The sequence below is a fragment of the Kitasatospora sp. NPDC058115 genome (assembly GCF_042884635.1).
GTDB lineage: Bacteria > Actinomycetota > Actinomycetes > Streptomycetales > Streptomycetaceae > Kitasatospora.
This window is the reverse complement of sequence record NZ_JBHVTL010000029.1, coordinates 11,299-57,312: the sequence shown is the minus strand read 5'-3', so window position 1 is coordinate 57,312 and position 46,014 is coordinate 11,299. Positions and strand designations below refer to the sequence as shown.

The following is a 46,014-nucleotide window of genomic DNA, read 5'->3' as shown; positions in this document are numbered from 1 at the left end:
GCCACACGCGATCCCGCGGCTCGGGAGCAGGAGGTCGGACCCGCCGACTTCCTGCTCCACGCGCGCCCGACACCAGTGGGAAGTCAGCCGGTCCGCTCGGCCGGGTGGCTCGGGGTGGGTCAGCTGACGGAGGAGTAGGCGATGATGCCGCGGCGCAGGCCGTCGACGGCCTTGCGGGCGGTCTTGCGGAGGTCGGCGTCCTCGCCGGCGGCGTCCTGGATCTGGCCGAGGACGTCGATCAGCTGCTTCGTCCAGCGGACGAAGTCGCCGGCCGGCATGTCGGCGTCGCGCAGGACGGAGTCCAGGGAGTGGCCGAGGGCCCAGCGGTAGGCGGCCCAGGCGAAGCCGAGGTCGGGTTCGCGCTGGCCGACGCCCTCGGCGGTGTTGATGCGGTGCTGCTCCTCCAGGGCGTCGAGGTGGCCCCAGATGCGGACCATCTGGCCGAGGGCCTCCTTCGCCGCGCCTTCGGGCACCCGGGGGGCGGTGGCGTCGTCGGACTGGCGGGCCTCGTAGACCAGCGCGGAGGCGCAGGCGGCGAGTTCGGCGGCGGCGAGGCCGCTCCAGACGCCTTCGCGGATGCACTCGGAGGCGAGCAGGTCGAGTTCGCCGTAGAGCCGGCCGAGCCGCTTGCCGTCGTCGGTGACGGTGTCGCCGCTGAGGTAGCCGAGGTCGGTGAGCAGCCCGCAGACCCGGTCGAAGGTGCGGGCGATGGTGTGCGTGCGGGAGCGCATCTTGCGTTCCAGCAGCTCGGTGTCGCGGTGCAGCCGGTGGTAGCGCTCGGACCAGCGGGCGTGGTCCTCGCGCTGGTCGCAGCCGTGGCAGGGGTGCTGGCGCAGCGTGGTGCGCAGCCGGCTGATCTCGGGGTCGTCGGCGGCGGCCGCGCGGCCGCGCCTGAAGCGCTCGGGCTCCAGGTGGCCGGCCTTGGTGCGCAGGGCGGAGGCGAGGTCGCGGCGGGACTGCGGGCTGCGCGGGTTGAAGGACTTGGGGATCCGCACCCGCTCGATCGCGGCGACGGGGTGCGGGAAGTCGATCATCGCGAGCCGCTTGACCTGCCGTTCGGCGGTGAGCACCACCGGGCGCGGCCCGTCCTGGTAGTCGGGGTGGCGCGGGCCGCCGCGCGGGGAGCGGTTGACGGGCGGCAGGCCGGGGTCGAGGACGAGTGCGAGGCCGGCGAACTTGCCGGTCGGCACGTGGATGACGTCGCCGGGCTTGAGCTGCTCGATGGACTCGGCGGCGGCGGCGCGGCGCTGGCTGCTGCCCTCGCGGGCGAGTTCGTTCTCCCGGTCCTTGAGCTGCCGGCGCAGCGCCATGTACTCCTCGAAGTCGCCGAGGTGGCAGGTCATGGACGCGCGGTAGCCGTCCAGGCCCTCCTCGTTGCGCTGGACCTGGCGGGCGATGCCGACCACCGAGCGGTCGGCCTGGAACTGCGCGAAGGAGGTCTCCAGCAGTTCGCGCGAGCGGTGCCGGCCGAACTGGGAGACCAGGTTGACGGCCATGTTGTAGGACGGCCGGAACGAGGACTTCAGCGGGTAGGTGCGGGTGCCGGCGAGGCCGGCCAGTGCCTCCGGGTCGAGGCCGCGCTGCCAGAGCACCACGGCGTGGCCCTCGATGTCGATGCCGCGCCGCCCGGCCCGGCCGGTGAGCTGGGTGTACTCGCCGGGAGTGATGTCGGCGTGGGTCTCGCCGTTCCACTTGACGAGCTTCTCCATGACGACGGAGCGCGCCGGCATGTTGATGCCCAGGGCCAGGGTCTCGGTCGCGAAGACGGCCTTGACCAGGCCCTTCACGAACAGCTCCTCCACGACCTCCTTGAACCGCGGCAGCATGCCGGCGTGGTGGGCGGCGATGCCGCGCTCCAGCCCGTCCAGCCACTCGAAGTAGCCGAGGACGTGCAGGTCCTCGTCGGGGATGTCGGCGCAGCGCTCCTCGACGATGGCGCGGACCCGGGCGCGGTCGCCGTCCTTGTTGAGGCGCAGGCCGGAGGAGAGGCACTGCTGGACGGCGGCCTCGCAGCCGGCCCGGCTGAAGATGAAGGTGATGGCGGGCAGCAGGCCCTCGGCGTCGAGCCGGTCGATGACGTCGACGCGGCCCGGGGTCCAGACCCGGCCGGGGCGGCCGTTGGGCATGGAGCGCCCCCGGCCGCGGCCGAAGCGGTCGCGCGGGTTGCGGTCGAGTTCGCTGCGGGCGAGGCGCACCAGTTCGGGGTTGACGGCCTTGCCGGGGTTGCGGAGGCTGCCCTTGGGCCGGCCGTCGCGGTCGGGGCTGGCGAACAGGTCGTACATCCGGTTGCCGGCCATCACGTGCTGCCAGAGCGGGACGGGCCGGTGCTCGGAGACGATGACGCGGGTGCCGCCGCGGACGGTGTCCAGCCAGTCGCCGAACTCCTCGGCGTTGGAGACGGTCGCGGAGAGCGAGACGAGGGTGACGGACTCGGGGAGGTGGATGATGACCTCCTCCCAGACGGCGCCGCGGAAGCGGTCGGCGAGGTAGTGGACCTCGTCCATGACCACGTAGCCGAGGCCGTCGAGGGTGCTGGAGCCCGCGTAGAGCATGTTGCGGAGCACCTCGGTGGTCATCACCACGACCGGGGCGTCGCCGTTGACGGAGTTGTCGCCGGTGAGCAGGCCGACCTTGGCGGCGCCGTAGCGCCTGACGAGGTCCCCGTACTTCTGGTTCGACAGCGCCTTGATCGGCGTGGTGTAGAAGCACTTGCGCCCGCCCTGGAGGGCGAGGTGGACGGCGAACTCGCCGACGATGGTCTTGCCGGAGCCGGTGGGCGCGGCGACCAGGACGCCTTCGCCGTTCTCCAGCGCCCGGCAGGCCTCCAGCTGGAAGTCGTCCAGCGGGAAGTCGTAGAGCTGTTGGAAGCCGTGGAGGGCGGTGGCCTGTTCCTTGGCCCGGCGACGGGAGGCGGCGAAGGCCTCCGCGGGGCTGAGCTCCCGCTCGTCGGAGGGCTCCCGGCCGTCGAGGGGCGCGCGCTCAGGGGTGTTCATCGCCGTCCGGGGGTCGCGGGGGTCGGTGGTGTGATCTCGCATCTCAGCGAGAGGTTACCCGGCGGGACTGACATCGATAGCACCGTTTTTTCCGGGCAAGGGATCGCTTCTCTCTCACATCCATAGTTGCAAATGTCTTCAAGCGGTCACGAAACGACCGGCTTCGGACGACTCCGGTCATCCGTGGTGACACGCCGTGCGGCCTGCCTACATTCGGTGCCACGCCCCGGTGATCCCCACCGGGCCCACGGGAGGAGCGGACGATGGCGAACCTGGAGACCTCGCTCAAGGAGGCCATGGCCATCGAGGGCGCGATCGGCGTCGCCCTGGTCGACTACAGCAGCGGGATGGCTCTCGGCACCCTCGGTGACGGCGGCGAACTGGACCTCAATGTCGCCGCCGCCGGGAACACCGACGTGGTGCGGGCCAAGATGCGCGCGATGGAGCACCTCAACCTGCTCGACAACGAGATCGAGGACATCCTGGTCAGCCTGACCAGCCAGTACCACCTGCTCCGGCCGCTGACCACCCAGAGCGGCCGGGGGCTGTTCCTCTTCCTCGCGCTCAACCGCGCCCGCGCCAACCTCGCGATGGCCCGCCACCAGCTGAAGCGGATCGAGACCGCGCTGGAGATCTGACGGCCGGGGACGCCCCCGGGGAGGGGAACAGGGAGGGAACGCCGTGGCGGTCGTGCTGTACCAGGCCAAGGCCGAGTTCTTCCGGATGCTCGGCCATCCCGTCCGGATCCGGGTCCTGGAGCTGCTGCAGGCCGGCCCGACGCCCGTGCGCGACCTGCTGGCGGAGCTGGAGGTCGAGCCCTCCCGCCTCTCGCAGCAGCTCGCGGTGCTGCGCCGGTCCGGCATCGTCACCGCCACCCGCGAGGGCAGCACGGTGGTCTACGCGCTGGCCGGCGGGGACGTCGCCGAGCTGCTGCGGGCGGCGCGGCGGATCCTCACCGGGCTCATCGCGGACCAGCACGTGCTGCTCGCCGAGCTGCGCGCCGCCGCGGACTGAGCCCGCGGCGGCGCCGGCCGGACCCCGGCCACGGGGGCCGGACCGCGCCGCGCGGGCCGCTACGCCAGCAGCCCGGCCAGCCCGGCCGCCAGCACCTCGTACTCGGGCGCCCGGTTGTACAGCTGCGCGCACACCCGCAGCACCCCGCCGCCCGGCCACGGGCGCGCCACCGTCCGCACGGCGTGCCGCCGCCACATCGCGGCCATCAGCTCCTGCGCCTGCGGCAGCGTCTCGGCGACCCCGGGCGGCAGCCGCAGCGCGCGCATCGACAGCCCCGCCGAGGCGGGCAGCGGCGCCAGCCCCACCCGCTCGGCGACCAGCGCGGCGCCGTACCCGGCGAGCCGCTCGTTGTGGGCGCGCACCGCTCCCGGGCCGAACGCCTCCAGCAGGTCCAGACCCGCCGGGGCGGCCAGGTAGGGCGTGTAGTCCAGGGTGCCGCGCCACTCCACGGAGGCCGGGTAGCCCTGGTGGTCCTCCCAGGAGAGGATCAGCGGGCGGATCTTGCCGGCCCACTCCGGGCGGACCACCAGGACGCCGGTGGCCCTCGGGGCGAAGGCCCACTTGTGCAGGTTGCCGAACCAGAAGTCGGCCTCCGCGGGGACCGGCCCGGCCAGCATGCCGGGCTCGTGCGCGGCGTCCACCACGGTGGTCACCCCGCGCCCGCGCAGGGCGTGCAGCAGGTCCGGGGTGGCGACCCGGCGGGCGGTCGGCGAGGTGATGCCGTCCAGGACGGCGAGCACGGTGCGGTCGGTGACCGCGGCGAGCACCCGCTCGCGCACCGCCTCCCCGTCGGGCAGGTCCAGCGGCAGCGCCACCGTGCGCAGCTCGGCGCCGGCGTCCTCGGCGCGCCGCCGGACGGCCTCGGTGACCGTGCCGTAGCCGTGGTCGGTGACCAGCACGTGGTCCCCGGCGGAGAGCGGCACATTGGCCAGGGTGACGGCGATCGCGTCGGTCACGTTGGGCACCAGGGCGAGCAGGTCCGGCTCGGTGCCGAGGGCGGCGGCGATCCGGGCCCGGGCGCCGGCGACGCGGGCGGGCAGGTCGGCGAAGAAGCCGTCGGGGTCGGCCTCCTGCTCCTCGTGCAGCCGCCGCTGGAGCTGCTGGACGGGGACGGGGACGGCCCCGAAGGAGCCGTGGTTGAGGTGGACCACCGCCGGGTCCAGCGAGAACAGCGTCTCGGTGCCGGCCAGCGGCTCGGGCGGTCCGGCGGTCCGCGGGGCCTCGGTCATGCGCTCCTCCTGTTACCTGGATCACGTGATGTGTGACATTTCACATGTCGTTCCACTGGTCGGCGAGCCGTTCCCGCGGCGACCATCGGGCGGTGACCATCACCGACTCCTACCTCTCCCTCAGCGCCCGGACCGGCCGCTTCGGCTTCGGTGCCCCGCGAGCGATCTCGCTCCACCAGGACGGTACCCGCCTGCTGCTGCTCCGCTCCAGCGGCCCCGAGGACGCGTTCGACCACCTGCACCTCCTCGACCTCGCCACCGGCGAGGAGCGCGAGGTCGCCGACCCCACCGCGCTCGCCCCCGGCCGCACCGGCGCGACCGACGCCCTGCCCGCCGTCGAACGCCGGCTGCGGGAGCGGAGCCGGCTCACCGCCGCCGGCATCGGCACCTACGCCGCCACCCCCGACCTCGCCGTCGCCGTCTTCGCCCTGGACGGCCGGCTCTTCCGCACCGAGACCGCCACCGGCCGCAGCACCGAGATCCCCACCGCCGGCCCGGCCTTCGACCCCCGCCCCAACGCGACCGGCGAACTCGTCGCCTACGTCGCCGACGACGCCCTGTACGTCGCCTCCGCCGACGTCCCCGGCCGCCAGCGGCTCAGCCCGGACGACGGCGCCCGCTGGGGCGTCGCCGAGTTCGCCGCCGCCGAGGAGCTGGGCCGCCACCGCGGCCACTGGTGGCGCCCGGACGGCGGCGCCGTGCTGGCCGCCCGGGTGGACGAGTCCGCCCTCCCGCCGCGCCACTTCGCCGACCCGGCCCACCCCGAGCAGGCCCCCGAGCAGTTCGCCTACCCGCAGGCCGGCGGCCCCAACGCCGAGGTCCGGCTCTGGGTGCTCGGCCTGGACGGCACGCGGGTCGAACTCGCCTGGGACACCGCCGCCTTCCCCTACCTGTGCGCCGCCGAGTGGGCCGGCGACGAGGAGCTGCTGCTCACCGTCGCCGACCGGCTGCAGCAGAACGTCCTGCTGCTGAGCGCCGACCCGGCCACCGGCACCACCACCGAACTCTCCCGCACCACCGACGCGTTCTGGGTCGACGACCTGCCCGGCACCCCCGCCCGGCTGGACGACGGCCGGCTGCTCACCGTGCTCGACACCCCCGAGGCCCGCGGCCTGGCGCTGGACGGCAAGCCGCTGGACACCACCGCTCTGCAGATCCGCCGGGTGGTCGGTCGGCTGCGCGGGAAGCTGCTCTGCGAGACCGGCGAGGGGGACCCGTTCGACCAGCACGTCCACCTGGTCGACCCGGACGGCGGCGCGCCCGAGCGGATCTCCGAGGGCCCCGGCGTGCACAGCGCCCTGGCCGCCGGCGAGACCCTGCTGCTCACCTCGGCCGGCCCGGACGGCGTGCGCCGCGAGGCCCTCACCCCGCAGGGCGTCACCGCCCTGGCGGACCGCTCGGCCGCGCTGCCCCACCGGGTCCGCCCGCAGCTGGCCCGGGTCACCGAGCGCGCCCTGCCGAGCGCCGTGGTCTACCCGCGCGGACACGTGCCCGGCCGCCGGCTGCCCGTGCTGCTCGACGTCTACGGCGGCCCCGGCTACCAGGCGGTGGCCAACGAGCCGCGCCGCTGGCAGCTCAAGCAGTGGTGGGCCGACCAGGGCTTCGCGGTGGTCACCGTCGACAACGGCGGCACCCCGTTCGTCTCCCCCGCCTTCACCCGGACCATCTTCCGCCGGATGTCCCAGGTGGCACTGGACGACCAGGTGGACGCGCTGCTCGCGCTCGGCGCCGCGCACCCCGACCTCGACCTCGGCCGGGTCGGCGTGCGCGGCTGGTCCTACGGCGGCTACTTCGCGGCGATGGCCGTGCTGCGCCGCCCGGACGTCTTCCACGCGGCCTGCGCGGGCGCCCCGCCCACCGACTTCCGGCTCTACGACACCGCGTACACCGAGCGCTACCTCGACCTGCCGCAGGCGAACCCGGAGGGCTACGCGGCCGACTGCCTGCTGGACGACGCGCCGTCACTCACCCGGCCGCTGCTGCTGATCCACGGCCTGGCCGACGACAACGTGCACCCCTCGCACACCCTGCTGCTCTCCCAGGCGCTCACCAGGGCCGGCCGCCCGCACAGCCTGCTGGCCCTGCCCGGGATCACCCACATGACCCCGGGCGGTGTGAACGAGCAGTTGGCGCAGGCCGAACTCGCCTTCCTGCGGGCCTCCCTGGGCTGACCGGCCGGCCCCGCCCCACCTTCCGAGCGCCGCACGGCCCCACCCGGGCCGTGCGGCGTCCGGCATTGCGGGGCACGGGGGTCCGGCGTCGTCACGGGGCCGGGACGACTGGCGTCACGGGGCCGGGACGGCCGGCGTTGCGGGGCCGGGACGTCCGAAGTCTTCCATGTGACCCATGACATGTGAAATATTACCTGCGCTCACCCGACCACCCCCGTCCGGAAAGGACCGGTCAGTTGCGCAGACTGTCCGCGGCGTTCGCGGCCGCGCTCACCACGAGCGCGATAGCGGCCACCCTCCTCGGCTCCCCCGCCCAGGCCGCCACCCCCTCCCCCGCGCCCGCCCTCACCGCCGAGAGCGGCTCCGGCGCCGAGGCCGGCGGCCTCGAAGCCCCGCCCGCCCCGCTCGCCCCGCAGGAGCGCGAGCGCCAGTCGCTGCGCACCAAGGCCCTGGAACAGGTCAACAAGGGCGCCGTGGCGAAGAGCGCCGGCCGCCGGGCACCCGCCAAGGTGCGGATCGGCAACGACTACGTCCAGCTCGCCCAGCAGCGCAAGGACAAGGTCTTCGTCATCCTCGCGCAGTTCGGCGACCAGGTGGACACCACCACGCTCCACAACGGCCAGCCCCGCTACGGCGGCACCCCCGGGCCGCAGCACAACGCCATTCCGAAGCCCGGCAGGAGCGACAACCACACGCTCTGGAACCAGGACTTCAGCCGGCAGTACTACCAGCAGATGTTCTTCGACGACACGCCCGGCGCGGTCTCGATGCGCAACTACTACCGCACCCAGTCCTCCGGCCGCTACGACATCGAGGGCACCGTCAGCGACTGGGTCACCCTGCCCTGGAACGAGGCCCGGTACGGCTCCAACAAGGGCCCGCAGGGCTCCGGCGCCTGGACCCAGGGCCAGGAGTTCATCCGGGACGCCGTCAAGGCCTGGTACGACAGCCAGCTCGCCGCGGGCCGCACGGCCGCCGACGTGAAGGCCGAGCTGGCCCAGTACGACGTCTACGACCGCTACGACCACGACAAGGACGGCGAGTTCGCCCAGCCCGACGGCTACCTCGACAACGTCGTCGTGGTGCACGCGGGCGTCGACGAGACCTGGGGCGGCGGCACGCAGGGCGCCGACGCGCTCTGGGCGCACCGCAGCTGGACCTTCCCCGACCCCACCGGCCAGGTCGGCCCGGAGGGCAACCGGATCGGCGGCGCGCCGGTCGGCGACACCGGCCTGTACGTCTACGACTACGTCCAGGCCGGCGAGAACAGCGGCGTCGGCCTGTTCGCCCACGAGTTCGGCCACAACCTCGGCCTGCCCGACCTCTACAGCACCAACGGCGGCGACAACAGCGTCAACTTCTGGTCGCTGATGTCCTCCGGCTCGTACCTGGGCAAGGGGAAGAACACCACCGGCGGCTACCCCGGCGACCTCGACGCCTGGAGCAAGCTGCAGTTCGGCTGGCTCGACTACGACGAGGCGCAGGCCGCCACCCGCTCCAGCCACGCCCTCGGCGTCAGCGGCTACAACACCGACCAGGCGCAGGCCGTCCTGGTCCACCTGCCGGACAGCACCACCAGCACCGACCTCGCCGACCCCCGCGAGGGCGCCCGGCAGTGGTGGAGCGGGACCGGCGACGACCTGGACAACGCGCTGGCCCGTGACGTCGACCTCACCGCGGTCGGCGGCCCGGGCGCCCTCGACGCGGCGGTCTGGTACGACGTCGAGCAGGACTACGACTTCCTGACCGTCGAGGCCTCCACCGACGGCGGCAAGCGCTGGACCGCCCTGCCCGGCACCGTGGACGGCGCCCCGATCGGCAGCACCAGCGCCAACGTCCCCGGCCTGAGCGGCACGTCCGGCGCCTACCGGCAGCTGCACATCCCGCTGGACGGCTACGCCGGGAAGAACGTCAGGCTCCGCTTCCACGTCACCTCGGACAACAACACCCACGGCAAGGGCGTGCTGGTCGACGCGGTGCGGATCACCGCCGGCGGCACCGAGCTGTTCGCCGACGGCGCCGAGAACGGCACGGCCGGCTGGGTCGCCACCGGCTTCACGGTCATCACCGGCCGCACCCACGTCCAGCAGCACCCGCGCGCCTACCTGGTGGAGAACCGCCGTTACGCCGGCTACGGAGCGTTCCTGAAGACCGGCCCGTACAACTTCGGCTACACCGGCGTCGACGGCAAGAAGGACATCGTCGACACCTACCCGTACCAGGAGGGCGTGCTCATCTGGCTCTGGGACACCGCCTACGGCGACAACAACACCAAGGACCACCCCGGCGGCGGTCTGATCCTGCCGATCGACGCCCGCCCGGCGCCGATCCGGTTCGCCGACGGCACCCTGGTCAACGGCCGGGCGCAGACCTACGACGCGACCTTCTCGCTCAAGCCGACCACCGCCTTCACCCTGCACAGGGCGGGCGTCCCGGTGCGGATCGAGTCCAAGCCGGCCGTCCCGGTCTTCAACGACCGCACCGGTGTCTACCGGGACCCGGCCACCCCGCAGCTCGCGGTGAACGTGCCGGACACCAACACCCGGATCGAGGTGGTCCGCGAGGCCCAGGGCGGACGGATCACCACCGTCCGGGTCGGCCGCGCGTCCTGACGCCCCCCGCACCCCCGGTGTCCTGAGCACCGGGTCCCCCCGTGGAAGACAGGGACCACGGAAGGAACGGACGCCCCGGCCCTCCCCTCGGAGGCCGGGGCGTCCGCGCGTCCGCCTCGGCGCACGCCCCTCACGCGCACCCCTCACGCGCACCCCTCGGCGCACGCCGCTCAGCGCGCGCCCGGGCGCCGCAGGCTCATCGCCGCGGTCACGGTGCCGAACACGGTCAGCGCCCCGAACCCGAGGACGAGGTACCGGGCCCCGTCCAGGGTCGAGTCCCCGCCCGCGTTCACCAGCGTCCCGGCCAGCGCCGAGCTCACCGAGAAGGCGATCAGCTGGGTGGTGTTGAGCCCGGCCGCGGCCTTGGCGCCCTCCACCTCGTCGTCGGTGCTGCGCATCGCCGTGACGCTCAGGTGCGGGAAGGCGACGCCGATGCCCGTGCCACCCGCGACCAGCACCAGCGCCCACAGCAGCACCCGCGCCCCGGACGCCGACCCGGTCTGCAGCAGGCCGTACGCCAGCAGGCCCGCCGTGAGCACCGCCGGGCCGAGCCGGACCGCCAGCGCCCGGGCCCGCTCCGAGGCCAGGCCGACGCTGAACAGCTGCGCGCCCGTCCAGCCCGCCGACACCGTCGCGCCCAGGAACCCGGCCGCCAGCGGGCTCAGTCCGCCCAGCTCCTGGCCGAACAGCGGGATGAAGGTCTCGGTCATCACGCCGGCGCAGTACACCGCGACGGTCAGGTAGATCCACTTCAGGTGGTTGCCGCGCCGGTAGGTGAGCTTCGGCAGGACGGTCGCCGCGCCGCCGCGCTCGGCCAGCACGAAGCCGGCCAGCAGCGCCAGGCCCAGCAGGACGCAGAGCACCGTCGCCCAGCCGCGCGGCACCGTCGAACTGACGCTGAAGACGGCCGCCGCGAGGGTCAGCAGCAGCAGCGGGGTCAGTGGCAGCGGCTCGGCCGGGCGCCCGGTTCCGGACGGGCCCGGCAATGAGCGCCGGGCGAGCACGGCCAGCACCACGGCCGCCGCCAGCAGCAGCGCGTACGCCCCGCGCCACAGGCCCAGCCCGGCGAGGAGCCCGCCCAGCGAGGGGCCCACCAGCGTGCCCACGCCCCACATCGCGGACACCAGCCCGGCCGCCCTGGTCCACAGCCGTTCCGGCAGCGCGGTGCGGATCACCGCGTAGCCGAGGCCGGCCATCAGCCCGCCGCCCAGACCCTGGACGACCCGGCCGACGATCAGCGCCTCCATCGACGGGCTGAGCGCGGTCAGCCCGGCGCCGCCGGCGAACACCAGGAACCCGGTCAGATAGGCGCGCGAGGGCCCGAGCCGGGCCAGCAGCCGGCTGACCAGCATCGCGGAGACCACCGCGGCGATCAGGAAGCCGGTCGCCACCCACGCGTAGTAGCGGGCCCCGCCGATGTCCTCGACGATCGAGGGCAGCAGGGCGGCGGTGAAGTAGAGGTTCATCGCGTACAGCGCGACGCCCCCGGCGAGGATCGAGGCCGGGGCGGCGAACGGCCGGGAGAACAGTTCGCCCCAGCCGCCGGAGGACGTCGCCGGACCCGCTTCCGGAGCGTGATGTCCCTGGTCGGAGCGGGTGGTGGTGGTCCGGGCGGACGAGGAGTCGGTCACGCTTCGGTACGCTAGTAGTTCAACAGGACTTGAAGTCAAGGATGCCGATGAGCAGCTCCGCACCCGCTCCCGGGGGCCCGGGCTCCGGACCCCGCCCGGCCGATCTGCTGACCGTCGGCCAGGTCGCCGAACGGACCGGCCTGGCCACCTCCGCGGTGCGGTTCTACGAGGAGCAGGGGCTGATCGCCTCCGAGCGGACCTCCGGCAACCAGCGCCGCTACCACCGGTACGTGCTGCGCCGGCTGTCGCTGATCCTGGTCGCCAAACGGCTCGGCGTCCCGCTGTCCGAGGTGGCCGAGGTGTTCGCGGGCCTGCCCGCCGACCGGATGCCGGACAAGCGCGACTGGGAGCGGATCTCGCGCCGCTGGGCGGCGCTGCTCGCGGCCCGGCGCCGGGAGATCGAGCGGCTGGAGCGCGAACTGACCGGCTGCATCGGCTGCGGCTGCCTGTCGCTGCGCCGCTGCCGGGTGCTCAACCCGGGCGATGCGCTCGGCGCCGACGGCCCCGGCCCGCGCCGGCTGCCGTCCGAGGGGCCCGGCCCCGCGTCCGGGGGGCCCGCACCCGGCTGAGCCCCGGACGCGCGCGGGCCTGCCGGGACCGACGACCCAGGTCGGTCCGGCAGGCCCGGCGCCGCCGACCGCCGGATGCGGCCGGGCGGAACCCGGTCGGACGCGGCCCTCATCAGGCTCCCCGCCGCGCCCGACCGGGCGTTCTCGGCGCGCGAGCAGGAGTGCTGCGCGCGCGGTGTGGTGCCGTACCGTCCGCGTGGGGGTGGTTCGGACGGTACGGCGGTCGAGCCGCGGCCGGGGGCGCGCCCATCGGCGGACGCCCGCGGCCGCGAGAACCGGTCCCGGTCAGTTCTCCGGGAAGTGGCAGGCCGCCTCGCGACCGCCGGGTCCGGCGATCCGCAGCAGCGGCCGCTCGGTGCGGCAGATCTCCTGCGCCTTCGGGCAGCGCGGGTGGAAGCTGCACCCGGACGGCGGGTCGGCCGGGCTCGGCGGGTCGCCGAGCAGCACGATCCGCTCGCGCTCCCGCTCCGCCGCCGGGTCCGGCAGCGGCACCGCGGAGAGCAGCGCCTTGGTGTAGGGGTGGGCGGGGTTGCCGTACACCTGGTGCTTGTCGCCGATCTCGACGATCCGCCCGAGGTACATCACCGCGACCCGGTCGCAGACCCGCTTGACCACCGAGAGGTCGTGCGCGATGAAGATGTACGCCAGCCCCAGCTCGTCCTGGAGCCGCTCCATGAGGTTGACCACCTGGGCCTGGATGGAGACGTCCAGCGCGGAGACCGGCTCGTCGGCGACCACCAGCCGCGGCGAGGTGGCCAGCGAGCGGGCGATGCCGATGCGCTGCGCCTGGCCGCCGGAGAACTCGTGCGGGTAGCGGTCCAGGTGCTCGGGGATCAGGCCGACCAGCTCCATCAGCTCGGCCGCCCGCTTGCGCGCCTCGGCCGCACCGGTCCCCTGGACGAGCAGCGGCTCGGAGATGATCCGGGCCACCGTCTGGCGGGGGTTCAGCGAGGAGTACGGGTCCTGGAACACCATCTGCAGGTGCCTGCGGTGCGGGCGCAGCGCGGCCTGGCTCAGGCCGCCGATCTCGGTGCCGTCGAAGGTGACGGTGCCGGAGGTCGGGTCCAGCAGCCGGACGATCATGCGCCCGGTGGTGGACTTGCCGCAGCCGGACTCGCCGACCAGGCCGAGCGTCTCGCCGGCGCCGACGTCGAAGCTCACCCCGTCCACCGCCCGGATCGGGGCGCCGGCCTTGCCGGTGCGCGAGCGGCGGCCGGGGAAGGCCTTCACCAGGTCCCGTACGGACAGCAGGGGCTCGGTCATCCCAGGGCTCCTTCCGGCACCAGCGGCAGGTGGCAGGCGGCCTGGTGGCCGGGGGCGAGCGGGCCGAAGCCGGGCCGCTCGGACAGGCAGCGGGCGTGGTCCTCGGCGGTGGCGGCGGTGGTGCGGGCGCAGCGCGGGGCGAAGGAGCAGCCGGGGGCGGGGGCGATCAGCGACGGCGGGCTGCCGGGGATGGCCCGCAGCGGGGCGTCGTCGGTGTCGTCCAGGCGGGGCAGCGAGTCGAGCAGCCCGCGGGTGTAGGGGTGCGCGGGGGCGGCGAACAGCCGTTCCACGGGGGCCTGTTCGGCGGCGCGGCCGCCGTACATGACGAGCACCTCGTGGGCGACCCGGGCGACCACGCCGAGGTCGTGGGTGATCATCACGACGCCGAGGCCGCGTTCCTGCTGGATCCGGGCGATCAGATCGAGGATCTGGGCCTGGACGGTGACGTCGAGCGCGGTGGTCGGCTCGTCGGCGATCAGCAGCTCCGGCTCGCAGGCGAGCCCCATGGCGATCATCACGCGCTGGCGCATGCCGCCGGAGAACTGGTGCGGGTACTCGTCGACCCGGCGGGCCGGCTCGGGGATGCCCACCTCGGCGAGCATCTCGATCGCGCGCCGGCGCCCCGCCTTGCGGGAGGCCTTGAAGTGCACCCGGTAGTGCTCGGCGATCTGCTCCCCGACGGTGTAGAAGGGGTGCAGGCTGGACAGCGGGTCCTGGAAGATCATCGCGATCCGCCGGCCCCGGACGGTGCCGAGTTCCTTCTCGCCCAGGCCGTTGAGCTCCTGGCCGTGCAGCCGGATCGAGCCGGTGACGGCGGCGCCGCGGTGCAGGCCCATGACGGCGAGCGAGGTGACGGACTTTCCGCTGCCGGACTCGCCGACCAGGCCGAGGGTCCGGCCGGCCTCGACGGTGAAGTCGATGCCGTCGACGGCCCGGACGACGCCGCGCGGGGTGGTGAAGGAGACCTTGAGGTCGTCGACCTCCAGAAGGGCGGTCATCAGTACCTCACTCTCGGGTCGACGAATGCGTAGAGCACGTCGACCAGCAGGTTCGCGACCACGATGAAGAAGGCCGCGAGCAACGTGACGCCGAGGATGACGGGCTGGTCGGAGCGGAGCAGCCCGTCGTAGAAGAGCCGTCCGATGCCGGGCAGGCCGAAGATCGACTCGGTGATGACGGCGCCGGCCAGCAGGCCGCCGAGGTCCATGCCGAAGATGGTGAGGATCGGCGTCATGCCGGAGCGCAGGCCGTGTTTGACGGTGACCGTGCGGGACGGCAGGCCCTTGGCGCGGGCCGTGCGGATGTACGGCTCCGCCATCGCCTCGATCATCGAGTTGCGGCTCTGCCGGGCGTACTGGGCCGCGTACAGCAGGGCCAGCGCGATCCAGGGCAGCAGCAGGTTGGAGCCCCACTCGAACGGGTTGTCGGTGAACTTGTGGTACGAGGGGTAGGGCAGCAGGCCGGCGCTGCGCACGACGCCCCAGATCAGCATGATCGAGGTGAAGTAGACCGGCAGCGAGGCGGTGCCGACCGAGAGCACCATGAGGACCTTGTCGGCCGGCCTGCCCTTGCGCAGCGCCGAGGTGACGCCGGCGCCGAGGCCGAGGACCAGCCAGAGCACGGCCGCGCCGATGGCGAGCGAGACGGAGACCGGCAGGCGGTCGACCAGCAGGTCCCAGACCGGCAGCGAGTACTCGTAGGAGTAGCCGAGGCAGGGGAAGCCGCAGTGCACGGCGCTGGGGCCGCTGCCGTAGTCGCGGCCGGCCACGATGCCGGCCAGGTAGGCGCCGAACTGCTCCCAGATCGGCTTGTCCAGGCCCATCGCCGCCTTGACCTCGGCGAGCCGGTCGGGGCTGCAGGTCTTGCCGCAGGCGGCCGCGGCCGGGTCGTTGGGCAGCAGGTAGAAGATGGTGAAGGTGATGGCGCAGATGGCCAGCATGATGCCGGCCACGCCGATCAGCCGGCGGCCGAGGTAGAGGATCACGACCGGCCTCCCCGGGGGTCGAGGATGTCCCGCAGCGCGTCGCCGAGCAGGGTGAACGCCAGGACGGCGACGAAGAGGAAGACCGTCGGGATCAGGAAGTACGTCGGGTCGGTCTCGTAGTGCACGATCGACTCGGCGATCATCTGGCCCCACGAGGCCGTGGGCGGCCGGACGCCGACGCCCAGGTAGGAGAGCGCGGCCTCGGTGGCGATCATGCCGGGGATCAGCAGCGTGGTGTACGCGATGATCGGGCCGGAGACGTTCGGCAGGATCTCCCGGGTGAGGATGCGCCAGGAGCGCGCGCCGCCGACCTTGGCGGCCTCGACGTACTCGCGGTGCTTGAGCGACAGGGTCTGGCCGCGGACCACGCGGGCGATGCCGGGCCAGCCGAACAGCCCGATCACCGCGGTCATCAGCAGGATCCGGTTGACGTCCTTGGCCACCGACATCATCGCGATCATGAAGATCAGCGAGGGGAAGGACATGGTGAGGTCCATCAGCCGGGAGAGCAGGGCGTCGACCCGGCCGCCGAAGTAGCCGGCGGCGATGCCGGCCAGGGTGCCGACGATCACGACCACGGCGGTGGCGATGAAGGCGATCATCAGCGAGACCTGGCCGCCGTGCAGGACCCGGGCGAACAGGTCGCGGCCGGTGACCGGCTCGACGCCGAGCCAGTGCCGGGCGCCGATGCCGCCGAAGTCGCCCCTGGGCACGCCGCCCAGGTAGGGGTCGATGGCGCGCTTGTCGAACTCCTCGGGGGACCAGCCGCCGAGGGCGCTCAGCGGGCCGGCCAGGACGGCCAGCAGGACGAGGACGGCGACGGTGATCAGGCCGAACCGGGCGGAGCCCTTGGCCCAGAGCTGGTCCCAGACCAGCCGCCAGGGCCCTCGCCCGGAGGCCTTCGCGGGGCCCGCCGCCGCGACGGGCGCGGCGGCGGGCTCGGTGGAAGTGCTAGTCATGGCGGAGGTTCCCTCAGCCCTGGCTCTTCGAGGGGTCCTTGAGGCCGACCACGGCCATGTCGATCATGCCGGCGTAGCCGGAGTTGCCGAACGCGCCGGCCACGTTGGTGCCGATCAGCAGCGCGCGGCGCTGCCACATCAGCGGCACGGCCGGGGCCTTCTTCATGAGGTCCTCGTCCAGCTTCTGCCAGGCCTTGTTGGCCTCGTTGACGTCCGTCAGGGTCGCGATGCGGTCCATCTCGTCCATCGTGGCCTGGTCGCGGAACTGGCTGTAGTTGCCCTGGTTGCCCTTCTCCTTGATGGTCCGGCCGTCGAAGATGAAGGGCAGGAAGGTCGCGCCGGACGGGTAGTCCGGGCACCAGCCGTTGATGGTCAGCTCGGGGGCGTTCTTGGCGTCGCCGAGGGTGTCGGTGAAGGCCGACGGGTCGACCGTGTTGACGGTGACCTGGATCCCGGCCTGGGACAGCGACTGCTGGATGGCCTCACCGCGGGTCTTGTCGCCGAGCGAGACGGTGAGCGAGACCTTCAGGTCGGTCTTGCCGGCCGCCTTCAGCAGCTCCTTGGCCTTCTCCGGGTCGCCGGTCGCCGGGATCTTCAGCGGGTCGGCCTTCACTCCGCCGGTCAGCGACGGCGGCAGGTAGGAGGTGGCGACCTCGGCCAGCGCGGGACCGCCCCACGCGGTGACCTGGGCCTCGCGGTCGACGGCGTACATCACCGCCTCGCGCACCTTCGGGTCGTCGAAGGGCGCCTTGGAGGTGTTCATGTACAGGTTGTCGGTGCAGCCGGTGCGCTCGGCCACCATGCGGGCCTTGACCTCCGCCTTGGGCAGCACCTTCGGCACCGACTCCGGGCGCATCCACGGCATCTCGATCGAGGAGGCGTCGGCGCCCTCGCTGGCGATGATCCGGTCGTCGACCTGGCCGCCCTTGAGGCCCTGGGTCACCACGATCTTGTCCGGGTAGGCCTTGCGGACCGTGTCGGTGCCGGCGTCCCAGTTGCTGTTGCGGACCAGCACCAGCTGCTTGCCGCGGTCGTAGGACTCGATCTTGTACGGGCCGGAGGAGAACGGCCGGGTGTCGTACTGGGTGCCCTTCTCCTGGGCCGGCGGGACCGGGGCGAAGGTCGGCAGGGTGGCCGTGTAGGAGAACTCGGCGACCGGGCGCTTGAGGCGGAAGACGATGGTCTTGTCGTCCGGCGTCTCGATGCTCGGCAGGTGCTCGCCGGTCAGCGGGCCCTTGTAGTTCTCGCCGCCGGCCAGGTACTGCACGGCGTAGTCGGGGCCGCCGGTGAGGTCCGGGGAGAACGAGCGCTCGACGTTGTACTTGATGTCGGAGGACTTGATCGGGGTGCCGTCCTCGTACTTCAGACCGTCCTTCAGGGTGAAGGTCCAGGTCTTGCCGCCGTCGGACGGGCGGCCGACGTCGGTGGCGAGGTCGGGGACGATCTCGCTGCCGGCGGCGCCCGGCTCGGCCTTGAAGGTGACCAGGGTGCGGTAGATCAGCCGGGTCCCGAAGTCCATCTGCGGCAGGGTCCAGTTGCGCGCCGGGTCGAGGTGGGCGAAGTCCTGGTTGGTCAGCACGGTCAGGGTGCCGCCCTTGACCGGCGTACCGCCCGCGATCGTCCCGTTCTCGGCGCCCGGGCCGCTGGTGGAGGTCGCCGCGGCGTCGCCGGAGCCGTCGTCGCCCTTGTCCTTGTTGCCGCAGGCCCCGAGGCCGAGGGTGAGTGCCGCCGCGATGGCCGCCGCGAGGGCGGTCTGAGTACGCCTGTTCATATCTTGACTCCGCAGTGGGGGGCCGCCGTGAAGGCCCGTCGTCCGCCCCGGGGGTGGATCCGGGACCAGCCTCGGAGGGCGACCTCAGGGGGTCTAGCCGCTCCGCGGTGTGACCCGTAACATAGTAATGTGAAATTGCACTGCACAAGAGGTGACGCCGCCCGTTACCGAGCTGTGTCCGTGCCGGCCCCCGTCCCACCCCGATCCGCACCACCCGCTTAGGAGCCACCCGGTGACCCTCCGTCAGACCGGCCTCAACACCGGAAGCCACGACCTCCCCGTCTCCGCCGCCCTCAACGCCTTCATGGGCACCTCCTGGGCGGCCACGCCGCTCCCGGCCGAGGACCGCGTCCCCGGCTACGCCGTGACCCCCGGCCGCCGCACCCGGCTCTCCGCCGCCTTCTCCGGCGAGCGGCTGATCGTCCCGGCCGGACAGCTCAAGGTCCGCAGCAACGACGTCGACTACCGCTTCCGCCCGCACAGCGCCTACGCCTGGCTCACCGGCCTCACCGGCGAGGACCAGGTCGGCCACGTCCTCGTCCTGGAGCCCACCGGCCCCGACGGCCACGAGCCCGTGCTCTACCTGCGCCCCCGCTCCCCGCGCGGAGGCGACCCGGTGCGCGGCGCCGAGTTCTTCCGCGACCGCCGCTACGGCGAGTTCTGGGTCGGCCGCCGCCCCGACCTCGACGAGGCCGCCCGGCTCACCGGCGTGCGCGTCGAGCACCTCGACGAGCTGGAGAAGCTGCTCACCGGCCCGCAGCCCGCCACCCGCGTCCTCGCCGGCGTCGACCCCGCGCTGGACGCCGCCACCGGCCGCCCCGGCACCCCCGAACTCGCCCAGGGCGACGGCCTGTTCGCCGCCGTGCTGTCCGAACTGCGACTGGTCAAGGACACCTGGGAGGTCGAGCAGCTCCAGCTCTCCGTCGACCACACCGTCCTCGGCTTCGAGGACGTCGTGCGCGCCCTGCCCGCCGCCCTGCGCCACCACCGCGGCGAGCGCTGGATCGAGGGCGTGTTCAACCTGCGGGCCCGCGCCGAGGGCAACGGCATCGGCTACGAGACCATCGCCGCCTCCGGCGCCCACGCCTGCGTCCTGCACTGGATCCGCAACGACGGCGCCCTCGACCCGAACGCCCTGCTGCTGCTCGACGCCGGCGTGGAGACCGACACCCTCTACACCGCCGACATCACCCGCACCCTGCCGCTCAACGGCACCTTCAGCCCCGTCCAGCGGCAGGCCTACGAACTCGTGCTCGCCGCCCAGCAGGCCGGCATCGACGCGCTGCGCCCCGGCGCCCGCTTCCGTGACTTCCACAGCGCGGCCGCCCGGGTCATCGCCGAGGGCCTCGCCGACTGGGGCGTGCTGCCCGTCAGCGCCGAGGAGGCGCTCGCCGAGGACAGCGGCCTCTACCGCCGCTACACCCTCTGCGGCACCGGCCACATGCTCGGCCTCGACGTCCACGACTGCGCCCGGGCCCGCGCCGAGACGTACCTGGACGGCGTCCTGGAGGAGGGCCACGTGCTCACCGTCGAGCCCGGCCTCTACCTCCAGCCCGACGACGAGACGCTGCCCGCCGAACTGCGCGGCCTCGGCATCCGGATCGAGGACGACCTCGTCATCACCGCCGACGGGGCACGCCTGATGTCCGGCGCGCTGCCCCGCACGGTGCCGGACATCGAGGCCTGGATGGCCGGACTGCTGGGCTGAGCCCGCGGGCTCCCCGGGCCGCCGGGCCTCACCGCCCGGCGGCCCGGGCGCCCTCCCACAGCCGCGTCACCAGCTCGGCCGCCGGGCCGCCGCGCGCCGCCCGGTGGCCCGTTCCCGCCCACAGGTGCATCGCCTGCGCGTCGCCGCGCCGGGCCGCCGCCGCGCGCAGCGGCTGGGTCAGGTGGTGCACGTCCGGGTAGGCGGTGGGCGCGTACGGCTCGAACCGGTCGATGAAGTCATTGCGCAGCGCCCGCGCCGGGCGGCCGGTGAACACCCGGGTCACCGTCGTCGCGTCGAACTCCGTCAGGGCCGCGCGGTGCGCCGCCGAGGTCCCGGCCTCGTCCGCGCGCAGCAGCGCCGTCCCCAGCTGCACCGCCACCGCCCCGGCCCGCAGCGCGGCCGCCACCGCCGGACCGTCGGACAGCCCGCCGGCCGCGATCAGCGGCAACCCCGTCACCGCCCGGACGGCGGCCAGCAGTTCGGGCAGCGGCAGCTCACCGGGACGGTCCGCCGCCGCGTGGGTGCCCCGGTGCCCGCCGGCCTCCGGCCCCTGCACGCACAGCGCGTCCATCCCGACCGCCTCGGCGCGGCGGGCCTCCTGCGGCGTGGTCACCGTGCCGACCTGGAACGTGCCCGCCGCCCGCAGCGCCCGCGCCTCCTCGGCGGAGGGCAGCCCGAAGGTGTACGAGACCACCGGGACGGGGTCCGCGAGCAGCCCGGCGATCTTGGCGTCCCAGTCGTCCCGGTCCGGCCCGATCTCCTCCGGCAGCGTCACCCCGTGCTTCTCGGCCTCCGGCCGCAGCCGCTCCCGGTAGGCGGCCACCGCCGCCCGGTCACCGGGGCCGGCGGGCACGAAGAGGTTCAGGCCGAACGGACGGTCCGTCAGCTCGCGGACGCGGCGGACCTGGTCGAACGTGTCCTCGGCGCTCCGGTACCCGGCGGCGAGGAACCCGAGCCCGCCCGCCCCGCTGACGGCGGCCGCCAGTGCGGGCGTCGACGGCCCGCCGGCCATCGGCGCGGCGATCACGGGCACGGGGAGTTCGTCGAGTCGCACGGCCATCCGGGGATCTCCTCCACTCACACGGCGCACCGGGGTTCTCGGGCTGCCCGCCCCACCCTACGCCCCGCCCCTCCGGCCTCACCCCTGCGCCGGATCCCACGCGTTCGACGTCACCCCCGCGTCGGATCAACCCCCGCCCACGCGCCTCCCGCACCGCCGCCGTCCGCAACTCCACACCCCGACCCCCACCCCCACAAGCCGCCCGCAGGGCACCCCTCACCCCCCGCGCCGGATCAACCCCCGCCCACGCGCCTCCCGCACCGCCGCCGTCCGCGACTCCACACCCAACTTCGTGTAGATGTGCACCAGGTGCGACTTCACCGTCGCCTGACTCAGCTGCAGCCGCCGGCTGATCGCCTGGTTGGTGAGCCCGTCCGCGACCAGCCCCAGCACCTCCGTCTCCCGCACGCTCAACGCCGCCGCAGGCGTCCGCATCCGCTCCAGCAGCCGGTCCGCCACCGTCGGCGCCAGCGCCGTCCGCCCCGCCGCCGCCGACCGCACCGCCCGGGCCAGCTCCTCCGGCGGCGCGTCCTTCAGCAGGTACCCGGTGGCCCCGGCCTCCAGGGCCGGCAGGGTGTCGGCGTCGGTGTCGTACGTGGTCACCACCAGGACCCGCGGCGCCCCCGGACCGCGCGCGGTGATCGCGGCGGTGGCCTGCGCGCCGTTCATCGCCGAGCCGGGCCCGAACTGCAGGTCCATCAGCACCACGTCGACGTCGACCTCCGCCGCCAGTTCGACGGCGCGCTCGGCGGTCGCCGCCTCCGCGACGATCGCGAAGTCCGGCTCGCTCTCCAGCACGGCCCGCAGCCCGGCCCGGACCACCGGATGGTCGTCGGCCAGCAGCAGGCGGATCACGGCCTCGGTCACGAGGACTCCTCCCTCGAAGCATCGGGCACCGGCAGCAGCACGGCGAGCGCCGTGCCCTCCCCCGGCGCGGACTCCACCGCGAACGTCCCGCCGAGCGCCCGCGCCCGGGCCCGCATCGACGGCAGCCCGAACCCGCCGTCCCCGCCCTCGGCGGCCTCCGGCCCGCCGACGGCCGACGGATCGAACCCCGCCCCGTCGTCCACCACGTCCAGCGCTACCTCCCCCGCCATGAAGCTGAGCGTCACCTCCGCGTGCGTCGCCCCCGCGTGCCGCACCGTGTTCCCGAGCGCCGACTGCGCGATCCGCAACAGCGCCACCTCGTGCGGCACCGGCAGCCGGACCCGTTCGCCGGAGACGTGCAGCCGCACCGGCAGGCCGCTGCGCACCGACGTCGTCGCGCACAGCCGCTCCAGCGCGACCGGCAGGGTGTCGCTCTCCAGGGCGGGCGGGGTGAGCGCGCGCACGAAGCGCCGGGCCTCGTCGAGGTTGTCCTGCGCGGCCTGCCGGGCCTGCTCGACGTACTCGGCGGCGGCGTCGGTGCGCTCCGGCAGGGCGCGCTGCGCGGCCCGCAGCAGCAGCTGGATGCTGGTGAGGCTCTGCGCGAGGGTGTCGTGGATCTCCCGGGCGAGCCGCTCGCGCTCGGCGAGGACGCCCGCCGCGTGGTGGGCGGCGTCGAGGTCGGCGCGGGCGGCGGTGAGCTCGTCGATGAGCCGGCGCCGCTCCTCGCTCTCCCGGTAGAGCGCCTGGTAGCCGAGGACGGTCGCGGTGGCGACAGCGGCGCCGAGCAGCGGCCCGATCGCCGCCGCGACGCTGACGGTGTGCTGGTGCGCGGAGTACGCCACGATCGAGGCGACCGCGGTGAGCCCCACCGCCACCGGCCCGGCGCGCCGGCCGAGCAGGTGCAGCTCCAGGAAGTACAGCGGGAAGGCCAGCCAGACACCGTCCTGGGTGGTGAGCAGCACGCCCGCCCAGGTGACGCCGAGCAGGGCGAGCCAGAGCCCGGCGGCCCGGCGGGAGCGGCCGACCGCGGCGATCAGCGGCCCGGCCGTGTAGACGGCGGCCATCGCGGTGGCGGCGGCCGTGACGGCCGCCGGGTCGCCGCCGCGCCCGGCCAGGGCCCGGACGACGGCGAGCGCCAGCAGGCCCGCCACGAGCAGGTGCAGGCAGACCTGGAGGACGCGGGCGACGGGGGTGGTACGGGGTCGATCGGTCGCCATCCGTCCAGCCTAGGGTGCGTGCGGCCACCGGGCATCAATCAAAAGGTTGAACTGCGCTTCTGCCCTTCGATGCCGAGGATGCAATCCCCGGTGCGATGCCCGAGGGGCCCTTCTTCGACCAGTCTCGTCAGTGTCGCAGTGGATCGAGTGGAAGGGCTTGCGGTGTTCGTCGCCTGGAGGGACCTGAGGTTCGCCAAGGGGCGGTTCGCCCTGATGGGGACCGTCATCGTGCTGATCACGGTGTTGGTCGGCCTGCTGTCCGGCCTGACGGCCGGGCTGGGCCGGCAGAACATCTCGGCGATCACCGGCCTGCCCGCCGACCACCTGGCCTTCGGCCGGCCCGCCGACGGCCAGAAGCTGTCGTTCACCGACTCCCAGGTCACCCCCGAACAGTGGCAGGGCTGGGCCGGGACCCCGGGTGTCACCGACGCCCAGCCGCTCGGCATCGCCACCACCAAGGCGGCGGCCGGAGCGCGCACCGCCGCGCTCTCCGTCTTCGGCGTGCCGGACGGCTCCTCGCTCGCCCCGCAGGGCGCCGCCCTCGTCCCGGGCCGGGCGGTGCTCTCGGAGACCGCCGCCGAGGACCTCGGCGGGCTGCGCCCGGGCGACGCGTTCACCGTCGCCGGCCACCCGCTGACGGTCGCGGCCGTCTCCGGGGACGCCTCCTACAGCCACACCCCGGTCGTCTGGACGACCCTCGCCGACTGGCAGCGGGCCGCTCCCGGCGGCGCCGGGCACGCCACCGTGATCGCGCTCACCACCGCGAAGGGCGCCGACCTGGGTGCCGCCGACGCCGCCCTCGGCACCGAGACCCGCAGCCGGGACGACGCGCTCGCCGCGATCGGCTCCTACACCTCCGAGAACGGCTCGCTGCAGCTGATGCGGGGCTTCCTGTTCGCCATCTCGGCGCTGGTGATCGGGGCGTTCTTCACGGTCTGGACGATCCAGCGCAGCGGTGACATCGCCGTCCTCAAGGCGCTCGGCGCCTCCACCCGCTACCTGCTGCGCGACGCGCTGGGCCAGGCCGTCGTCCTGCTGCTGCTCGGCACGGCGCTCGGCACGGCCCTCGCCGCCGGCCTCGGCGCGCTGATCGGCTCCGCCGTCCCGTTCGTCCTGGACGCCCCGACCGTGCTGGTGCCCGCCGTCGTCATGATCGCGCTCGGCGCGGTCGGCGCGGCCCTGTCGGTGCGCCGCATCACCTCCGTCGACCCGCTGACCGCCCTGGGGAGTGCCCGATGACCCTCGTACTCGACCACGTCACCCTCACCTACCCGGACGGCGACGGCCGGCTGACCGCCCTCGACGACGTCTCGCTGACCGTCCCGAAGGGCACCGTCACCGCCGTGGTGGGCCCGTCCGGCTCGGGGAAGTCCAGCCTGCTGGCGGTCGCCGCCACGCTGATCGCCCCGGACTCCGGCCGGGTGACGGTGGACGGCACGGAGACCACCGGCCTGGGCCGCACCGCGCTGGCGGCGCTGCGCCGCGACCGGATCGGCATCGTCTTCCAGCAGCCCAACCTGCTGCCCTCGCTCACCGCCGTCGAGCAGCTCCAGGTGATGGCCCACCTGGACGGCCGCGCCCCGCGCACCGCCCTCCCCCGGGCCCTGGAGCTGCTGGACGCCGTCGGCCTGCGGGACCGGGCGGCCAGCCGGCCGCACCAGCTCTCCGGCGGTCAGCGCCAGCGGGTGAACATCGCCCGGGCCCTGATGAACGACCCCACCGTCCTGCTGGTCGACGAGCCCACCAGCGCCCTCGACCACGAACGCGGCGCCGCCGTCCTGGACCTGCTCACCACCCTCACCCACCAGCGCGCCACCGCCACCGTCCTGGTCACCCACGACCGTACCCACCTGACGGCGGTCGACCAGGTCGCCGAGGTCCACGACGGCCGCCTGACCGTGCCGGCTACGGTGTGACCTACTTCTTGGCGGCCAGCACGTCGTCCACGGAGAGGGTCACCGACACTCCGATGGACTCCGGCAGCGCGAACGTCTGGCCCGGGTGGTGGACGGCGTGCACCCGGTACTCACCGTCCTGCGGATCGGTGAGCACCATGACCCGAGAATTGGCCCGGTCCACGATCACGTAGACCGGGATCCCGGCGATGGCGTAGACCGTCGGCTTCCGCTTCAGGTCGTCACTCATGTTGGAGGAGGTCACTTCCACTACGAGACGGAAGACAGCGGGGTCGTAGCAGCTGTACTCGATCAGGTGGTCGTCGATGTCGGCATCGACGATGGCAAGATCCGGTACGGCGTAGTCCGAGGGGCCCTCCGGCAGCCAGACCCCGACCCCCTGCATCACCTCGCAGTCCTCGCCGTCCAGACCCGCCGCGAACAACACGCGCATGAGCCGGCTCAGCGATCGGCCATGGGAAGCATTCGGCGGAGGCGTCACGACGATCTGGCTCCCGATGATCTCGACCCGGTGCCCGGCGAACTGGCTTGAGATCAGCTCAGCGGCTTCGAGCAGCGTCGGCTGCTCAATGGGTTCTTCCACTGCGGCGGCGGACATGGAGTTCTCCTTGCTGCCGATGTCGAGAGCATCATCGTAGGGCCGCAGGCCCCTTCACCACCCGAACTGCGGATTTTCGCCCGAACGGGTGGTTTCGCCCCTACCGGGCCCGCAGCCGCAGGCCGGTGCGGGACTCCTCCTCCGCCTCCCGCTGGTCCTCGGCCCACAGCGAGCGGACGTGGCTGAGGTGGCGGGTCATGCAGGACTCGGCCGCCGGGGCGTCGCCGGCGATCATCAGGTCGAGCAGCTCCAGGTGCTCCTCCGCCGAGGACACCAGCTCACCGCGCTCGGCGAGACGGTTCAGGCCGTAGAGGCGCGAGCGCTTGCGCAGGTCGCCGACGACCTCGACCAGGCGGGCGTTGCCGGCCAGGCCGAGCAGGTCGAGGTGGAACTGGCGGTCCGCCTCCAGGTAGCCGATGAGGTCCTGCTTGCCGGCCGCGGCGACGATCGCCTCGGCCTGCGGGCGCAGCGCCTCCAGCTGGTCGGCGTTGGCGGTGCGGGCGACCCGGCCGACGGTGGGGACCTCGATGAGGGCGCGGATCTCGGTGAAGTCGTCGAGGTCGCGCTCGGTGAGCTCGGTGACCCGGAAGCCCTTGTTGCGGACGGCCTCGACCAGTCCCTCACGGGCGAGGTCGAGCATGGCCTCGCGGACCGGGGTCGCGGAGACGCCGAAGTCGGCGGCGAGGGCGGGCGCGGAGTAGACGACGCCGGGGCGCAGCTCGCCGGAGATGAGGGCGGCCCGCAGGGCGTGGGCGACCTGGTCGCGCAGCCGCTCCTGGACGGAGATCAGGGTGCGGGGTTTGAGGTCGGCCATGGTGTTCCTCCGGTGAGTGCAGAACACCAGCGTACAATGTCACGTTACGTTGAGTGTGCAACATCCCGTGATTCGGACGGCCCGCCGGCGCCCACGACGCACGACCCGACCCATCGTCGCAGGGCCGCCGCCCGGTGACAACGGTCGGCGGCCCACTATTTGATACGCCCCCTCACTCCCGGAGCAGCCCGATCAGGCTGGTCGTGCTGGACGCCCCGTGCCCGGCCTCGACGCCCCGCCGGAAGGTGTCGGCGATCAGCCGCGGCAGCGAGCCGTCCACCCCGGAGGCCTCCACCGTGTGCCGGACGTGCTCGATGCTGGCGAGGGCCATGGTGAGGCGGTCGACGTCGCCCTCGTGGTTGCCGGCGGCGATCCGGGGCGCGTAGAAGGCGAGGAAGCCCGGCATCGAGGCGGCGGTCGAGGTGGCGTACGGCAGGAACGCGTCCGCCGGGATGCCGTTGGCCTCGGCGACGGCGGTGGCGTGCAGGTAGCCGGCCAGCGAGGTCCAGAAGAGGTCCATCTGGATCTGGTAGTACAGCTGGGCGAGGCCCGGGTCGTCACCCCGGTGGTCGGCGCCGGTCAGCACCTCCAGGGCGGGGCGGTGGCGCCCGAACAGCTCGGCCGGACCGCTGTAGAAGGTGGACGACTCGGGCCGGCCGATGCCGGACGGCGGCACCTGCACGCCGCCGGTGAGGTGGCCGGCGCCGCGCTCGGCCAGCCACCGGGCGGCCTCCCGGGCCCGCTCGGGGGTGTCGGAGCTGAGGTTGACGACGGTCCGGCCGGCCAGCTCCGCCTCGGCGGCGGCGAGCACGGCGAACACCGCGTCGTAGTCGGTGAGGCTGAGCACGACCAGCTCGTTGGCGGCGAACGCCTCGGCCGCGCTCGGCGCGAGCACGGCGCCGCGCTCGACCAGGTCGGCCGCCCGCCCGGCGGTCCGGTTCCAGAGCGTGACGGCGTACCCGGCGTCCAGGTAGGCGCCGGCCATGGCCCGGCCCATCGGGCCGAGGCCGATCAGGGTGACGGACGGCCTGCTGTGCCGCTGCGGCGTGACGGACATGGGGATCCCCTCCGGAAGATGACTAGAACGAACGCTCTATCCAGGAGCTGACGCTAGCACAGCACTGGAACGAACGCTCTATTCAATCCACCGGTTAGACTCCCCCCGTGAACACGACCACCACCGGCACCCGCGAGCGGATCGTCCGGGCCACCTCCCGGCTGCTCCAGCGCCAGGGGTTCGAGGGCACCGGCATCAAGCAGATCTCCCGCGAGGCGCAGGCGACCCTCGGCTCCGTCTACCACTTCTTCCCGGGCGGGAAGCAGGAACTGGCCGCCGCGGCGATCCGCCACGGCGACCAGGAGTTCGCCGACCTGCTGCGCGAGGGGCTGGACAGCACCGCCGACCCGGCCGAGGCGGTCGTCGCCTGCACCCGCCTGCTCGCCGAGGCGCTGCGCGCCTCCGACTGGCAGGACGGCTGCCCGATCACCACCACCGCCCTGGAGACGGTCGGCCGGGCCCCGGTCATCGAACAGGCCGTCACCGAGGCCTTCGCGCACTGGCGCGCGATCGTCGAGGAGAAGCTGCACGGCGCGGGCATCGCCCTCACCGACGCCCGCGAGCTCGCCGCCACGGTCATCAACACCCTGGAGGGCGCCGAACTCGCCGCCCAGGTCGACCGCAGCGAGGAACCGCTCCACCTCACCGGCCGTCATCTGGCCCGCCTGATCGACACCTACCGGTAGAGCGCGACCGCGGCGGCCCGGAAACGCGAAGAAGCGGCCGACGTGGCGGGGGATCCCGTCCCACCACGTCGGCCGCTCGTCCGGCCGGTCACGTCGACGACCACCCCCCCGTCCAGGGCAATGGGTCCGGGGGCGGTGGGCCGGCGCAGCGCCGAGGCGCCGTCCCACCGTGCGTCGGGCCCCACAGCGGGCCCCGTGCCGGCCGGAGACTCAGCCCGCCTCGCGGCGGTACGCCTCCGCCGCGACCGCGAGGTCCTCCCAGGCCATTCCGACACTCTTGAAGAAGCGCGGCCGGTGGGCCGGCACCGGAGCCGTGCCGTTCACCAGCTCGGCCAGGTTCCACAGGGTGTCGGCGCCGGTGATGCCCGCCATCAGCAGGTCGCCGGCCTCCCGCAGCGCCACCGAGCGGGCCTCCACGTAGAGCGCGGACCGGGCGACCAGCACCTCGTCCACCTCCCGCGCGTCCACCTCGTGCGAGCCGACCGCCGCCACCGCCGCGTGGTCCGGGACGAGCGCGCCGTCGAACAGCGGGGTGCGCGCGGTGGTGCAGCAGACCACCAGGTCGGCGTCGGCCACGTCGGCCGGGGTGCCGACGACGGCCGCCACCCCGCGCGCCCGGGCGTACCGGGCCAGCGCCTCGGCGGGCTGCTCGCTGCGGGCGACCACGGTCACCCGGGTCAGCGGGCGGACGGCGAGCAGCGCGTCCAGGTGGCCGTAGGCCTGCGGGCCGGAGCCGAACAGCACCAGGTGCCCGGCCCGCGGCACCGCCAGCCGGTCCAGCGCGACGGCGGTGACCGCGGGGGTGCGCAGCGAGGTGAGCGCGATGCCGTCGAGCAGGGCGAGCGGCTGCAGGGTCGGACCGTCGAGCAGCAGGTAGCTGCCGGTGATCCGGGGCAGCCCGACGGCCGGGTTGGCGGGGGCGACCCCGGCGATCTTCACCCCGGTGTACCGGGCGGAGGCGGCCGGCATCATCAGCAGTTCCCCGGCGGGCACCGGCACGGCCGAGCGGGCCGGCGCGGCCTCCGGGTCCAGCCCGTCGCGCAGCACCTGTTCGATCGCCCCGGCCGCCTCGGCGGGCGTCAGCCCGACGGGGGCCGCGGCGAGGACCTCCGCCGGGCCCGGCACGGCGGGCTGGAGCGGCTCAGCCGCCGCGCCGGGCGCGTCCGGGGGTGACACGGCGGCCGGCGCCGTCCCCGTTCCCCCGCTCACAGCAGGAACCCCGTGCCCAGGGTGTCCTGCGGGTCGAGCACGAAGCGGTGCTCGCCGGTGCGGTGCGCGGTGCCGGTCACCTCGGTGACCACACCGTCGCCCCACGGGTCCCCACCGGCCAGCACCCGCCCGCCGAAGACGGTCCCGACGATCGACTCGTGGCGCAGCTCCTGGCCGGGCGCGAGCCGGCCCTCGGCGGCCAGGACCGCCAGCCGGGCCGAGGTGCCGGAGCCGCAGGGCGAGCGGTCGATCTGGCCGTCCGCGAAGACGGTGACGTTGCGCTGGTTCACCCCGCCGTCCTCCGCGGGGAGTTCCTCGTGCAGGATGACCCCGTAGACGCCCGAGAGGCGCGGGTCCACCGGGTGGCGCACCGCCGGGGAACCGGCCAGGGCGGCCCGGATCTCCCGGCCGATCGCGGTGAGTTCGGGCAGCTGCCCGAGGCTCACCGAGAGGCCGAGCGCGGCGGCCGGCACCGAGGCGTAGCAGGCGCCGGAGTGCGCGACGGCCACCTCGACGGTGCCCCGGGAGGTCTCCACCGGCAGCTTCAGCTCGCTCACCCAGGAGGGCACGTTGCGGAACGTCACCCCGGTGGTCCGCCCGGCGGCCCGGTGGACCAGCGCGGTGACCCGGCCGGACGGCACGTCGATCCGCACCCGGGCGACGCCGTAGTCGGGCGCCGCGACCAGTCCGGAGTCGACCGCCCAGGCGCCGAGCGCGATGGTGCCGTGGCCGCAGGCCGTCGAGTAGCCGTCCTTGTGCCAGAACAGCACGCCGAGGTCGGCCTCGTCGTCGTCCGCGGGCACCAGGAAGCCGCCGTACATCCCGGCGTGGCCGCGCGGCTCGCGGGTGAGCAGCTGCCGGACGTCGTCCAGCGCGCTCGGCCGGGGCGCGGTCGCGGTGCCGCCGGAGCCGATCGCGATGGCGCGGCGCTCGGCGACGCTGTCACCGGGGATCACCGGTGCTCCGGCGACGACGATCCGGAACGGCTCCCCGGCGGTGTGGTAGTCGACGGTGTCGATGTGCAGGGCCTCGGCAGCGGCGGCGGGTTGCGCCGTCATCAGGCACCCCCGGCCGGCAGCAGGGTGACGGTGCGGCCCTGGGTGTAGAAGTCCAGCGCCGCCTGACCCTGCTCACGGGCACCGTGGCTGGCGCCCTTGGCGCCGCCGAACGGCAGGTGGAAGTCGACGCCGCTGGACGGCGCGTTGACCCGGATCATGCCCGCGTCCAGCCGGTCGGCGACGGCCAGCGCCGCGTCCAGGTTCCGGGTGTGCACCGAGGCCGCCAGCGTGTACGGGGTGTCGTTGGCGAGCGCGATCGCCTCGTCGAGGTCGGCCGCGGCGTGCAGCACGGCGATCGGGCCGAAGAACTCCTCGCGGCGCAGCGGGTGGTCGTCCGGCACCCCGGTGACCAGGGTCGGGTCCAGGAACCAGCCGTCCCGCTCGGGCACGCCGCCGCCGGCCAGCACCTCGGCGCCGGCTTCCCGGGCGGAGGCGACGGCCGCGGTGATCTCGTCCCGGGAGGCCGCGCTGATGACCGGGCCGCAGGCGGTGTCGTCGACCTCGCCGAGCGCCTTGACCAGCGCGGCGCGCAGCGGCTCGTAGGCCGCGCCGACCGCGATGACCCGGCTGGTGGCGGTGCACTTCTGCCCCGCGTAGCCGGCGATCGCCGCGGCGACGTGGGCGGCGGCCTGGTCGAAGTCGGCGTCCGGCAGGACGAGCGCGGCGTTCAGCCCGCCGAGTTCGGCCTGCACGGGGATGCCGCGCTCGGTGGCGGTGCGCACGACCTGCCGGCCGACCCCGGTGGAGCCGGTGAAGGAGACCACGTCGGCCGCGGCGACCAGGGTGCCGCCCTCGGCGCCGCCGCCGGGCAGCACGGTGAGGACGCCCTCGGGCAGCCCGGCCCCGGCGATCAGCTCGGCCAGCCGCAGCGCGCAGCCGATCGCCTCCGAGGAGGGCTTGAGGACGACGCTGTTGCCGACGGCCAGCGCCGGGGCGGTCTTCCAGCAGGGGATCGCCAGCGGGAAGTTCCACGGCGTGATCAGCCCGGCGACCCCGTACGGGCGGCGGCGGGTGAGCAGCAGGCCGGGGCCGCCGGCGGTCTCGTGCACCTCGCCGGTGGCCGCGAACGGCGCCTGGGCGTAGTAGCGCCAGATCGCGACGGTGCGGGCGACCTCGCCGCGCGCCTCGGCGATCGGCTTGCCGACCTCGCGCACGACCAGCTCGGCCAGCTCCTCGGCGTGCGCCTCGATCGCCTCGGCGATCCGGGTGAGCGCGGCGGAGCGGGCGCCGGCGCCGGCGGCGAGCCAGCCGGGCTGCGCGGCCCGGGCGCGGGCGACGGCGGCCTCGACGGCTTCGGTGCCGGGGCGGGGCGCCTCGGCGACGAGGTCCGCGGGGTCGGCGGGGTTGTACGAACGGATCGTCACTTCGGTGAGCCCTTCGGGGGATTCGACGGGGTCGGGACGGGAACGGGGGGCGGGAGCAGGAGGCGGGAGCAGGGGGACGGGCGCGGCGGGGTCAGAGCAGGAAGCCGGCCGGGAACGGGTCGGCGGGGTCGAGGAAGTACTGGGCGGTGCCGGTGACCCAGGCCCGTCCGGTGACGGTCGGCACCACCGCGGGGCGCCCGGCCACCTCGGTCTCCTCGACCAGGCGGCCGATGAAGGTGGTCCCGATGAAGGAGTCGTTGCGGAAGTCCCGGTCGAGCGGCAGCTCGCCGCGCGCGTGCAGCTGGGCCATCCGGGCCGAGGTGCCGGTGCCGCAGGGCGAGCGGTCGAACCAGCCGGGGTGGATGGCCATCGCGTGCCGGGAGTGCTCGGCGGTGGAGCCGGGGGCGAGCAGCTGGACGTGGTGGCAGCTTTGGATGGACGGGTCCTGCGGGTGCACCGGGCGGTCCGGGCCGGCGTTGATGGCCTCCATCAGGGCCAGGCCGGCGTCCAGGATGTCCTGCTTGCGCTCCCGCTCGAACGGCAGGCCGAACTCGGCGAGCGGCAGGATCGCGTAGAAGTTGCCGCCGTAGGCGAGGTCGTAGGTCACCGTGCCGTGGCCGGGGACCTCGATCTTGCGCTCCAGCGCCTCGGAGTAGGACGGCACGTTGCGGATGGTGACCGCCTTGGCCGCGCCGTTCTCCACCGCGACGTCCGCGACCACCAGACCGGCCGGGGTGTCCAGCCGGACGGTGGTGACCGGCTCGACGACCGGCACCATGCCGGTCTCCACCAGCACGGTGGCCACGCCGATGGTGCCGTGGCCGCACATCGGCAGCAGACCGGAGACCTCGATGTAGAGCACGCCCCAGTCGGCGTCCGGCCGGGTTGGCGGCTGCAGGATGGCGCCGCTCATCGCGGCGTGGCCGCGGGGCTCGTACATCAGCAGCGTCCGGAAGTCGTCCAGGTGCTGCTGGAAGTGCACCCGGCGCTCGGCCATGGTGGCGCCGGGGATGACGCCGAAGCCGCCGGTGACGACCCGGGTGGGCATGCCCTCGGTGTGCGAGTCGACGGCGTGGAAGACGTGACGGCTGCGCATCTGCTGACGCTCCGTGGGGTGGTGGGGTGAGGGTGGGGTGGACGGGTCCGTGCCCCGGTGGGCGGGTGTCCGGTGGGGCCGGCTGCCGCCGCAGCCGGCCGGTCCGGACACCGGAACCACGTCGTACGGGTCAGGCCAGGCCCTCGGCCAGCGCCTTCTCGGTGGCCGCGCGGACGGCCGCCTCGATCTCCGGGGTCAGCGGCAGGCGCGGGGCCCGGGTCGGACCGCCGGGGCGGCCGGCGATGTCCATGGAGAGCTTGATCGCCTGGACGAACTCGGTCTTGGAGTCCCAGCGCAGCAGCTGGTGCAGCGCCTTGTACAGCGGCAGCGCGGTGCCCAGGTCGTGGGCGACGGCGGCCTTGTACAGCGCGACGCTCGCCTCGGGCAGCGCGTTCGGGTAGCCGGCGATCCAGCCGACGGCGCCGGCCAGGGCCAGCTCCAGCAGCACGTCGTCGGCGCCGATCAGCAGGTCGAGGCCGGGGGCCAGCTCGGCGATCTCGTACGCGCGGCGGACGTCGCCGGTGAACTCCTTGACCGCCACGATCGAGCCCTCGCCGTGCAGCTCGGCGAGCAGCGACGGGACGAGGTCGACCTTGGTGTCGATCGGGTTGTTGTAGGCGACGATCGGCACGCCGGCCTTGGCGACCTCGGCGTAGTGGCCGCGGACGGCGTCCCGGTCGGCGCGGTAGGCGTTCGGCGGCAGCAGCAGGACGGAGCCGGCGCCGGCCTCGGCGGCCTGCTCGGCCCAGCGGCGGGACTCGGCGCTGCCGTAGGCGGCGACGCCGGGCATCACCCGGGAGCCGTCGCCGGCCGCCTCGACGGCGACCTCGACGACCTTGGCCCGCTCCTCGGGGGTGAGGGTCTGGTACTCGCCGAGCGAGCCGTTGGGGACGACGCCGTCGCAGCCCGACTCGATCAGCCAGCGGACGTGCTCGGCGTAGGCGTCGTAGTCGACGGAGAGGTCCGGGCGCAGCGGGAGCGTGGTGGCGACCATGATGCCGCGCCAGGGCCGGGTGGTGTCGTGCGGGGTCTGGGACACAGGTGACTCCTTGGTGAGGTGTGACATTTTATTAGGGAGCGCGCGGCGGAGACAAGAGTCCCCGCCGGACGATTTCGGACAGACCCGGCGGGCCGCGCCGGCGGGCCGGGTGGGCCCGGTCCTCGCGCGACCGGGCCCGCCCGGGGCTCTCAGTCCTCGCGGTCGTGTTCGGCCGCGAGCTGCCCGAGCGGAACGGGGCAGGAGAACGGCCTGCTGTCCGCGCGGGACTCCTCCGGGACGGCGCCGCCGCCCGCCAGGCAGGCCACCGCGGGACCGCACATCCGGCCCTGGCACCAGCCCATTCCGGCCCGGGTCAGCAGCTTGACGGTGCGCGCGTCGCCCGCGCCCAGCTCGTCCACCGCCTCGCGGATCCGCCCGGCCGGGACCTCCTCGCAGCGGCAGACGTCGGTGTCCTCCCGCAGCCACTCGGTCCAGCCCGGGCCGGGCCGGTGGGCGGCGGCCATCAGCTCGGCGAAGGCCCGCAGCCGGGAGCGCCGGCGCAGCAGCGCGGTGCGCACCGGTCGGCCGGCCACCGCGTGCGCGGCCAGCTCGCCCTCGGTGATCGCCAGGTCGGCGCCGCCGACCCCACAGGTCTCGCCGGCCGCCCAGAGCCCGCGGACGGTGGTCCGCAGGCGGGCGTCGACCGCGAGTGCGGCCGTCCCGTCGGGCGTGGTGCGGGTGGCCGCGCCCAACTCGGTGGCCAGCTCGATCTGCGGGACCAGGCCATGACCGACGGCGAGCGCGTCGCACTCGATCCGCCGCTCGCTTCCCGGTACCGGACGCCAGGCGGCGTCCAACCGGGCCACCGTGACGGCGGTGACCCGGTCCGTTCCGTGCGCCTCCACGACCGCGCTGCGCGGGCGCAGCCGCACCCCGTGGCGCAGCAGCGCGGAGCCGTGCCCGGCGCCCTCGACCAGCTTGGCCGGAACGGCGGCCAGCACGCCGGGGCGCCGGGCGTAGCCGAGGTACGCGGTGGCCTCCACCACCGCGGGGACCTCGGCGCCGGCGGTGACCAGGGAGGAGGCCGCCGCGAGCAGCAGCGGGCCGCTCCCGGCCACCACGATCCGCCGGCCGGGCAGCACCAGACCGGCCTTGAGCATGGCCTGCGCGCCGCCGGCGGTGACCACCCCGGGCAGCGTCCAGCCGGGGAAGGGCAGCTGCCGCTCGTACGCGCCGGTGGCGAGCAGGACGGCGGCGGACCGGACGGTGGCCCGGTCGTCGGCGTCCGGGCCGGTGGTGGCGTGCAGTCGCCAGTCGCGCTCCCCGGCGCGCTCCAGCGCCCACACCTGGTGGCCGGCCAGCAGCTCGACGCGGCCGGCCGCGCGGTGGGCGGCGAGCCGGTCGGCGAGGCCGGTGTAGACGGACCAGCCGTGGTGCAGCCGGTCGGGGCGGGCGGCGCCGAGGCCGGGGGCGGGGTGGCGGTAGTACTGTCCGCCGGTGCTCCGGCCGGCGTCGACCAGGGCGCAGCGCAGCCCGAGGTCGGCGGCGGTCACGACGGCGGCGAGGCCGGCCGGGCCGGCGCCGATCACCGCGAGGTCGTAGGGGCGCGGACCGCCGGGCAGGGGCTCAGACGTCGAGGTCGGCACGGCCGTGGCCCTCCTGGGTGGTGACGGTGGTGCCGGGCTCGGCCGGCACCAGGCAGGTGCGCTGGTTGGGCCGCCCGTCGACGGTGGCCAGGCAGTCGAAGCAGGCGCCGATGCCGCAGAACGCCCCGCGCGGCCTGCCGCCGACCCGGGTGGTGCGCCAGGCCAGCACGCCGTCGGCCCACAGGGCGGCGGCGACGGTCTGCCCGGGCAGCGCGGGCACGGGCCGGCCGTCGAAGTCGATGGTGTGCGCGGGCCCGGGTTCGGCCCGGACCAGCTCCGCGGGGGTGCGGCTACGGCGCATGGGTGGGGGTTCTCCGTTCAGCTCATGAGCCGATCGTGGGGTTGTCGGCCTCGGCCGGAGGGTCTCGGCCGTCGTCGTCGGCCGTCGTCCTCGGCGGGAGGCTCAGGCGTCGGCCCCGGCGTCGTCCTCGTCCTCGGCCGGGAAGCGGTCGGCCCGGAACGGCGCGAGGGCCAGGTCGGGCTCCTTGCCGGTGAGCTGCTGGGCGATCAGCAGCCCGGTGGCCGGGGCCAGGCCGATGCCCGCGCCCTCGTGGCCGCAGGCGTGGTACAGCCCGGGCACCCGGGGGTCGGCGCCGATCGCGGGCAGGTGGTCCGGCAGGTAGGGGCGGAAGCCCCGGTAGGCGCGCATCACGCTCACCCCGGCCAGCACCGGGAAGAGCGCGGCCGCCTGGGCGGCCAGCCGGTGCACCACCTCCACCGAGAGCGTCCGGTCGAAGCCGACCCGCTCGCGGCTGGCGCCGATCAGCACCGGCCCGCCGGGCGTGCCCTCGACCACGGCCGAGGTCTGCAGCGCGGCGGAGCCGCTGGCGACATCGGCCACGTAGTCGGCGGCGTACACCTTGTGCCGCACGATCCGCGGCAGCGGCTCGGTGACCAGCACGAACCCGCGCCGCGGCAGCACCGGGAGGTGGACGCCGGCCAGCGCGGCCAGCTCACCGCCCCAGGTGCCGGCGGCGTTGACCACGGCGGCCGCGTCCAGCCGTCGCCGCTCGGTCTCGACGCCGCGCACGGCGCCGTCGGCCCCGAGCCGCACGGCCCGCACGGCCTCGCCGGTGTGCAGCCGGGCCCCGGCCCGGCGGGCGGCGCGCAGCAGGTGGGCGGCGGCCAGCGCGGGCTGGACCTGGGAGTCCTGGGGGTAGTGGAAGCCGCCGGCCAGGCCGGGCGCGAGGTGCGGCTCCAGCTCGGCCAGCCGCTCGCCGGGGATCTCCTCGGCGACGACGCCGACCGTCCGCTGCCCGGCCGCGAAGGCGCGCAGCGCCTCCTGGCGGGCGGGGGTGCCGGCGACCACCAGGCCGCCCTTCGCCTCGTACTCGACGGCGGCGCCGAACTCGTCGGAGAGTTCGCGCCACAGGCCGGCCGAGTACAGGGCGAGGTCGAGCTCGGGGCCGGGCTCCTTGTCGGAGACCAGCAGGTTGCCCTCGCCGGCGCCGGTGGTGCCACCGGCGACCGGACCGCGGTCGACGACGTCGACGGCGAGGCCGGCCCGGGCGGCGTAGTACGCGCAGGCGGCGCCGACGACGCCGGCACCGACCACCACGACGTCGGGGAGTCTCTGGGAGTGGGACACGTCAGTAATATGTCACATGCCATCGATACTGCCAAGACCGCCCGCCCGGAACGGACGAAAGGCACCGAAAAGCCCCGGCCCGCCGCTCGGAAGCGGCGGGCCGGGGCTCGCGGGTTCAGCTCGTCGGCCGGCTCAGGTGATGTCGTCCATCTGCTCGTGGCGGGCGGCCGGCACCTGACCGGAGGCGCTCGGCGTGCTCGACGCCTCGATCGCCTCGGCCTCGGCGACCGGCGCCACCGCGAGGTCGACGTGCGAGGCCTCCTCGTCGCTCAGCGCGAGGTCCGGGTTGCGCCGGGCCTTGCGCCGGTCGTTCAGCATCGCCACCCCGACCGCGATGAAGTACAGCGCCCAGATCGGCGCGGCCAGCGCCAGCATGCTCAGCGGGTCGGCGCTGGGCGTCGCGAAGGCGGCGAACACGGTGATGCCCATCACCATGCCGCGCCACCAGCGCAGCAGCCGCTTGCCGCTGACGATGCCGGTCATGTTCAGCATGATCAGCAGCAGCGGGAACTCGAAGGCCAGACCGAAGACCAGCACCAGCCGGGTGGCGATGTCGAAGTAGTCCGCGGGCGGCAGGATCGGTGTGGTGTCCTCCGGCGTGAACGAGAGCAGCACGTCGACGGTCAGCGGCAGCAGCGTGACGGCCAGCCCCACACCGGCCAGGAACAGCGGCGCGCCGCAGGCCATGAAGATGACCGTGTACTTGCGCTCGTGCTTGTGCAGGCCCGGCGCCACGAACGCCCACAGCTGGTACAGCCAGACCGGGACCGTGGCGACCACACCGGCCGTCAGGGCGACCTTGAGCATCCAGTTGAAACCCGCGGTCAGACCGATGGTCGAGACCTCCGCACAGCGGCCCGTGGGCGCCGCGAGGAACTCCGGTGTACACCGCTGGATCGGCTTGAGCAGCAGCGTCTCGATCTGCTTGTGGAAGATCAGCGCGATGATCGTGAACACCACGATCGCCAGGACCGACTTGACCACGCGGTTCCGCAGTTCCCGCAGGTGGTCGGCGAGGGCCATCCGTCCCTCGGGATCCTTGGGCGTCCTCGACGCCTTGGTGAGCTTGCTCAACCCCGGTCCTCAACTCGTGCGTCGAGGCCCGCCGGTCGACGGGCCTCCAGTGGTCGCGCGTGCCGCGCGCTCAGCGCGCCCCGCCCTCCGGAGCGGACTGCCCGGTGGGCTGCTCGGCCACCGGACGGGCGGTCGCGGACGCGCCCGGGGCGGACTGGATGGTCCGCGCCGCAGCGCCGTCGGCCGCCGCCGGGGCGGGCGGGGCCGGGGTGTCGGCGGCACCGTCGGTGCGCATCGCCTTCGTTTCGCTCTTGAGGATCCGTGCCGACTGGCCGAGCGAACGCGCCAGCTCCGGCAGCCGCTTGGCGCCGAAGAGGACAATGGCAATGACCGCGACCAGGAGGATCGCGGTGAACGAGACCCGCATGCTCGACCACCTTCAGTCTCGGCGGCACCGACCGGCCGCCCGCTGCGGGGATGGTAACCGCTGCGGATGACGCCCTGACGACGGCCGCCCGAACAGGACAGCGGCCCCCGTTCGCGCTCAGGAGCCAACTGAGAGCGTAACGCGCCCCTGCCCCCGAGCAGCAGTCCCCGGTACCCCCGTTCCGCGTTCCCGCAGGGTCCGCCCGGTCAGGAGCGGCCCGCCGCCGAGGCCGCGAGGTCCCCGGCCGCCTCGGCCAGCGCCCGGGAGGCGGCGTCCACGCCCTTCGCCAGCGCCCGCACGTCCAGCCAGAGCCGGACCGCGAGGACGCCGAGCACCAGCAGGCCGGCGGTGGCGAGGAGGACGGCGGCGACGAGCATCCAGGACATGTCCCCCACCTTAGGCCCTCGGCGCCGGCCCCCCGCTCACCCCTCGGCGGGCACCAGCCGCATGGTCCGCACCCCGGCCCCGGTCAGCGCCGCGACGATCTTCTCCCCGGCGGGCTTGCGCACCGCCGCCCCGCACAGCGGGCACCCGAAGCTGTAGTGCGCCTGCGCCGCCGTGCGGCCGAACGTCAGGCGGAACGCCTCGACCGGCAGCTCCACCTTCTCCCGGCACTCCGAGCAGTACACCTTGAATCTGGTACCGGGCTCCACGGCTCAGACCAGCCCCTCCCCGTAGTGCGCCAGCGCCTCCAGCGCCGCCGCCCGCGCCTGCCCGGCCAGCTCCGGCGGGGAGACGATCCGCCCGTCACGGCCCAGCCGCAGCGCCAGCGGGCGCAGCTGCGAGGGGTCGGCGCTGCGCAGGGTGATCCGCAGTCCGCCGTCGGGCAGTTCCTCGGCCCGGTCGTGGGTGTAGTACTCGGCGACCCAGCGGCCGCCGGAGGAGACCTCGACGACGACCTCGGGATCGTCGGCGGAGGGGTTGACCAGCCCGCCGGAGAGGTCGCGCGGCTCGCGCTTGGGCGGGTCGGCGGGGACGTCCAGGACCCTGATCTCGGCGACCCGGTCGAGCCGGAACATCCGGTGGTCCTCGGAGGTCCGGCACCAGGCCTCCAGGTAGGTGTGCCCCTCGGTGAGCAGCCGGATCGGGTCGACCTCGCGCTCGGTCATGCCGCCGCGGCCGTGCGAGTAGTAGCGCAGCCAGAGCCGGCGCCCCTCGCTGAGGGCACGGTCGATGTCCGCGAAGACGTGGCTCTCGGCCTCGAAGGTGACGCCGACCCGGGCACTGCCCTCGGCGCTCTCCCCCGCCGCGTTCTCGATCTTGGCGACGGCCCGGGTGAGCGCCTCGCGGTCGCCGGCCCGCAGGCCGGGCAGGCCGGCCACCGCGCGGGCGGCGACGAGCAGCGCGGTCGCCTCGTCGGCGGCCAGCCGCAGCGGCTGGGCGACGTCGTCGACGTTGTGCCACCAGATCCGCTCGCCGTCGGTGTCGATGTCGAGCAGGTCGCCGCCGCGGAAGCTGGTGCCGCACATCGGCAGGACGTTGAGGTCGCCGATCAGTTCGCGCTCGCTGATGCCGAAGGCGCGGGCCACCTCGGCCACCTCGGCGCCGGGGCGCTCGCGCAGATAGGTGACCAGCGAGAGCATCCGCCGGGTCTGGTCGATCGCGTTGCTCATGCCCGCACACCCTCCACCACACTGCCGGCCACCGCGCGCAGCCGGTCGATGACGTCGGCCCGCAGCTCCTCGGGGCCGACCACCAGCACGTCCGGCCCGAACTCGGCGAGGTCGGCGCCGAGCCCGTTGCCGTACGGGATCTCCAGCTCGTCCCAGCTGTCGTCGGCCCGCCGGGTGGTGACCGCCTTGGTGCGCAGCGGGAAGCCCGCGCCGCGGCGGACCCGGACCACGGCGGTCGCGGTGGCGCCCTCGCCGGCGAACTTGGCGACCGTGGCGCGGACGTCGACGTGCTCGGGCACGGTGCCCAGGAAGGCGCCGGAGCGGGCCCTGACCTTGCCGGTGATCCGGCTGAGCCGGAACACCCGGGCGTCCTCGCGGTCGCGGTCCCAGCCGGCCAGGTACCAGTGGCCGCGCCAGCACTCCAGAGCCCAGGGTTCGACGCTGCGCTGCTCGGCGGCGGCGGCGCCGGCCTTGCGGTACTCGAAGGTGACCGGGCGGCGGTCGCGGGCGGCGGTGAGCAGCGGTTCGAAGGCGGCCTCGCGCGCCGGGATGCGCGGTTCGAGGGCGGGGCGGCGCTCGGTCTCGGTGAAGGGGATGCCGGCGGCGCGCAGCTTCTGGAGCGCGCCGCTGGCGGCGCCGCTCATCTTGGCCTGCTGCCAGACCCGGGCGGCGAGGGTGAGCGCGGCGGCCTCCTCGGCGTCGAGGGCGATCTCCGGCAGGCGGTTGCGGTCGGCGCGGGCGAGGTAGCCGAGTTCGCCGTCGAGGGCGTTCTCGTCGACGTCGATGACCAGTCCGAGTTCGCGCAGGTCGTCCTTGTCCCGCTCGAACATCCGGTTGAAGGCTTCCTCGCTGCTGTTCTGCCAGGCTTCGCGGTAGGCCTCGATGGACTCCCGCAGCTCCTTCTTGGAGAGCGGACGTCTGGTGTTCATCAGGCACAGGGCGAGATTCATCAGCCGCTCTGCCTTGGCGATCGCCATCGCTGACCCTTCCGGTGTGCCGCGCAGCGCGCGGGGTTGCGCCCGCCGGGGCGTCGTGGACCCGGCGGGACCGACCGTACCGGTAGCGGTACGCACTGCAAAAGCCGAGTCCGGGAACACGTGGGGCCGCACCCCGGGGTCGGGGTGCGGCCCTGGCGATCAGCGTCCTCAGACGGAGATCAGGTCGACCACGAAGATCAGGGTCGAGCCCGCCGGGATGAGCGGGCTCGGCGACTGGTTGCCGTAGGCCAGGTGCGGCGGGATGACCAGCTCGCGGCGGCCGCCGACCTTCATGCCGGCGACGCCCTGGTCCCAGCCCTTGATGACCCGGCCGCCGCCGAGCGGGAACTTGAAGGTGGAACCGCGGTTCCAGCTGGCGTCGAACTCCTCGCCGGTCGCGTAGGTCACGCCGACGTAGTGGACCTCGACGACCTGGCCGGGCTTGGCCTCCTCGCCGGTGCCGACGGTGATGTCGCGGATCTTCAGCTCGGCCGGCGGGTCGCCGACCGGGAAGTCGATCTCGGGCTTGCTCACTAGTGCCTCATCTCACGGTTGGTTCGTTCCATGACCAAGCGGCGGGCGCCCGCACCCGGTCCGTTCCCGGACCACGGTACGGGCGCCCGCCGCCCGTCCGGGACCGGCCACGCGGCCGGTCCCGAAGGTCACACGCACACCATTGTCACCCGAAAGTGGATCAGCCCTGACCCGCATCGAGGATGTCGACGACGAAGACCAGCGTCGAGTTGGGCGGGATCTCGCCCTGGGCCTGGTCCTTGTAGCCGAGCGAGGCCGGGATGACCAGCTCGACCCGGCTGCCGATGGTCTGGCCCTCCAGGCCCTGGTCCCAGCCGGCGATGACCTGGCCGCCGCCGAGCGGGAAGGAGAACGCCTGGCCCTTGCTGAGCGAGGAGTCGAAGACCTTGCCGTCCTTGTACAGCGCGCCGGTGTACTGGACGAGGATCTTCTCGCCCTTCTCGACCTTGCGGCCCTCGCCCTTGATGAGGACGTGGCTCTTCAGCTCGGTCGGGTCGGCCGCACCGGGCACCGGGGTGATGTCGGCGGGCTTCTTGCCGTTGTCCTTGACCTGCGGGAAGTCCGCGGGCGGCGGGGTCACGGTGCCGCTGACGACGGCGTCGGGGGCGTTGCTGTTGCGGATGTCGATGACGAAGATCAGGTTGTCCTCGGCCCCGATCGACATGCTCGGGTTGCCCTGGGCGCCGAAGGCGGCGGCCGGCGGGGCGACGACGAGCAGCCGGGAACCGGCCTTCTTGCCGATGACCGCCTGGTCGAGCGCCGGGATGAGCGCGTCGGTGCCGGCCTGGAAGATCTGCGGCTTGCCCTTGTCGTCGTACGACGACGGGATGTCCTTGCCGGTGTTCCAGTCCTTGCCGGTGTAGTCGACGGAGGTCCAGGAGTTCTTCTCGACCTTGGGGCCGCTGCCCTCGGAGAGGACCTTGACGACGAAGCTGCCGTCGGCCTGCTCGGCGGGCACCTCGATGGTGGCCTTGGTGCCGTAGTCGCCGGTGACGTTGGGCAGCACCTTGGCGCTGTCCTTGATCGGCGGGACCGGCGGGGTGGTCGGCGTGGCCGGGGCGGACTTGGCGGTGTCCGGCTTGGCGGCGGCGTCGTCCGACGAACCGTCCTTGTTCACCAGGTACAGGGTGACGGCGCTGCCGATGAGCAGCACGCCGAGGACGGTGCCGAGGATCACGCCGAGCTTGCCGACGTTGCCCGGGTTCTCGTCGTACCCGGCCTCGGAGGTGTCCTGGCGGCGGACGGTGGAGGCGAAGATCTGCGGGACCTCGTCGGTCTTCGTCCCCGCGGCCCGGGGCGCCTCCCCGGACCCGCCCCACCCGGCCTGCTGCTTCAGGATCGCCGGAGGAACGACGATCGACTCGCCGTCGCCCGGGAGCGGGCCGCCGGGCCTCGAATCGGCCGGGTCTCCGGCGGAGTTACCGTGCGCGGTGCCGGACCCGCCCGGGCTCGACGCTTTCTCAGACATGACTCCCCATCCATCTCGCCACGAGGTCTTCGAGGTCTACGGCCGGCGTGGTGGCGCCGGGGTGCTGTCGCACTGCCCGCCCGGACCCCGGACGCCGGCGGCGCCTACCACAGTGCGAGGGCAGTATGACAGGTCAGGATGAGGGCGGGCGCTTGCCCGTGCGAGCGCCCGCCCAAGCGTACGGAATCCCCCCGGGCTCGAACCAGCCCGTGCCGGGGATCCCCCGGGATCACCGGGGCGTCACACGGCCTCCAGGATGTCCACCACGAACACCAGGGTCGAGTTCGGCGGCACCGAGCCCTGCGCCTGGTCCTTGTAGCCGAGCGACGGCGGCACCACCAGCAGCACCCGGCTGCCGACGTTCTGGCCGACCAGGCCCTTGTCCCAGCCCTCGATGACGCTGCCGGTGCCGATCTGCAGCGCCTGGGCGCCGCCGTGGCTCCAGGAGGAGTCGAACTGCTGGCCGTTGGCCCACAGCACGCCGGTGTACTGCACGACCAGGGTCTGCCCGGACTTGACCTGCTTGCCCTCGCCCTTGATCAGCACGGCCTGCTGGAGGTCGGTCGGCGGGGCCTGCCCGGCCGGCACGGTGATGGTGACGGCGGCCTTGCCGTTGTCCTTGACCTGCGGCAGGTTCGCCGGCGGCGGCGTCATGGCGCCGGACAGCGTGGAGTCCGGCGGCAGGCTCTCCACGATGTCGAGCACGAAGACCACGGTGTCGCCGGGGCCGACGCCGAGCTGGGTGGAGCCCTGGGTGCCGAACGCGGCGGCCGGCGGGGCGACGACCAGCAGCCGGCTGCCGACCTTCTTGCCGATCACGCTCTGGTCGAAGGCCGGCACCAGCTGCCCGCTGCCCGCCTGGTAGAGCTGCGGCTTGCCGCCGGAGTCGTAGGAACTGGGCAGGTCCTTGCCGGTCGTCCAGTCCTTGGCGGTGTAGTTGACCGTCACCCAGTCGCCCTTGTTGACCGCCGAGCGGTCCCCCTCGCTGACGGTGTTCACCACGAACTGTCCGCTGGGCTGCTGGCCCTCGGGGATGGTGATGGTGGCCTTGCTCCCGAAGCCCCCGCCGGACAGCACCGGCATCGGGGAGGCCTCGTTCACCGGGGCGGGCACGGTGGGCGCGGCGGTCGGCGACGCGGTGGGCGTGGCCTGGCCGGCCGGCTTGGTGGAGCTGCTGCAGGCCACCGCCAGCAGCAGGGGCAGGGTGAGAAGCAACCCGGCGGTGCGGCGCACGGCGTTCCTAACTGTCGGTCAAAGTCGGCTCTCCGGACTCCGGCTCCGGACTCGACGGACAGCGTATGCGCAGACGGCGCCCGGTCCCGGTAGACACCACCGGGACCGGACACCGCGAAGATCACACCGACGGGGGACGCCGTGCGCGCGCCGCTCCCCCGCCCGCGCGCCGGTCACATGCCCGCGATGAGCTTCTCCACCCGCTCGTCGACCGACCGGAACGGGTCCTTGCAGAGCACGGTGCGCTGCGCCTGGTCGTTCAGCTTCAGGTGCACCCAGTCGACGGTGAAGTCGCGGCGCTGCTCCTGCGCGCGGCGGATGAAGTCGCCGCGCAGCCGGGCCCGGGTGGTCTGCGGCGGGATCGACTTCGCCTCGAAGGTCTTGAGGTCGGTGGTCACCCGCTGGGCCTGGTTCTTGCCCTGGAGCAGGTAGAACAGGCCGCGGCGGCGGTGGATGTCGTGGTAGGCGAGGTCGATCTGGGCGACCCTGGGGTTGCTCATGCTCATCTGGTGCTTCTCGCGGTAGCGCTCGATGAGCTTGTACTTCATGATCCAGTCGATCTCGGTGGCGACCCCGTCGAGGCGCTCGGTCCGGACCGCCTCCAGGGTACGGCCCCACAGGTCGAGGACCCGGGCGACGGTGCCGGTGTTGATGCCCTTGCGGTCGGCGAACTCCAGGGCCTTGGTGTAGTACTCCTCCTGGATGTCGAGCGCGCTGGCCTCGCGCCCGTTGGCGAGCCGGACCTGGTGGGTGCCGGTGAGGTCGTGGCTGACCTCGCGGATGGCCCGGATCGGGTTCTCCAGGGTGAGGTCGCGCATCACCACGCCGGCCTCGATGAGCCGCAGCACCAGGTCGGTGGAGCCCACCTTGAGCAGGGTGGTGGTCTCCGACATGTTGGAGTCCCCGACGATGACGTGCAGCCGGCGGTAGCGCTCGGCGTCGGCGTGCGGCTCGTCGCGGGTGTTGATGATCGGGCGGGAGCGGGTGGTCGCCGAGCTGACGCCCTCCCAGATGTGCTCGGCGCGCTGGCTGACGCAGTAGACCGCGCCGCGCGGGGTCTGCAGCACCTTGCCGGCGCCGCAGATCAGCTGCCGGGTCACCAGGAACGGGATGAGCACGTCGGCCAGCCGGGAGAACTCGCCGTGCCGGGCCACCAGGTAGTTCTCGTGGCAGCCGTAGGAGTTGCCGGCGGAGTCGGTGTTGTTCTTGAAGAGGTAGACGTCCCCGGCGATGCCCTCCTCGTGCAGCCTGCGCTCGGCGTCGACCAGCAGGCCTTCGAGGATGCGTTCGCCCGCCTTGTCGTGCGTCACCAGCTCGACGACGTCGTCGCACTCGGGGGTGGCGTACTCGGGGTGGGAGCCCACGTCGAGGTAGAGGCGGGCACCGTTGCGCAGGAACACGTTGCTGCTGCGGCCCCAGGAGACTACGCGGCGGAAGAGGTAGCGGGCGACCTCGTCCGGGGACAGCCTGCGCTGCCCGCGGAACGTGCAGGTGACGCCGTACTCGTTCTCCAGCCCGAAAATTCGGCGGTCCATGGGCCATCCATTCTCTGATGGGAGCTGTCCGAAACCGCCTCCGCGAAAGCCCGTCCGGGCCGCCGCAGGGGCACCGGGGTCCCCGGGCGCCCCCGCTCCCCGGCGGCGCGCCCGGGGCACCCGGGGCACGCAGGTGGGGGGACGGCCCCGCGGG

At 74.0% G+C, this 46,014-nt stretch carries 41 protein-coding genes; 9 read left to right on the top strand and 32 right to left on the bottom strand.

From position 1 onward, the window contains the following. Positions 1-119: 119 nt before the first annotated feature. Positions 120-2,993 carry a DEAD/DEAH box helicase gene (locus tag ACFVVL_RS28040; protein ID WP_380294516.1) on the bottom strand — a complete coding sequence of 958 codons (2,874 nt, stop codon included), beginning with the start codon at positions 2,991-2,993 and terminating at the stop codon, positions 120-122. 263 nt (positions 2,994-3,256) lie between these two features. On the opposite strand from ACFVVL_RS28040, the gene ACFVVL_RS28035 reads away from it, so the two are divergent. Continuing rightward, complete coding sequence (locus ACFVVL_RS28035; protein ID WP_380294503.1) at positions 3,257-3,631, top strand: hypothetical protein; 375 nt, start codon at positions 3,257-3,259, stop codon at positions 3,629-3,631. Between the two features lie 43 nt (positions 3,632-3,674). Next, positions 3,675-4,007 (top strand): ArsR/SmtB family transcription factor, encoded by a 333-nt coding sequence (locus ACFVVL_RS28030; protein WP_387680025.1) that lies wholly within the window; start codon positions 3,675-3,677, stop codon positions 4,005-4,007. Positions 4,008-4,066: 59 nt separating this feature from the next. Here the strand turns inward: ACFVVL_RS28030 and ACFVVL_RS28025 are convergent, their stop codons facing one another. Next, positions 4,067-5,236 carry an aminotransferase class V-fold PLP-dependent enzyme gene (locus tag ACFVVL_RS28025; RefSeq protein ID WP_387680023.1) on the bottom strand — a complete coding sequence of 390 codons (1,170 nt, stop codon included), beginning with the start codon at positions 5,234-5,236 and terminating at the stop codon, positions 4,067-4,069. 92 nt (positions 5,237-5,328) lie between these two features. Here ACFVVL_RS28025 and ACFVVL_RS28020 point away from each other — a divergent pair, with 92 nt between their 5' ends. After that, the gene (locus ACFVVL_RS28020) at positions 5,329-7,407 is read left to right on the top strand and encodes a prolyl oligopeptidase family serine peptidase (protein WP_387680020.1); all 2,079 of its coding nucleotides are present in this window, start codon (positions 5,329-5,331) and stop codon (positions 7,405-7,407) included. Between the two features lie 236 nt (positions 7,408-7,643). Then, positions 7,644-10,019 carry an immune inhibitor A domain-containing protein gene (locus ACFVVL_RS28015; protein WP_387680017.1) on the top strand — a complete coding sequence of 792 codons (2,376 nt, stop codon included), beginning with the start codon at positions 7,644-7,646 and terminating at the stop codon, positions 10,017-10,019. A gap of 170 nt (positions 10,020-10,189) precedes the next feature. Here the strand turns inward: ACFVVL_RS28015 and ACFVVL_RS28010 are convergent, their stop codons facing one another. Further along, positions 10,190-11,650: an MFS transporter gene (locus tag ACFVVL_RS28010; RefSeq protein WP_387680015.1), complete on the bottom strand. Its 1,461-nt coding sequence runs from the start codon at positions 11,648-11,650 to the stop codon at positions 10,190-10,192. A gap of 47 nt (positions 11,651-11,697) precedes the next feature. On the opposite strand from ACFVVL_RS28010, the gene soxR reads away from it, so the two are divergent. Beyond that, a complete protein-coding gene (soxR, locus tag ACFVVL_RS28005; RefSeq protein ID WP_387680012.1) occupies positions 11,698-12,219 on the top strand; it encodes a redox-sensitive transcriptional activator SoxR in 522 nt (173 codons plus the stop codon). Positions 12,220-12,504: 285 nt separating this feature from the next. On the opposite strand, the gene ACFVVL_RS28000 is transcribed toward soxR, so the two are convergent. From ACFVVL_RS28000 to ACFVVL_RS27980, 5 genes are read right to left on the bottom strand one after another with little or no spacing between them, the layout of a single operon-like run. Further along, positions 12,505-13,482, bottom strand: a complete 978-nt coding sequence (locus ACFVVL_RS28000; RefSeq protein WP_380294300.1) for an ABC transporter ATP-binding protein — start codon at positions 13,480-13,482, stop codon at positions 12,505-12,507. Next, positions 13,479-14,480 carry an ABC transporter ATP-binding protein gene (locus ACFVVL_RS27995; RefSeq protein ID WP_380294301.1) on the bottom strand — a complete coding sequence of 334 codons (1,002 nt, stop codon included), beginning with the start codon at positions 14,478-14,480 and terminating at the stop codon, positions 13,479-13,481. Before ACFVVL_RS27995 ends, ACFVVL_RS28000 begins: the two co-directional genes overlap by 4 nt. Continuing rightward, positions 14,480-15,466, bottom strand: coding sequence for an ABC transporter permease (locus tag ACFVVL_RS27990; protein ID WP_380294302.1), 987 nt, complete (start codon positions 15,464-15,466; stop codon positions 14,480-14,482). Before ACFVVL_RS27990 ends, ACFVVL_RS27995 begins: the two co-directional genes overlap by 1 nt. Beyond that, positions 15,463-16,425 carry an ABC transporter permease gene (locus ACFVVL_RS27985; RefSeq protein ID WP_387680007.1) on the bottom strand — a complete coding sequence of 321 codons (963 nt, stop codon included), beginning with the start codon at positions 16,423-16,425 and terminating at the stop codon, positions 15,463-15,465. Before ACFVVL_RS27985 ends, ACFVVL_RS27990 begins: the two co-directional genes overlap by 4 nt. 13 nt (positions 16,426-16,438) lie before the next feature. Further along, positions 16,439-18,196 (bottom strand): ABC transporter substrate-binding protein, encoded by a 1,758-nt coding sequence (locus tag ACFVVL_RS27980; RefSeq protein WP_387680004.1) that lies wholly within the window; start codon positions 18,194-18,196, stop codon positions 16,439-16,441. A gap of 304 nt (positions 18,197-18,500) precedes the next feature. On the opposite strand from ACFVVL_RS27980, the gene ACFVVL_RS27975 reads away from it, so the two are divergent. After that, on the top strand, positions 18,501-19,904 hold the full coding sequence (locus ACFVVL_RS27975) for an aminopeptidase P family protein (RefSeq protein ID WP_387680110.1): 1,404 nt from the start codon (positions 18,501-18,503) through the stop codon (positions 19,902-19,904). Between the two features lie 28 nt (positions 19,905-19,932). Here the strand turns inward: ACFVVL_RS27975 and ACFVVL_RS27970 are convergent, their stop codons facing one another. The 3 genes from ACFVVL_RS27970 to ACFVVL_RS27960 form a co-directional block, all read right to left on the bottom strand. Beyond that, positions 19,933-20,964, bottom strand: coding sequence for a nitronate monooxygenase (locus ACFVVL_RS27970; RefSeq protein ID WP_387680001.1), 1,032 nt, complete (start codon positions 20,962-20,964; stop codon positions 19,933-19,935). Between the two features lie 216 nt (positions 20,965-21,180). Then, positions 21,181-21,831, bottom strand: a complete 651-nt coding sequence (locus ACFVVL_RS27965) for a response regulator (RefSeq protein WP_387679999.1) — start codon at positions 21,829-21,831, stop codon at positions 21,181-21,183. After that, positions 21,828-23,048: a sensor histidine kinase gene (locus tag ACFVVL_RS27960; RefSeq protein WP_380294309.1), complete on the bottom strand. Its 1,221-nt coding sequence runs from the start codon at positions 23,046-23,048 to the stop codon at positions 21,828-21,830. The genes ACFVVL_RS27965 and ACFVVL_RS27960 overlap by 4 nt, the downstream gene beginning before the upstream one ends. 162 nt (positions 23,049-23,210) lie before the next feature. Here ACFVVL_RS27960 and ACFVVL_RS27955 point away from each other — a divergent pair, with 162 nt between their 5' ends. Together ACFVVL_RS27955 and ACFVVL_RS27950 are read left to right on the top strand one after the other, a co-directional pair. Next, on the top strand, positions 23,211-24,287 hold the full coding sequence (locus ACFVVL_RS27955) for an ABC transporter permease (RefSeq protein WP_387680107.1): 1,077 nt from the start codon (positions 23,211-23,213) through the stop codon (positions 24,285-24,287). After that, entirely contained in the window at positions 24,284-24,964 is a 681-nt protein-coding gene (locus ACFVVL_RS27950; protein WP_387679995.1) for an ABC transporter ATP-binding protein, read from the top strand. The genes ACFVVL_RS27955 and ACFVVL_RS27950 overlap by 4 nt, the downstream gene beginning before the upstream one ends. A 1-nt stretch (position 24,965) precedes the next feature. On the opposite strand, the gene ACFVVL_RS27945 is transcribed toward ACFVVL_RS27950, so the two are convergent. The 3 genes from ACFVVL_RS27945 to ACFVVL_RS27935 form a co-directional block, all read right to left on the bottom strand. Then, a complete protein-coding gene (locus ACFVVL_RS27945; RefSeq protein ID WP_387679993.1) occupies positions 24,966-25,562 on the bottom strand; it encodes a Uma2 family endonuclease in 597 nt (198 codons plus the stop codon). Positions 25,563-25,662: 100 nt separating this feature from the next. Continuing rightward, entirely contained in the window at positions 25,663-26,376 is a 714-nt protein-coding gene (locus tag ACFVVL_RS27940; RefSeq protein WP_380294312.1) for a GntR family transcriptional regulator, read from the bottom strand. Between the two features lie 172 nt (positions 26,377-26,548). Beyond that, positions 26,549-27,433, bottom strand: a complete 885-nt coding sequence (locus tag ACFVVL_RS27935) for an NAD(P)-dependent oxidoreductase (RefSeq protein WP_387679990.1) — start codon at positions 27,431-27,433, stop codon at positions 26,549-26,551. A gap of 107 nt (positions 27,434-27,540) precedes the next feature. Here ACFVVL_RS27935 and ACFVVL_RS27930 point away from each other — a divergent pair, with 107 nt between their 5' ends. Beyond that, positions 27,541-28,119, top strand: a complete 579-nt coding sequence (locus ACFVVL_RS27930; protein ID WP_380294314.1) for a TetR/AcrR family transcriptional regulator — start codon at positions 27,541-27,543, stop codon at positions 28,117-28,119. A gap of 210 nt (positions 28,120-28,329) precedes the next feature. Here the strand turns inward: ACFVVL_RS27930 and ACFVVL_RS27925 are convergent, their stop codons facing one another. The 18 genes from ACFVVL_RS27925 to pafA all read right to left on the bottom strand — a co-directional run bounded on the left by ACFVVL_RS27925 (position 28,330) and on the right by pafA (position 45,860). Beyond that, entirely contained in the window at positions 28,330-29,244 is a 915-nt protein-coding gene (locus tag ACFVVL_RS27925; protein ID WP_387680104.1) for an ornithine cyclodeaminase family protein, read from the bottom strand. Between the two features lie 80 nt (positions 29,245-29,324). Next, positions 29,325-30,386 (bottom strand): proline racemase family protein, encoded by a 1,062-nt coding sequence (locus ACFVVL_RS27920; RefSeq protein ID WP_380294315.1) that lies wholly within the window; start codon positions 30,384-30,386, stop codon positions 29,325-29,327. After that, positions 30,386-31,750 (bottom strand): aldehyde dehydrogenase family protein, encoded by a 1,365-nt coding sequence (locus ACFVVL_RS27915; protein WP_380294316.1) that lies wholly within the window; start codon positions 31,748-31,750, stop codon positions 30,386-30,388. Before ACFVVL_RS27915 ends, ACFVVL_RS27920 begins: the two co-directional genes overlap by 1 nt. Before the next feature lie 91 nt (positions 31,751-31,841). Beyond that, a complete protein-coding gene (locus ACFVVL_RS27910) occupies positions 31,842-32,846 on the bottom strand; it encodes a proline racemase family protein (protein WP_387679986.1) in 1,005 nt (334 codons plus the stop codon). 130 nt (positions 32,847-32,976) lie between these two features. After that, positions 32,977-33,840, bottom strand: a complete 864-nt coding sequence (locus ACFVVL_RS27905) for a dihydrodipicolinate synthase family protein (protein WP_380294329.1) — start codon at positions 33,838-33,840, stop codon at positions 32,977-32,979. 194 nt (positions 33,841-34,034) lie between these two features. Continuing rightward, positions 34,035-35,471: an FAD-dependent oxidoreductase gene (locus tag ACFVVL_RS27900; RefSeq protein ID WP_387679983.1), complete on the bottom strand. Its 1,437-nt coding sequence runs from the start codon at positions 35,469-35,471 to the stop codon at positions 34,035-34,037. Beyond that, entirely contained in the window at positions 35,452-35,772 is a 321-nt protein-coding gene (locus tag ACFVVL_RS27895; protein WP_380294319.1) for a (2Fe-2S)-binding protein, read from the bottom strand. The genes ACFVVL_RS27900 and ACFVVL_RS27895 overlap by 20 nt, the downstream gene beginning before the upstream one ends. Before the next feature lie 102 nt (positions 35,773-35,874). Beyond that, the gene (locus ACFVVL_RS27890; protein WP_387679980.1) at positions 35,875-37,059 is read right to left on the bottom strand and encodes an NAD(P)/FAD-dependent oxidoreductase; all 1,185 of its coding nucleotides are present in this window, start codon (positions 37,057-37,059) and stop codon (positions 35,875-35,877) included. 132 nt (positions 37,060-37,191) lie between these two features. Continuing rightward, positions 37,192-38,082, bottom strand: a complete 891-nt coding sequence (gene tatC / locus ACFVVL_RS27885) for a twin-arginine translocase subunit TatC (RefSeq protein ID WP_380294330.1) — start codon at positions 38,080-38,082, stop codon at positions 37,192-37,194. A 121-nt stretch (positions 38,083-38,203) separates the two neighbouring features. Next, a complete protein-coding gene (gene tatA / locus ACFVVL_RS27880; protein ID WP_387679977.1) occupies positions 38,204-38,500 on the bottom strand; it encodes a Sec-independent protein translocase subunit TatA in 297 nt (98 codons plus the stop codon). Between the two features lie 206 nt (positions 38,501-38,706). Further along, positions 38,707-38,886, bottom strand: a complete 180-nt coding sequence (locus ACFVVL_RS27875; RefSeq protein ID WP_387679974.1) for a hypothetical protein — start codon at positions 38,884-38,886, stop codon at positions 38,707-38,709. Positions 38,887-38,922: 36 nt separating this feature from the next. Next, on the bottom strand, positions 38,923-39,153 hold the full coding sequence (locus ACFVVL_RS27870) for a hypothetical protein (RefSeq protein ID WP_387679971.1): 231 nt from the start codon (positions 39,151-39,153) through the stop codon (positions 38,923-38,925). A 3-nt stretch (positions 39,154-39,156) separates the two neighbouring features. Beyond that, positions 39,157-40,113 (bottom strand): helix-turn-helix transcriptional regulator, encoded by a 957-nt coding sequence (locus tag ACFVVL_RS27865; protein ID WP_380294324.1) that lies wholly within the window; start codon positions 40,111-40,113, stop codon positions 39,157-39,159. Further along, positions 40,110-41,090, bottom strand: coding sequence for a helix-turn-helix transcriptional regulator (locus ACFVVL_RS27860; RefSeq protein ID WP_387679968.1), 981 nt, complete (start codon positions 41,088-41,090; stop codon positions 40,110-40,112). Before ACFVVL_RS27860 ends, ACFVVL_RS27865 begins: the two co-directional genes overlap by 4 nt. 168 nt (positions 41,091-41,258) lie before the next feature. Continuing rightward, a complete protein-coding gene (locus tag ACFVVL_RS27855) occupies positions 41,259-41,624 on the bottom strand; it encodes an FKBP-type peptidyl-prolyl cis-trans isomerase (protein ID WP_344321862.1) in 366 nt (121 codons plus the stop codon). A 160-nt stretch (positions 41,625-41,784) separates the two neighbouring features. Then, a complete protein-coding gene (locus tag ACFVVL_RS27850; RefSeq protein WP_380298418.1) occupies positions 41,785-43,092 on the bottom strand; it encodes an FKBP-type peptidyl-prolyl cis-trans isomerase in 1,308 nt (435 codons plus the stop codon). Between the two features lie 240 nt (positions 43,093-43,332). Continuing rightward, positions 43,333-44,325, bottom strand: a complete 993-nt coding sequence (locus tag ACFVVL_RS27845; RefSeq protein ID WP_380298420.1) for an FKBP-type peptidyl-prolyl cis-trans isomerase — start codon at positions 44,323-44,325, stop codon at positions 43,333-43,335. 173 nt (positions 44,326-44,498) lie between these two features. Next, entirely contained in the window at positions 44,499-45,860 is a 1,362-nt protein-coding gene (gene pafA / locus ACFVVL_RS27840) for a Pup--protein ligase (RefSeq protein ID WP_380298422.1), read from the bottom strand. Between the last annotated feature and the right edge of the window lie 154 nt (positions 45,861-46,014).

Excerpts from the sequence above, each read along its gene's own strand:
- ACFVVL_RS28040 (WP_380294516.1), bottom strand. The coding sequence starts at position 2,993 with ATGAACACCCCTGAGCGCGCGCCCCTCGACGGCCGGGAGCCCTCCGAC.
- ACFVVL_RS28035 (WP_380294503.1), top strand. The coding sequence starts at position 3,257 with ATGGCGAACCTGGAGACCTCGCTCAAGGAGGCCATGGCCATCGAGGGC.
- ACFVVL_RS28025 (WP_387680023.1), bottom strand. The coding sequence starts at position 5,236 with ATGACCGAGGCCCCGCGGACCGCCGGACCGCCCGAGCCGCTGGCCGGC.
- soxR (WP_387680012.1), top strand. The coding sequence starts at position 11,698 with ATGAGCAGCTCCGCACCCGCTCCCGGGGGCCCGGGCTCCGGACCCCGC.
- ACFVVL_RS28000 (WP_380294300.1), bottom strand. The coding sequence starts at position 13,482 with ATGACCGAGCCCCTGCTGTCCGTACGGGACCTGGTGAAGGCCTTCCCC.
- ACFVVL_RS27995 (WP_380294301.1), bottom strand. The coding sequence starts at position 14,480 with ATGACCGCCCTTCTGGAGGTCGACGACCTCAAGGTCTCCTTCACCACC.
- ACFVVL_RS27985 (WP_387680007.1), bottom strand. The coding sequence starts at position 16,425 with ATGACTAGCACTTCCACCGAGCCCGCCGCCGCGCCCGTCGCGGCGGCG.
- ACFVVL_RS27980 (WP_387680004.1), bottom strand. The coding sequence starts at position 18,196 with ATGAACAGGCGTACTCAGACCGCCCTCGCGGCGGCCATCGCGGCGGCA.
- ACFVVL_RS27975 (WP_387680110.1), top strand. The coding sequence starts at position 18,501 with ATGGGCACCTCCTGGGCGGCCACGCCGCTCCCGGCCGAGGACCGCGTC.
- ACFVVL_RS27970 (WP_387680001.1), bottom strand. The coding sequence starts at position 20,964 with ATGGCCGTGCGACTCGACGAACTCCCCGTGCCCGTGATCGCCGCGCCG.
- ACFVVL_RS27960 (WP_380294309.1), bottom strand. The coding sequence starts at position 23,048 with ATGGCGACCGATCGACCCCGTACCACCCCCGTCGCCCGCGTCCTCCAG.
- ACFVVL_RS27950 (WP_387679995.1), top strand. The coding sequence starts at position 24,284 with ATGACCCTCGTACTCGACCACGTCACCCTCACCTACCCGGACGGCGAC.
- ACFVVL_RS27945 (WP_387679993.1), bottom strand. The coding sequence starts at position 25,562 with ATGTCCGCCGCCGCAGTGGAAGAACCCATTGAGCAGCCGACGCTGCTC.
- ACFVVL_RS27940 (WP_380294312.1), bottom strand. The coding sequence starts at position 26,376 with ATGGCCGACCTCAAACCCCGCACCCTGATCTCCGTCCAGGAGCGGCTG.
- ACFVVL_RS27935 (WP_387679990.1), bottom strand. The coding sequence starts at position 27,433 with ATGTCCGTCACGCCGCAGCGGCACAGCAGGCCGTCCGTCACCCTGATC.
- ACFVVL_RS27920 (WP_380294315.1), bottom strand. The coding sequence starts at position 30,386 with ATGACGGCGCAACCCGCCGCCGCTGCCGAGGCCCTGCACATCGACACC.
- ACFVVL_RS27910 (WP_387679986.1), bottom strand. The coding sequence starts at position 32,846 with ATGCGCAGCCGTCACGTCTTCCACGCCGTCGACTCGCACACCGAGGGC.
- ACFVVL_RS27905 (WP_380294329.1), bottom strand. The coding sequence starts at position 33,840 with ATGGTCGCCACCACGCTCCCGCTGCGCCCGGACCTCTCCGTCGACTAC.
- ACFVVL_RS27895 (WP_380294319.1), bottom strand. The coding sequence starts at position 35,772 with ATGCGCCGTAGCCGCACCCCCGCGGAGCTGGTCCGGGCCGAACCCGGG.
- tatC (WP_380294330.1), bottom strand. The coding sequence starts at position 38,082 with ATGGCCCTCGCCGACCACCTGCGGGAACTGCGGAACCGCGTGGTCAAG.
- tatA (WP_387679977.1), bottom strand. The coding sequence starts at position 38,500 with ATGCGGGTCTCGTTCACCGCGATCCTCCTGGTCGCGGTCATTGCCATT.
- ACFVVL_RS27875 (WP_387679974.1), bottom strand. The coding sequence starts at position 38,886 with ATGTCCTGGATGCTCGTCGCCGCCGTCCTCCTCGCCACCGCCGGCCTG.
- ACFVVL_RS27865 (WP_380294324.1), bottom strand. The coding sequence starts at position 40,113 with ATGAGCAACGCGATCGACCAGACCCGGCGGATGCTCTCGCTGGTCACC.
- ACFVVL_RS27860 (WP_387679968.1), bottom strand. The coding sequence starts at position 41,090 with ATGGCGATCGCCAAGGCAGAGCGGCTGATGAATCTCGCCCTGTGCCTG.
- ACFVVL_RS27850 (WP_380298418.1), bottom strand. The coding sequence starts at position 43,092 with ATGTCTGAGAAAGCGTCGAGCCCGGGCGGGTCCGGCACCGCGCACGGT.
- pafA (WP_380298422.1), bottom strand. The coding sequence starts at position 45,860 with ATGGACCGCCGAATTTTCGGGCTGGAGAACGAGTACGGCGTCACCTGC.